This is a genomic window from Candidatus Manganitrophus noduliformans (assembly GCF_012184425.1).
Taxonomy (GTDB): Bacteria; Nitrospirota; Nitrospiria; order SBBL01; family Manganitrophaceae; genus Manganitrophus; species Manganitrophus noduliformans.
The window spans coordinates 1305529-1361357 of record NZ_VTOW01000001.1 but is presented as its reverse complement, the minus strand read 5'-3'; the positions used below and the strand labels follow the sequence as shown (position 1 = coordinate 1361357).

The following is a 55829-nucleotide window of genomic DNA, read 5'->3' as shown; positions in this document are numbered from 1 at the left end:
TCCGGTCAGTCATGAGGAGGACCTGCGCATGGCGCGGTCCGGTCTTGATCACCTTCCCGACGACCCCTTCCGGGGTGATGACCCCCATATCGACCTTGACTCCCTCCGCCTCCCCCTTGTTGACGATGACAGTCTGATACCAATGGCTCGGCTCACGACCGATGACAGAGGCTACGATCAGGTTGAAGGGAGCGCTTTGTTTGTAATCGAGGATTGCCTGAAGCCGCTCGGCGAGGGCTCCCTCCTCTTCTAATAGATTGTTCTCCCCCCGGAGCCGTCCGATCTCCTCGCGAAGCTGTTGGTTCTCCCGCTGGACGTGAATCAGGTTGATATAGCCGTACCAGACCCCGCTGATCCCCTCGAGCACGGCATGGGTTCCCTGCTGGACGTAGTAGACCGCCCCTCCGATCGGGACTTCCACCCATCGCAACGGCCTTTTTTGAAGCTCGGGGGAGATAAAGACGATCGTCAGACCGAGGATAAAAGAGAGAATGAGGAAACGTTTATAGATATTTCGGCGGCGAAGCATCCGCTGACCTAGCTGTGCGATTGAAAACCTCCTAAAAAACGCGCTTTTCTGGATAAAAACGCCCCGCTTCTAAATTATTGCGAGGCGATTGAAATCCGTCGGAGGAGACTCAGCTGATCGAGCGCCTTTCCCGTTCCGAGCGCCACGGTATTGAGCGGATTGTCGACGGTGATGATCGGGAGGTTTGTTTCTTCGCGAAGGCGGATATCCATCCCCCGCAAAAGCGATCCTCCCCCGGTCAAAACGATCCCGCGATCGATAATATCCCCCGCCAACTCCGGGGGGGTGTTCTCCAAGGCGACCTTGATCGCATTGACGATGGCGGAGATCGGCTCGGCAAGTGCCTCCCGGATCTCCCCGTCGTCGATCACCAGCGTCTTCGGAATTCCGGAGATCAAATCCCGCCCTTTGATCATATAGGTCTTCTTCTCTTCCAGCGGATAGGCGGAGCCGATCTCAAATTTGATCTGCTCGGCCATGTGATCTCCGATGAGAAGATTATACTTTCGCTTGATGTAGTTGACGATGGCGTCGTCCATCTTGTCCCCCGCCACCTTCACCGATTCCGAGTAAACGATGCCGGCCAAAGAGATGACGGCGATGTCGGTCGTCCCGCCGCCGATGTCAACGACCATATTTCCGGACGGCTCCGCGATCGGAAGCCCCGCGCCGATGGCGGCGGCGATCGGCTGCTCGATCAGATAAACCTCGCGCGCCCCCGCCAGCTCCGCGGAGTCCCGCACCGCCCGCTGCTCCACCTGCGTGACCCGCGAAGGAACCCCGATGATCACCCGGGGGCGGACGAAAGTGTTCCGATTGTGAGCCTTCTTGATGAAGTGATTCAGCATCTTCTCGGCGATTTCGAAATCGGCGATCACGCCGTCTTTCATCGGCCGGATGGCGACGATGTTTCCGGGGGTGCGCCCCAACATCTTTTTCGCCTCCGCCCCGATCGCGACGACCTTTCCCGATTTTCGCTCGATCGCCACCACCGACGGCTCGTTGATGACGATCCCCTTCCCCCTCACATAGACCAGCGTGTTGGCCGTCCCCAGATCGATGGCCAAGTCGTTTGAAAACCACCCCAAGATGCTGCTTGTCAGTCCCATCATCCCCTCATTATTTTTCTAAAGATTCGAATACAGCGTGATCGAGCACCTGCGTCTTCGCCAATTCGTCCCCAACCCGCAACCCTTTCGGATTGCCGATCATCAACAACGCTTCAAAACCGATGACCATCAATGAGAACAGCCAACCGATGTATGGAAGGTAAAAAAGTAAATAGGCAGTCGCCAGCGGGAAATTGCGGATAATCGATTCCTTGAAGGAAGCTTTTTTTCGCGTTGCAGGGGTAATGATCTGAAGACCGATCAGCTGTTTCCCGAGGCTTCTCCCTTCGCCAAAACCGTCTGCGATCAAAAGGTAGGAGAGGCCTGCCAGAAAGCTGATTCGAAACGGTATTTCATAAATCGCGGCGACAACCAGTAAATCGAGGAATTTAGCGATAAACCGATGGAGGACACTCGCTTTAGGATAGACCCAAGAACCTGCTACCTCCTCACCCAGCTCCGTCAACACAAGGACCTTTCGTCCGATCATAAAATAGATGCCATTATACATCAAAAAATAAAAAATGTTGAAGAAAAATGTCGCCGCCGCGCGGCCGGCGGGGTTGCTTTTTCCATCGACTGATGTTATCCTAACTTCCGCAAAAAGGAGGATCATTTGCTAAAGGTCATTCGTAAAGGGGCCATCGAAAATCCCTGGTTCTTCCGGCTCGTCATGATCGGACTCGCCGTCGTGTTCACCGCCACCATGGGATGGTGGGGCTTCGAGCAGACCGAAGACAACGCCATCGCCAAAGTCGACCGCGCTTCCGTTTCCATTGAAGAGTATCAGCGCGCCTACAAAAACGCGTCCGACTTCTACCGGGAGGTCTTTCAGGATAAATTCGACGATAAAGACCTCCGAAAACGGGTGATCGATGAGCTTGTCGACCGAAAACTTTGGCTGCAGGAGGCGCGTCGGATGAAGCTCGTGGTGAGCGATGAGGAACTCAAGCGATCGATCACCGAGCTTCCCGGCTTCCAGAAAGAGGGCAAATTCGATCCGGCGGTTTACCGTCTCGTTCTCGCCAGAGAACATTATACCCCCGAAGGCTTCGAACGGCAACATCGGGAGGAATTATTGATTGAAAAAGTGAAAACGATCGTGAAGGAATCGGTCGCGCTGACCCCTTCCGAGGAAGAAGACGCAAAAAAGAGCAACCCCGCCAACCCCGACCCGGACCGGGCCGCCTCCGACCTGCTCTTTCAGAAAAAGCAAAGAGCGTTGAGCGCCTATACCCTCGCCCTTCGCGAGAAGGCGGCGATCAATGTAAAGGAAGAACTCCTTTAAAATCCTTCGCATGACCCATCTCGTCCCTCCTTATCCCCAGAAAAGAACAGAATAGCCCGCTCTCTCCGAATAAGAAGGCTAGAGATGCAGACGCTCGATCAGCCTCTTGTATTCATCCGGAATGTCGAGAAGATGAATCCCCATTCCATGTTTTTGAATGACTCTGTTGAAGGCAGGGGGAATCCGCTTCGCCCACATGACGATGCCGCGCACATGGATCACCTTATCATCGGGCAGGGTCAACTCGATTTGAAGTCTTGTATTCGGCGAGAAAACGGTGGTCGTTTTGAGAAAAATACCGGTTGAGGAAAGATCATGGGTAAACGCAGTGTGGTCCGGCTTTTGAGTGCCAAATCGGACCGACAGCCGCTTCAGGACCCGTTTCTTCCCTCTTTTCTCCATGTCTCAGCTTAGGATTTGTTTTTTGGACTGCCATTCTCTGGAACGATCCAACTCCTCACGAATCAAACCTAATCCTGCGATACAGATCTCAAAGTGCTCGGCCAGTTTCCGGTAAAGGGGGGTCCATTCTTTAAATCGGCCATAGTTGAACTCGGCCGCCCGCCGGTACGACTTCTTCCCGACCCGCACATAATCGATCAGGAAGTCCGGATGTTCGATCTTCTTCCCGGACTTCAACCGCTTCAGATACTCCGGGAAGAGACCGCTCATGAAGAGGGTATAATCGCCGATATGTCGGTGAACCTCCCACTCCCGCTCAATGGTCCGGGCCCGGAGCAGGATATCCCCTTCCATCAACATCTCGGCGACGGTATCGATCCGATTTCCTCGGCTGTTTCGAATGGCATAAAGACAATCGGTCCGGGTGAAATAGAGAAGAAGATTCGAGATATAGTCGGTGACGAGCGGATCGGACCAATTCAATGTCTGTTGGAAGCTCTTTTCGGTGAGGATAAGGAAATGAAGACGTAAAGGATGGTTTTCAGGAATACCGTTTTCCAGCATCAAAACCCCGAAAATATCGTTATTCGTGAATCGCAAAATAAAAAAGAGAATGGTTCACATTCACGTTTAACGAATAACGATTCACGATCTTTTGAATCAGCCGAGTTTCTTCTCTATCAAAGAGAAAGGATTCACGCGCGCCCCGTTGAGCCGCACTCCCCAGTGAAGATGGGGACCGGTCGCCCGACCCGATTGCCCTACCGACCCGATCGCTTGTCCCTTTATCACGGTCTCCCCCTCTTTGACCGTTGTCTCCGAGAGGTGAAAATACATGCTAAAAAGACCGAGACCATGATCGATAATGACCGAATGCCCGTTAAAGTAAAAATCGCCGACGAGGATCACCTTCCCCCCGTTCGATGCCAAGACCGGCGCGCCGAGCGGAGCGCCGATATCTTCCCCGGTGTGAGGGTTTCTCGGCTGGCCGTTCATAATCCGGCGGAGGCCGAAGGTTCCCGCCACCTTTCCTTCGGTCGGAACAATAAAGGCCGCTTCCCACAACTTCTGATCGGCGCTCTTGTCGAAGATCTCCTTCATTCGCGCCTGCTCCTTTTGCACCCGTGCGAGGGTGGGGGGATCCAAATCGACCATCCCCTTCGGAAGCTTCAACGATTGGGTGGCGAATGCGGCGGAGACCACTTCGATTGCAATCTCCCGGCGGACGGTCGTTTCCCCCTTCTGCCACGTGACCGTCAGGGGCTGCAAGCCGACCGGCTGATCGAGATCGATCCCGATCATCGCGGCATATTCATCCGTATTTTTCCTGAAAAAAGGGATCGGTTGGTCCAAAAATTTTCCGACGACGGAGGGGATGTCCGACTCGAGTGTCAGCGTGATCAGGGCGATCTCGCCCTGCTTCACCTGAATCGGCGCGGCCGTTTCCTGCGCTTGGAGGGGCATCGAGAGAAATAAAAGGAAAAGGATTATAAAAGCAATCGTCCGGACCGGACTATTTAGGAGGCGCTGCGGCGGCAATGAGTTCCTTCACACGTTGGTTGGCGGAGCAAAAAGGATCCATGCAGAGGATGGTCTCTTCCCAGTATCCATTCAATTTGAGATACGTCCAATCGACGGTGTAAGAGCGGTTTTTTTCTTTGGCAAACCGGATGAAATCGCCACGGACCTTCGCCCGGGTCGTCTGCGGTGGGGTCTGAATCGCTCTTTGGATATCTTCCTCGGTTGCAATCCGCTCGACCATATCTTGCCGGCATAGAAGCGAGTAGAGGCCCCGGTTCTGATTGACGTCGTGATATTGCAGATCCATCATCGCCACACGGGCATCATCCCAGCCGCATCCCTTCCGCTCCATATAAGAGCCGATCAACTCCTTCTTGATCACCCAATCCAACTCACGGGAGAGACGGTTGGGATCTTCTTCAAGCTCATTGAGGACATATTCCCACCGCTCCAGGATATCGTAGCTGACCTCGTCTTCGTCTTCCGAGGCGACATACTCCTTGGCCTTCTCGAGATAAATCCGCTGAATCTCGATGGCGGTCATTTCTTTTCCCCCTTCCAGACGAACCCGTTTTTTCATCGTCAGATCGCGGGAGATCTCCCTCATCGCCTTAACCGGATCTTCCAGCTCCAACCCCACCACATTGAACCCTTCTTCAATCATAGAGAGGACCAGCGCCGTCGTTCCGACCTTCAAATAGGTGGCGTACTCCGACATGTTGGAGTCGCCGACGATGATATGAAGCCGCCGGTATTTTTCCGCGTCGGCATGCGGCTCATCGCGTGTATTGATGATGCTTCTGGAAGAGGTGGTGGAAGAAGAGGTCTTCTCATGGATATGTTGGGCGCGCTGCGAGATGAAGTAGTGGCTCTTCCCGGAGACCTTGAGGACCTTTCCCGAACCGCTGTAAATCTGCCGGGTGACGAAGAAGGGAATCAACTGTTCTGTCACCTTCCAGAAATCAAGATCGCGGCGCATGAGATAGTTTTCATGACAGCCGTAGGTGTTCCCCATCGAATCCGTATTGTTTTTGAAGATGTAGATTTCCCCGGAGAGGCCTTCTTCTTTCAACCGTTTTTCCGCGATGGGAAGACACGATTCCAGGAGGCGCTCCCCTGCCTTATCGTGAACAACCAGATCGAAAACATTATCGCATTCTGGGGTTGAATATTCCGGATGACAACCGGTGTCTTGATAGAAACGGGCGCCGTTCACCAAGAAGGCATTCGACGGCCAGCTGTTTGGAATGAGTCCCTCGAAGATATAACCCAAAATCTTCTCCATCGGAAGATACACTTTTCCGTTGGGAGAAAAGATCAATCCGTATTCGTTTTCAAGACCAAAGATTCTATTTTTCATTTTACCTAAAACTTTATTTGCGTAGATACTCCGTTAACTCTTTTGTGCCAAGCCGCTGGAATGTCCGGCCGGTGCGATCTCGATCTAAAACCGCCACCTCCAAGCCTTCCGGCGTCGTAGTCTGGTTATACCCCGCTTCGAGCGCATCGACAGAGAGCCGTAAGGCATCTTTTAAAGGAGAAAGATTGTACCGGCTTTTAAGATACGTAATGAGCGCTTCCGATTTTCCTCCGATGGCGGTAAACCCCGTCTCATCAAAAATACTGCCGTCGAACGAGATCCGATACATTTCATTTTCTTCCGTCGCGCTGCCGACCTCTACCACCAAGATCTCTACCTCCAGCGGTTTCAGCTCTTGGCTGAAAATCGTTCCGAGCGACTGTGAGTAGGAGTTGGCCAGCGACTTGCCGGTGACATCGTCCCGGCTGTAAAGATAACCCTTCATGTCGGCGTGCCGGATGCCGGCTTTTCTCAAATTCTCGAACTCGCTGTATTTCCCCGCTCCCGCAAAAGCGATTTTGTCGTAGATCTCCGAGATCTTGCTCAATGAGCTCGGATTATCCGCAACAAGAAGAATTCCCTTGTCATATTCCATCGCAATGATCGATCTGCCCCTGGAAATTCCCTTCTTGGCGTACTCCGCCTTGTCCTGCATCACCTGTTCAGGTGAAACATAATATGGCATTGCCACCGCTTATCCTCCCCCTTGTCGCTGCATCATCCGCTCTAGAAGCCCTTTTATCTTTTCATCCGGAATATCGGTAATGCCTTGTGCGTTGATCACTTTCATCGTGGGGAAAATTCCACGGATGAGATCGGGTCCTCCTGTGGCGACATCCGCCTCCGCCGCATCATACAACGCCTCCAGCGCGACTTGAATCGCTCTCTCCTGGTCGAGATCTTCCTTATAAATTTTTTTCAACGTTCCCCGAGCGTCTCTCCCGCCCGAGCCGATGGCGTAGTATTCTATCTCTTCGTACTGCCCTCCCGCGATATCATATTTAAAGATTCGGCCGACCCCGCGTCTGGCGTCATATCCTGCGTAGATCGGAATCACGACCAGCCCCTGTACGGCCATCGGGAGATTTCCCTTGATCATCTGCGCAAGTTTATTCGCCTTGCCGTCCATGGAGAGCTCGGCCCCTTCCAGCTTCTCATAGTGTTCCAATTCAATCCGGAAGAGACGGGTCATCTCCAGACAGGGACCGGCCGCGCCGGCAATCGCGATGGCCGAATATTTGTCCGCATTATGCACCTTCTCGATGCGGCGCTCCGAGACGGCATAACCTTCCGTCGCCATTCGGTCGCCGGCCATGACGATTCCGTCCGCATAACGCAAGGCCAGGACGGTCGTTCCATGGGGAACCATCTGAGAGAGATCTTTTTTTTCAGAAGGAAGAATTCCTGGAAGCGAGGGTAGAAGTTGAGGATGTTGCGAGGTGAGTAACTGATAGAAGCTGGAACCCGGGTCGTGGAATCGGAACTCGGTCACTATTCTCCTCCCTTTTGAACATAATTTTTAACAAACTCTTCTGCGTTTTCCTCCAAAACATCGTCGATTTCATCCATGAGCTTATCCAGGTCTTCCTTGATCTTTTTTCCCTTATCGACAACCTCCGGGTTGGCCGCAACCGCCTCCTCTTTCTTGTCCGACTCCTTCTTCTTCTCTCTTTTCTTGTCCTGCTTAGCCATTGAAACCCCCTTATGTTGCGATAATGGCGAGCAATTCCTCGATGGTTCTGGCCCCGTCCAACAAAGGCCCCACCAGGGCGCGACTCCCTTTGAGAGGGTCCATCAGTGGAACTCTTTTAATACTGTTGTTTCCGGTATCAAATAAGATGGAGCTCCAGCTCGCCGCGTAGACCTCTTTCGGAAACTTTTTGAGGCAGCTCCCGCGAAAGTAAGCGCGTGTATCCTCGGGCGGATTGTTCTGGGCATCGGAAATGGTGTTTTCCGAAACAATCCGCTCGACATAATTGCCCCGCTCGAGCGCGTAGTACAATCCTTTGCCCTGCGTCACATCGTGATATTGAAGATCCATCATCGACACGCGCGGATCTCTCCAATCACATCCTTTCCGCTGCATATAGGATTCAATGAGCTCTTTTTTAATCACCCAATCAATATGCCTTGAAAGCTGCATCGGATCTTCTTGCAGCTTATCGAGCACCATCCGCCATTTTTCAAGAAGATCGTGGGTCACCGGATCGTCGCTCTTGGCGAAGTGGACCTCCGCCTGCTCCAGGTAGGCCCTCTGAATTTCAATCGCGCTCCATTCCTCCCCCCGCAAGAGCTTCATTTTTTTCTTCAGGGTCAAATCGCGAGAGATCTCTTTAATCGATCGGACCGGGTTCTCAAGTTCGACCCCTTGCACTTCCCGCCCCTCTTCGATCATGGCGAGCACCAGCGCAGCGGTGCCGACCTTAAGATAGGTGGTAAACTCCGACATGTTGGCATCGCCGACGATGACATGCAGCCGCCGGAAACGAGCGGTATCGGCATGCGGCTCATCGCGCGTATTGATGATCGGCCGCTTGACCATGGTATTCAGGTCGACCCAGACCTCGAAGAAGTCCGCCCGTTGCGAAATCTGATAAGCGGCCGACTCGGTTTTGTTTTCGGAGCCGACCTTCCCCGCCCCCGCGAACACCTGTCGCGTCACAAAAAAGGGGGTCAACTGTGCCACGATCTTCTCGAAGGGGACTTCCCGCGACACCAGGTAGTTTTCATGGTAGCCGTAACTGTTCCCCTTGCTGTCCGTGTTATTTTTGTAAATCGAGAAACGACTCTCACCCGGTTTCAAGCGGCTTGCCATCTCGAGGCAGGTTTCCAAAATGCGCTCGCCCGCCTTTTCGAAAGCGACCAGATCTCTGGCATTGGTGCACTCGGGGGTTGAGTATTCCGGATGCGCCCCGTCGACATAGAGCCGCCCGCCATTCGGTAAAAGCTTGTTGAGGAGACGGTTATATTCCGGGCCGGGCCGCTCGCGTTCGCCGTCGGCTTCGAAACCGCGCGCGTCGAGCAGGGGATTCTCATTCTCGTAATCCCAAAACGCAGACGAGGAGGGGAGGTAAGGGTAGCTGTTGATTAAAAAAATGGAATTTGAAACAGGATCTATTGATTCAGAATTTTTGGAGGCGATTCCAAACTCCGTCTCTGTGCCCAATATTCTCTTCATCGATCAGAGGCCTCCGATAGCTAGCTGCTCTCAGCCGGTCATAGATAGTGTCCTGTCGTCACGGTTTCAATCTTTTTGGCGTCGGCGGTCGCTCTTCCAGCCATCGTGCGAACGTGGATGATCTTTTCACTCTTTCTTCCGGCGATTTTCGCCCAATCATCCGGGTTCGTCGTGTTTGGAAGATCCTCGTTCTCCTTAAATTCATCTTTGATCGCGCGGATCAGATCTTCCTGCTTCAACCCTTTCACGCCGGACTCAAGCATCCGCTTGATGGCATGTTTCTTCGCCCGGGAAACGACCCCTTCAATCATCGCGCCGCTCGAGAAATCTTTGAAGAAGAAGGTCTCTTTCTCGCCGTTCGCATAGGTGACCTCAAGGAATTTGTTCTCCTCGCGGACGCTGTACATCTCTTCAACGGACTCGTGGATAAGCCGCTCGGCGACCTTGACTGAATCGCCCTCGTTGCGTTCGAGCTCTTCCGGATGATAGGGAAGGTCCCGGGTCAAGTATTTATGGAAGATCTTGACGGCCGCCTTTTTATCGGGCCGCTCGATTTTAATTTTAATGTCAAGCCGCCCCGCCCGAAGGATCGCCGGGTCGAGTAGATCTTGCCGATTGCTTGCTCCGATGACGATCACATTGCGAAGGCGCTCGACCCCATCGATTTCCGACAAGAATTGCGGAACGATCGTCGCCTCCATATCCGAAGAGATGCCGCTTCCCCGGGTCCGGAAGAGCGCGTCCATTTCGTCGAAGAAGACAATCACCGGGTGCCCTGCCTCGGCGCGCTCTTTCGCTTTTTTGAAGACCTCCCGGATTTGGCGCTCGCTCTCCCCGACATATTTATTCAAAAGCTCAGGACCTTTGACGTGAAGGAAGAAGCTTCGCATCTCTCTTCCGGAACGATCTCCCAACTTCCGAGCGATAGAGGCGGCCACCGCTTTAGCGATCAGCGTTTTACCGCATCCGGGAGGGCCATAGAGCAAAATCCCCTTCGGAGGAAGCAGCTTATGCTCGGCAAAGACTTCCGGGTGGAGGAAAGGGAGCTCCACGGCGTCTCTCACCAATTCAATCTGTTCTTCGAGTCCGCCGATGTGATCATAGGTTACATCGGGAATCTCTTCCAAAACGACCTCTTCGATCTCCGATTTCGGAAGTTTCTCCAAAACATAGCCGGAGCGAACATCATAGAGGAGATGATCGCCGACCGACAACCGCTCCCGCATCAACGGATCGGCTAATTCGACCACGCGCTCCTCTTCGGCTCGGAGCGTGACGATCGCGCGATGGTTCTCGAGAAGGTCCTTGATCCGGACAACCTCTCCCTGAACGTCGAACTCGCACGCCTCGATGGCGTTGAGCGCTTCGTTCAGCAGAACCTGTTGTCCTTTCTTCAGATCCCGGATCGAAATGTTCGGATGGATATTCACCTTCATCTTCCGCCCGGCGACGAAGACGTTCACGGTGCCGTCCTCGTTCGCGCCGGAGAAAATGGCATAGCTGGAGGGAGGGGTCGTCAGCTTTTCGACTTCTTTCTTCAGCGCCTCGATCTGATTTTTTGCTTCGACGAGGGTCGCCGCAAGCTTTTCATTTTGCTTGAAGGCCTGCTCCAGCTGAGTGCGCGACTGGCGAAGCTCCTTCAACTCTTGCTCCATCGAGGCCACTTGAACGAGAAGTTTCTCTATTTCCCGCTCGTACTCGATGATCTTGGTTTCCGAGTCGCCGCCGCCGAATTGTTCAGAGAGTTTTTTCATCGTATTTTTGAATGGATTTGACTTCCCCTGGTTCTTTTTTGATTCACCCATCAATGCTCCTCTCACACTCCGAGATGATGAAGGTTAGATCCCTCTTCTCTCAGGAGCTAATTTTATCATCTCTTCCTGGGACGGTCAACTATACGAGGGAGATTCGGGGCAACAAGCACGCGACTGAGACACATTTGCGACATGAATTTGGCAGAGAACCGACCAACGAGCAAAGCTTCTCGCACAATGTGCATAAGCTTACACACCTTGCAGCCGCTTCATCTCGTCCATCAGCAGTCGACACTCTCGATATACGTCGGGCGAAGAGAGAATCGCCGAGATCACAGCGACTCCATCGGCCCCCGCATCGATCACCTCTTTTAGTTTTGAGCGATCCACGCCGCCGATCGCAAAAAGTGGAATCGCGGCGGACCGCCGCACCTTTTTAAAAACGTCGATTCCGAGAGGAAGACCGTAAGCACGTTTCGAAGGGGTGTCATACACCGGCCCCAGGAGGGCGAAATCAGCCCCTTCCCACTCCGCCCGCTGAACCTCCTCCATGGAGTGACAAGAGACGCCGATCAATTTGCTCCCTCCCAGAATCTCTCTCGCAACGGTCACCGGAAAGCCCGAGGAAGGAAGATGCACCCCTTCCGCATCGAGGGCCAGGCAGAGATCGACTCGATCATTCACAAAAAACTGCATCTTGTGCTGCTTGGCGGCAGAGCGAATCTCCGAGGCGAATTCGAACTGCTCCCGAAGCGTGAGATCTTTTTCTCGGAACTGAACCGCCGCGATGCCCGCGCGGCCCGCCTCTCCGATGACCTGGGACAAGGGACGGCCGAGCGTTTTTGTGCGATCACTGATCAGGTAGACTTTAAAGTCGATTGAAGGCATACCAATTTCAATGCTGGATCAAAACAGGGTACGCCGCAAGAGAGGAGAGAGCTTACTCGATCATCCCTTCAACAGGACTGCTCGCTTGAGCATAGAGTTTTTTCGGAATTCTCCCTGCCAGATAGGCGAGTCGTCCGGCACGAACAGCGTAATTCATCGCTTCAGCCATTTGGATCGGATTCTCCGCGCCGGCGATCGCCGTGTTCATCAAAACACCGTCGCAGCCCAATTCCATTGCGATCGCGGCGTCTGAAGCGGTTCCGACGCCTGCATCCACAATGATTGGGACGGAGATCGTTTCCAAGATGATTCTGATATTGTAAGGGTTCCGGACCCCCAGACCCGATCCGATGGGAGCCGCCAGCGGCATGACCACCGCCGCCCCCGCCTCTTGAAGTTTCTTCGCCATAATCGGATCGTCGTTGGTGTAAGGAAGGACGGTGAATCCTTCCTTCACGAGAATTCGGGTCGCTTCCAGGAGCGCCTCATTGTCGGGGAAAAGGGTCTTCGGGTCGCCGATCACTTCCAATTTGACCATGTCGGAGATACCGGCAGAACGCGCCAGCCGCGCTGTCCGAACCGCTTCCTCGGCTGTATAACAGCCCGCCGTATTGGGAAGGATTTTATAGACCTTCGGATCGATGTAATCGAGCAGATTTTCCTGGGAACGGTCGATGATATTGACACGCCGCACCGCGACGGTCACGCAATCGGCTCCCGAGGCCTCGATCGCCTTTTTGGTCTCTTCAAAAGAGGCATATTTCCCGGTCCCCACGATCAGACGGGATCGGAACTCGTGATTTCCTACGACCAAAGGTCGGTCTATCGGCATGAACTTCCCCCTCCCACAAAACCGATGATCTCAATCTGGTCTCCTTCATTTAATGGGACCTGATTGTACCGCTGACGATGAATGATCTTCAAATTTACTTCGACTGCAACACGCTCCGGCTGTACCTTGAGTCGATCAAGAAGCTGGGAAAGATTCATGCCCGGCGGGACGTCTTGCCGGGTTCCGTTGACAACAACCTGCATTCGACCTCGGAGATGACGGGATATCCTACGTCAAAAATCCGCACTACATGAGGAGAGCTGGGCATGATAACGAAGAAGGCGGCTCAGGGTTGCCGGCAGCCGCCAGAACCGCTGTAGGATTGGCTTTCAGTATAGTATAGATGCAAAAAAGTTGTCAACGATTTAAGTAGATTGAGGCAGCGGAGCAAGAGCGATCCGGTCGAAGATCTTATTCACCCTTTCGACAAGGTCGGCTGGATCAAACGGCTTCAGCACGTATGCATCCGCTCCCGCCGCCATCGCCCCGGCCCTCGCCTCGTGGTCCGATTTCGCCGTAATAATGACCACCGGGATATGCGCGGTGGAAAGATCGTGTTTCAGCCGACGACAAACCTCCACGCCGCCGATTTTAGGCAACATCATATCGAGCAGAATAAGCAGCGGCTTATTGCGGGTCGCTTTCGCCAAAACGGTTTCGCTGTCGGAAACGGTGTCGACCCGGTATCCCTCCGACTCAAGAACCACTTTTAAGATCTGGAGAGTATCAGGGTGATCCTCTCCGATGAGGATTGCTCCTTCCGGTTTCCTCTGTTTCATCGCGATCTCCTCATCGATCTCTCCTGAGTGAACTTCATCGCTTCTTAACTCACTGGAATAAAAGTGACGCGCAATCTTTCAAGATTATACGAAACTCTCCACCTCGTTTGCAAGCCGATCCCGGCAGCAATAACCGGTTGAATAAAACACCCAGAAAACCTCCACCGGTTCATTTGAGCCGTTGGAATCGAAAGACCCTTCACTCGCGAGGAGGACTCCTTTCCAAGGCCCCTCCCCTTTTCGAAGCGGATGGGCCCTTCCACTCGCCTTGACGGTATCCCTTTCTTTGCTATACTTGCTCGGAGCGAGTAAACCTTTTCGGTATCCACGTCCATTCATATCGGGAAAGAAAACACAACAACAACCGGAGGAAAAACCATGTTCCTTTCTAGAAAACATTTCGGCCTGACGCTTGGCCTGCTCTTTTCAACATCATTGTTCGTTTATGCCTGCGGCGGAGGCGGGGGATCAAGCAGCGGCGGCGGGGGGACGACGACCATCAGCAACGCATCCCAAGGATCTCAGGCGGCCAGTTCCGGAACCCAAGGGGCACAGGCGGGAACCGGTCTTTCGGACCTTGCCACTTCCCTCGGACAAGTCGCCTCCGGCGGACTCGCCAAACCGGTAAATCCATTGACCTTGCAGAATCCAACATACGCCAAAATTGTGTCGATGAACAACAAGGCCGCCCGAAGCAAAGCAATGCAGAAGGTGTCGGCCCGCATGAAAGCAAATTCATCAAAGACCTCTTTTGCCGCGTTTCCGGAAGACACGCAGCCGTGTACCGATGGGGGAAGCGTTACTTTCACCGGGACAATCAACGATACGACCGGCGCATTTGATCTGGATGTCGCCTTCACTAACTGCCGCGAAGATGGATCGGAAACCGACGGGACGATCAGCCTCTCGGCGACAGCCCCGGACGAAACCACCTTAGACATGGACATGGTCCTTGACGGATTCACGATCACCGACTTTGATCCGGCCGATCAGATTCCCTACAACACGGTCCTCGCAGTGATTTCAGCCACCGCAACCATTACTCAGGGACTGACAATGACTTCCGACAGCGCGATGAATTTCGATCTCGAAATTGATGGGACGCTTACGTTTACGGATGACAGCGGAGATACCACTGAAACAACGGCGATCGAGTTCAATAATTTCGCCAACGCCGGAAGCGTCACCGGCATCGACACGAGCACCACGACATTCACGAATGAATTGGACGGTGGGATTACCCAATCGACAACAGAACAAGATGGAACCCACAGTGTCGCAATCACCTTCACCAACTTCGACTCGACGGTCGTCGCAATCGACGATCAGAACAGCAGCACCACCGATCTGACCTTTTCCGGCACGGTGGCAACCGACTTCACACCCGACGAAGACTGTGACATCGAAGGGACCTTCTCCTTCGTCACCGAGACCGCCATCCGCTACACCGAAGGGGAGAGCTGCCCGGTGCAAGGACGCATCGTGATCAACGGCAACACCGGAGTAGACTTTAACAATGATGGCAGCGTTGATATCACCGTCGGCAGCGAGACCCAGAGTTTCGCCAGTTGCGATGAACTCTTCAGCGACTGCGAGGTCGAGGACGATTTTGTAGACCTATAAAATATTCGCTGTTTCAAATCCTCAGGGCGCCCCGGTGGAAAACCGGGGCGCCTTTTTTATTCTCTGTCATACCTCACACTCAGCCGGTACAACTCTTGCTCTTTTCATCCGTCCAGATGAAGTTTCGTTCAGAAAGACTCTTTCTTTTTCCTAAAGACGGCATCTCGCCGCAGGGTTGCTTCCTCGTTTTGCAGAAGAGTTGCAATCCCCTGCAGGATCGATTGGAGAAATTGCAATGAACAGACAAACCCTTCTCCTTGGCTCAACCCTTTGCGTCGGACTTTTCCTCTCCGGTTGCGGCGGATCACCATCCCCTCCCACTCCTCCCGGTCATCCCCCGCCCGAACGGCCCCCCGCAAGCGATACCGAGCCCCCTCGGCTTCTCTCCCACTCTCCGGAGCCCGACCAAAAAGAGATCTCCCCCGATTCCTCGGTCCAAATTGCTTTTAATGAGCCGATCGATGCAAGCCGGCTGGCCGATCACATCCGGATCACCGCTTCCTCCGGAGAGACCGCCGTCATCGAAGTGGCATGCGAAAGTCCCTGCACCCAAATCCTCATCACCCCACAAACACCGCTCCGGTTCAATATGAGCTATATGGTGGTCGTCGATCAGGTCGGCGATCTTCATGGAAATACCCTCGCCTCACCGATCAGTTGGTCCTTCACCACACAACCGACTCCGCCAACATCGGATGCCACCCCGCCCCGCCTTTTGTCGATCTCCCCTCACAACGGGGCGACCGGGGTAGATGAGGGAACCTTCATCACACTGACCTTTGACGAAGGAATCGACCCCAACCGGATGAACAACACCACTTTCAGAGTCACTTTACAGGGAGAGACCACCCCGGTTCTGGGCACTTACGGCTGTGATCCCGCCTGCACCGTCGTCACCTTCTCCCCGGCCGTTCGACTCCTTCTCAATGGGATTTATCGGATAGAGGTCACTACCGAGATCACCGATCTCGCTGGCAATCGCCTGGCCGCCCCCTATCTGGGCCAATTCGTCACCCGACCCCGGCCGCTCCCGCCCCCCTCCCCGTGGAGGAAAGAGATGGGGAATCGATTCAACCAGCATCTCTACCGGACCGATGCCATTTCTTCCGACCGCGCCTGGGCCGTCGGAGAACGTGGTCTGATCGTCGCCACCTCCGATGCCGGAGCGAGCTGGCGCCTTCAGGAGAGCGGAACATCCTTGCCGCTGTATGGAATCGACTTCATCGATGCTCAAATCGGCTTCGCCGTCGGAGGTGATCCGGCGGGATCGAATTCGTTTGCCAATGCCATTTTAAAAACCGCCGACGGCGGGCAGACATGGGAAGGGAAAACGCTCCCGCCGCTCCCGGGGATATTGAAGGCGGTCCACTTCATCGAGGGGAAAAACGGTTGGGCCGTGGGAGGAGGCGGGACGATCATCGCCACGCAAAACGGCGGGGAAAGCTGGTCCCTTCAGCAGAGCGGCGTCACCTCGGAGTTGACCGCGGTCGATTTTGTCGATGCCGATTACGGCTGGGCAACAGGACCGGGAAGGGTCCTCCTGAAGACCGACGACGGCGGGACCCGATGGACCCCCCAATTTACCTTTTCCTCTCCGATCCGGCAGATCGACTTCATCGATCGGAACCGGGGATGGGCCGTCGGCGACGCGGGCGCGCTGTTCGAAACCGTCGACGGGGGAACACGTTGGACACCGATCTCCGCCACGACGGCGAACCTGACCGGCATTCGGATGGCGACCGCCACACAGGGTTGGGCCGTCGGCGACCGAGGAACGCTTCTTCGCTTCGACGGGACCGGTTGGACGACTGTCCCTTCCGGAACAACGATCTCACTCAAGGGGGTCGCCCCCTCCGGCGAAAATGCCGCCTGGGGGGTCGGTGATTACGGGATGGTGACCTTCGCCTCATCCCAAGAAACGCCGCGCGTTCAAAACCCGACCAATACCTCCGAGGTTTATGGACCTTTCTTCATCGATTCGAGAACCGGATGGACGGTCGGGAGCAACGCCCGGATCTTCCGCACGCAAGATGGGGGGGCGACTTGGTCGCAACAGGTACGAGATTGGAGGCGCGACATCCGCTGGACCCACATTTCCAATCCGGCCCGCCTCTGCAATAAAAATCCCGACGGCAGCTGGGCGGAAGATCCGGCGACCGCCCTCTGCATCCGAACAAGCAGCATCCATCTTTATCACGTCTTTTTTCTGACGCCGCTCAAAGGATGGGCGGTCGGTCAGCCGAGCCTGATTCTCTCCACCGAGGATGGCGGCCTCACCTGGACCGAGCAGAACGTCGATCCCTATGCGGAGGATTGCTACCAGTGCGCCAAGGCGGGGGTCTACCTCCGGCAGGTCCAATTCGCCGACGAGAACAACGGCTGGGCCGTCGGACGCTACCGGACGATTTACAAAACCACCGACGGCGGCAGGACTTGGCGGCTCCTCTCGAACAACTGGCGGTATACGACGGTCGACGGCACCTGCACCACCCCCGGCGGCGCCACCCTGCCGAGGATGGGAGGGCATCTCTTCGGTCTCTCGGTGAACCCCGCCGATCCCAACGACCTCTTCGTCGCCGGCGGCTGCTGCGCCCCGTGCAACCCCGAAGCGATCATCGCCCACACAACCGACGGAGGACTCACCTGGGATCTCCGAACCTCGGTGGTGTGGGACGCAAGGGTGGAAAACAGGATCACCGCCTCGGACCGGCTTCTCCCCGAAGTGGGCCGATTTCATGCTTTTCAGATGATCGGAAATGTCGGCTGGGCCGCCGGGCGGGGCGGCGTGTTGATGCGGACGGAGGACCGGGGAGCGACCTGGACCCGGGTCCCGACCGGCACGTCACTGACGATCAACAATCTCTTTTTCATCAATCAAGAAAAAGGATGGCTGGCCGGATGGATGGGGACTCTTCTCGAGACCGGCGACGGGGGAAAAAGCTGGCGGCGGGTTTCGGCCGGAACGCGGAACGATCTCTTCGGGATTCACTTCGTGAACGATCGGCAGGGGTGGATCTCCGGATCGGGAGACTTGATCTTAGCGACCGGGAACTGAGGACTATTCTCCGACCCGCAATTGGTTCGACAGCTCGTCGGTATCGTCCGGTCTTCTCGGGAAATGCTCCGCCAGCAATTGGCCGCACGCCTCGATCGCGCCGCGCAGCGCCTCGAAAGGATGTCCTTCTTTTACGCCGGACGCGATCTGCTGCACCAGCGTCTCCCAGGTCTCCGGCGGAACCCGCTGGTGGATGCCAGCATCGGCCAGGATCTGAACCCGGTGCTCCATCAAGGAGAGAAGGATCAACACGCCGCTCTTCTCCCGCGTCTCATGAAGCCGATTTGAATAAAAAGCCTCCTCCGCCCGCCGCCGGACAACCCGGTCTTTCAAGGCCTCCGGAACCAGCCACGACCAGATCAGGTTTACCCGTTGGATCAAAAAGAAAGCGACCCAAAAGGTAAAAAACTCGATGAGCAGAATCTGCGGCGCCGTCACCCGCGGCTGAACCGTCATCCAAATCACCGCCACAAAAAAAGTAAAAAAGATCGCGCCGGTCAATGCAAACTGGATGTAATGCCCGCTCTGGTCGACCACCATCGGAACGATCTCACCCGCAGAGCGGCTCTCTGCCCGAGCCACCGCCTGCCGAATCTGCTCCTTCTCATCCGCTGAAAAAAAATCTTCCGCTTTTTTCATCGCTCTTGTACTCTCACCATCGTCCCGACGCGCCTCCCCCCCCGAAACTCCCCCCGCCGCCGGAGAAACCTCCCCCTCCGAAACCGCCCCTGCCGCCGCCCCACCCTCTTCCGGTCCCCCATCCGGTTCCCCGATAGGCTCTCCCGCCGATCCCTCTTCCCGGCCCGCCCCCCGTCCCCCGAAAAAGGAGCGGGAGCAGAATGCCGAGAAAAACACCGGCCAGCGCCGGCAGGAAGATCGACCCGACTAGAAATGACCCCACCACCCCTCCGATGATCCCGCCGGCCAATCCGGTAACCGGCAAAGGGAGGTAAGAGAGAAACGAGGAAAAAAGAATCAGGAGAATCAGGCCGAGCGAGAAGACCTCATTGGAGTCGTCTCGGGAACGGCGCGGGGAAGAGGTCTCCGGCGCCGTGAACTCGCCGGCGATCGCGGCCTGAATCGCATCGACCCCCGCATCGATTCCCCGATTGAAATCTCCCTCACGAAAGGCGGGGATCATGATGTTGCGGATAATGATGCTGCTCTGCGCGTCGGTCAACGCCCCCTCCAGGCCGTAGCCGACCTCGATCCGGATCCCCCGCTCCTCGGCTGCAATAAAGATCAAGACCCCGTTGTTTCGCTTCTCCTGGCCGAGCTCCCACTCGCGGGCCGCCCGGACCGAAAAATCCTCCGATGCCTCCCCCTCCAAGCTCGGCACTGTCAGAAGCGCGATCTGATTGGTCGTCTTCGCTTCGTAAGCACGGAGTTTTTCCTCCAAGGCGGCGGCTTGTTCCGGACTTAAAAGGCGGGCGTGATCATTGACGCGGCCCTGCAGGGCGGGAACGTTCAGGGCCGAGGCGGAGGAAGCGGCAACCACGAAGATCAGGAGGATTGCCGTCAAACACAATCTGAGCATTTTAATCCGGCTCAAAACTGGACCTTCGGCGCTTCCTGCGCCCCTTGCTGCGCGCTGAAGTTTTCCCGGACTTTCAAGTCGAGAAGGTACTTGGCGGTGAGATTGGTGGGAAAGGAGCGGACCGACGTATTGTAGTCGCGGACCGCTTGGATGTAATCGCGCCGCGCCACGGTGATCCGGTTTTCGGTCCCCTCCAGCTGAGCCTGTAACGTGAGGAAATTTTCGCTCGATTTCAGATCCGGGTAGCGCTCCACCACCACCATCAGGCGGGAGAGCGCCCCGGAGAGCTGCCCCTGCGCCTCCTCAAATTTTCGGAACGCCTCCGGATCTTGGGTGATCTCCGGTGAGATCTTCATCTGACCCACCTTCGACCGGGCTTCCACCACCTGGGTGAGGACCTCCCGCTCCTGCGTCGCGAAACCCTTGACCGTTTCGACCAGGTTCGGAATCAGGTCAAACCGGCGCTGATACTGATTCTGAACCTCCGACCAGGCGGCGTTCACCTGCTCGTCCATCGCCTGCAGCGAGTTGTAGCCGCAGCCGGTCAGCATGAGAAATAAAATAAAAAAAGCCCACGTGAAATTTAATTTTTTCAAGCGTCCTTATCCCCTCCGTGAATATTCGATTTGCACACACCCGGTTATTATAACCGAAGCGGAGGGGAAGAACAACAAAGACAATAAGGATCGGGAAGCGGAAGGGGAGATGCCTCCCCTCTGACGCCTCCCCTGTTTTTTATTTCAGCACCGAAGCCAGTTTCTCACGCGCCTCCAAAAGCCGCTCCGGCCGGCGGGTCCAGCGATAAATATTCAGCGGGGTTTGGTCATCCTGCTTCAAAAGGGTGAGGACGCTCGATTCGATCCACCCCCGCCCCTTCTTCCCCTCGGCCAGCTTGAGATATTCATAATCTTCCATCCCTTCCCGGACCAGCTTCAGGCGGATCGATTCGATCGGGATATGATTCTTACCGCCGACGTAGATCGGCTTCCCCGGATAAAAGAGGACCCCGTCGCCGTGTCCGCCGAAGTAGTGGACGTGCTCGAACGGATTACGGTCGGCGACCTTCGACTCCTTCCCGTCGGAGCCCTTTTTCACTTTATAAGAGTAGGGGTACTGGAAGATCGTTTCGTAGTAGAGTTCCCCGGAAGTATTGTAGAGGTAGGTCAACCATTCGAAGATCCGCGTCGAGACGGCGGGAAGGTCGACCATGACGGTCGGCCATCCTTTCTCCGATCCGTCGCCGCAGCCGTGCGAGCCGCAGGCGTGATACCACCAGAGTTCCTGCCCCGGCCCGATGAACGATCCGTCGTACACCGACCGAAAGTTGCGATTGTAGAGGTCGCTGCCGGGCTTCCCGTCCATCCGCTTGATGCTGACGACCCAGATATCGATGAACTTTTGCACCTCCTTGACCTCGAAGAGGCGTTTGAAGCAAGACTCGGCCGCATGGCGGTCGGTCGTCACCAGCAGCCTCAGACCGGGGGCGTGCTTGTGGAGGAACTCCGAGCGGCGCTTGATTTTGTCCCAGTCGGTATCGGGGCGCTCTGCGATCTCCTCGACGTTCCAGCACTCCCGCTGCTTCGTGAGCCGCTGGTAGAGAAATTTCGGCTCGTCCCGGGTGTAATCAAAGAGCCGGTCGAGCCAGCCGTGCTCCTTAAAGTAGCGGACATATTCCTGATAATAATCGGGGTTGAGCTTCTCCGGATCGTATCGCTCGGGGTCGTTGAAGCCGTAGCCGTCGCGCAGGCGAAGCGAGGTCAGCCGCGCCCCCTTCAGCTTCCCTCCCGGGAGGGAGTTGATGCCGTTCATAAACTCGGGGTACTTCTCCCGGCAACCTGTTTTCCCCTCCGGGAAATTCCATTTGATCCTTCCCCCCTGTTTGTCCCACCGCGGAGGGGGCCAGATCGCGTTCTCGTTGGAGAGCCGATGAAGCAGCAGCGCCTTGGTATAAAGACAGATCAGCTCGCTCGTCCGGTCATCGTTGATGAAGCCTCGAACGTTCGAGCGTGGATCGTCCCAGTCGTGCCCCCTCCCCAGCTCGGTGATCCCGACGGCAAACGCGTTTCTCAGCGAGGCGGTTGAAGGGAGACGGAACGGTCGAACGGTGAGGCGAATCGGGATCACCGCCGCCTTCTTCTCGCCGACCGTCACCGTCGCCGCGCCGGCGTAGAGGCCGGGCTGCGCATCGGGGGGAACATACACATCGACCCAGATCCCTTGCTTCATTCCGCGACGGACATCGAAGGGGAAGGCGGGCCGCCCCTCGCCGGGAATCGACCGCCGCTCGCCGAAATATTCGTCGACCTTCGGAATCAGCGCATCGGGCCAGGCGCCCGGCTGCGCCTCGGCGGTGGTCGGCTTCTCGATCAAAATATAATGCTGCCGGTAAATCATGATCGGCCCCGGCAGGCGCGACGAAATTCGATAGCCCTCTTTTTCCGTCTCTTGCACAAGATCGCTCACCGCCACATCGACCCCTCGAAGTTCGTCTTTCTCCGCGGCGATGAAAATCTGGAACGGCTCGAACTCATTCTGCGCCGCGGCAATCCGGACCCCCCCCTTTGTGCACTTCTCCTCCCGACAAAGGTCGGCATTCTTCGGGACCGGATCCCCCTCCGGACCTCCATTTTCCATTCGGAGTTTCACCATGCCGGTTTCCCACCAAATCGTCTGCCCCATGGCGGCGGAAGCAAAAGCCAAAACAACCGAAACACTCCAGAACAGCCTCTTCCACATAACAATCCCCTCCCATCCATCAATGATGAAGCGATGAAATGTTCTCCTTCTATGATAGAGAGGCTGAGTCAGAGGAGTCAAATCGAAAGGGGTATAAGACACGGTTGAAACGTAATGAGGATTTCAAATAAAATGGAAAAAGCAACCATGGAGGCACATATTATGGATACGAAACAGGTTCTTCAGATTCTGAATCAAGCGCTCCAGATCGAATATGCCGCGGGGATCCAATATCTGCAGCACAGTTTTCTCGTGCAGGGAATCGACCGGCGCGTCTTCGCCGACTATTTCCGCAGCCAAAGCGAGAGCTCGTTCAACCAGGCCAAACAGATCGGCGATCACATCGTCAATTTGGGAGGGCTCCCGACCGTGGAGCCGTACGCGATCAAACAGAGCACCGATCTGAAAGAAATGCTTCAGCTCAATCTTGAACTCGAACGGACCGGTTTAAAAGTTTATCAAGAGGGGATCAAGGCCGCGGCAGAAGATACGCCCTTGAAGTTTTTCTTCGAAGACCAAGCCTATCATGAATACCAAGACGTCAATGAACTGGAAAAACTGCTGGATCAGAAGAAGGTCAGCGTCACTGAAAAAGAGGTTCAGCTCAAAAAAGTGAAAAGCGCGTAGCGGTTCGTCTGGAGAGAGGACCGGCGTATCGCCGATCCTCTCCGCTGGATATCGATATCACTCGGTCGAGAGCGCGGGGATTCGACCTTGAACGCGATCCGGATTCCCATCGTGTAGTCTCCCTCTTTTTGTCCATCTTAAAAAGATGATTGCGCCATTCTTTCATGGGGATGGGATCTTCAGCTCCCTTCGAAACGCGTCGAAGGAGCCCCATCTTTTCCGGATCTGCCACTGGAGGGAGCGGCCCTCTTTCAGCCGTTGCAGTTCTGTGGTCGTCGGGTGATGGCCGATCCCTTCGGCCAGAACAAGATAACGATCGATGCATTCTCTCCGCCGCCGGTCGTTCCGGACCGCCGCCAATTCCTCCGGCGTGATCCGGTAGAGACGCTGCAACCGGCGGAGCGCGGTCATCGAGAGCCGGTTCGCTTCGGCGACGGCATCAAGCTTGAGCCATGTTCTGTAATCATCCAAAATCTTCTCTTTGGAGGGGAGGGAAGGAAAGAGGGGGGCGTATTCGAAGAGTCCGATCTTCGCCCCCCGGACCAACAGCTGCCGGACCCGCTCCCGGCTCAATCCGGTCTCCCGGCCGACCGCCGCCAGCGTTCCCTTCTCCCGATAAAGCCGATGGAGTTCACGCAACCGCGTCACCGTCGAGGGTCGATTGGAGACCCCCTCCCCCGGGGAAGGGGCGAACCCCAATCCGGCGCGGATCTTTTTCTCGGCATAATGCGAGATGGGGCGCGCCTCCAAGATCTTTCGCAGCGTCGTCGGGTTCACCCTGCATCGCGAGGAGACCTCCAGAAGATCGATCTCGTCCCGGACGATTTTCGCGACTTCGGAAAAGAGCGACGGGACGCTTTCGTCAAGAACGATCCCCCCTGAGCTTGTTTGCATCATCTTCTCCCTCCTGCCCTTCTTACGAGAAACAAGGAATCTCACTCTTCCCATTTGGAGAAGAGAAACGCCTCTTCCTCCCGCTCCTGCGCCCGCTTGAAGAGATCGGCGAGGGCGGCGAACTCCTCCCGGTTGAAATGGAGCATGATGTTCCGAAGGCTGACGTGATAGCCGTCGCACCGGCATCGATCGATCGAGCCGAATTCGGACTTCGCAAGTGGAACGGAATGATGCCCCGATTCCCTGTTCATGAAAAACCTCCTTTGTATGTGATTGCCGGCATTCCCCTTTGGAATGCTCCTATCGACGACGGGAAGCGGCCGCTTCGACCGGTCGTTTTCCATCCATCGCCGCGATCTCCCGCTCGATTCCCGCCTCCAGCCATCGGGTGAGGACCGGGTGGGGGGTGAATCCCTTTCCGTTGATCTCATAGTCCTCCCCCTCCTTGAGGCCGACCTCCGCCAGAAGGCTTTTGTACGGCCCCGCGCCCCGGAGCCGGTGCGAAATCAGGACAACCCGCCCGTTTCGCTTCCCCGCTTCGATCATCTCCTTGAGCTTCGCCACCGCCTCCTTCCGCTTCTCCGGCCAATCCTCGCGGATCGTGGCGGGAAGGATCGCCTTGAGCTCGGCGCAATGGGGATCTTTCCGGAGCCGCTCGATCTGGCGGCCCATGGCCGAAAGCCACCGGGCATCGACCGCATCGTCCCCCGCGCCGTGGGCCACCAGGATGACCGTCTCCTCCGAGGACTTCCGGCTGATTTCGGTGATCCGATCGTGTAGAATCTCGGCCAGCGCCGGATCTTCTTCATAACCGCCGAAGGTGGAGAAGACCGCGCCGCTTCGAATCTGAGGAGGGGGAGGCCCCTCATGGTCATGCTCCGGCGGAGCGGCGGAGAGCCCCAGAAGGTAGTCGGTCGCCCCCTTCATCTGGTCGGAGAGGGAATACATCCGGACGAAGACGATCCGGCGGACCCCTTTTTCCTCCAGGCGGGAGACCGCCCGCTGAAGGGTGACCGGATCGGCCATGCCGTAGGCCATCTCGATTCGGTAGCGGGACTTCAGCGGCGCGATCACCGCTTCGACGGCGTCGTTCCAGGGGAGGGTCGCGCCGTGCGGCATGATCACCACTCCCGTTTCTTCCGGCGAAGCGGGAAGATGAGCGTTCGCCGTTTGCTTCAACCAGAGGAGAAGGTTGGGGTGGGGAAGAATCTCCTGGCCGTCATAGACGACGTCAAGCTCCTTGAGCTTGTCGGCCAGCCATCGGGTGAGCGACATGTGGCTGTCGAACTTCGGGCCGATGAAGAAGGGGACGACGAGGGTCCTCCCCTTCTTCGCCGCCGTCTTGACGATCATCTCATCGACTTCGCGGCTCTTCTTCTCCCGCAGCTCCGCTTCGGCCTCCCGGTCGTAGTAGATCCCGATTTGGGTCTCCTTGAAGGGGCGATAGCGGGAGACATATTCCGTCAAAGATTGCAGGTCGGCGCGAAGGGCCGCTTCGCCGGCTTCATCGACCGCGCCGATCCCCAGCACCACCAGCCGTTCTTGGTCCGGCTCCCGGCTCAACGCTTCCACCCGATCGAGAAGAATCTGCGCGGTGAGATGGCTCTCCCCCATCGAGGGGGCCCACCGGATCGTTCCCCCCGCGGCGTAGGCCGGAAGGTGCGGCGCCACTTTTTTCAAAATCGGATCGTCCGACGAGAGAAAAAGGGGAACAGCGACGATCTCGGTCGCCCCGGCCCGTTTCAGATCAGCGACGGCTCGGGTGAGATAGTCCGAGTAATCCCCCCCGACGCGGTTGTATCCTCGGCCGACCCAAGCGAGCGCGGCGGTGTAGTCCCTCTGAAATGCCTCATAGAACGCTTCGATTTCCTGATTCCCGAGAAAGCCCCGGTCCGGCGCGACCAGAAGAAAGCCGGTCTTCGACGCCACGCTTCCTTCGGCAATGGCGCGCGGCGCCGCGAACGAAAAAGAGATGAAACAAACGATGATTCCCAAAATGGCCTGCATTTTACTCCTCCTTACTTTCAGATCCTCGAAGGACGCGAGCGCCGCGCTGGACCGATCCTGTCTCGACCTCTCCGCTTTATTTTCTCTCCAACCCTGCCTGCGGCATCGGAGAAAGCGTTCCGGCTCCCGCCGCGCTCCCCATCATCAGTTTAAAAACCCGAGCGACCCTATCAAATTGAGCCGCCGTCAGATGCAGCGTGGCCGCATGAATTTGAACATGATAGATCCCGCATCGACACTGCCAGACGGTGCAATCTCGGTTAGAGAACAGGGCCTCTTCTCGACAGGACAGCGGTTCCATCCCCATCTTCATCTCCTCATGCGCGGTTGCGGACGATCGATCGACGGTCTCCCGCTTCAGGGTCCTCATTTCTTCTCCCTTCACGGCGGCCGGAGAGAATCAACCGGCGCGCTCCCCCCAAAAACAAAAACGCCCGGAATGATTTTTCCATTCCGGGCGTGGGGTATAATGACCTCGAGCCGCTGCATATTCTTACATAAATAGACGCCTGCGGAGGCCGGCGCTCTGATCAGGTTGATTGGACCGGCGGGACGAGCCGCAGCACGCGACCGCCGACCGCGCGCGTGATTTTTCTTCGGGATCGAGAGAGATGTTCCGCCTGCTGAAGCAGATGTTGAACCGTTCCAATCTGGCCGGTCGGGATAAAAAAACGCTTTTGAGGATACCATCCGATTCCGTTTCCCCATATCATCCGGCGTATCTCCACCCCGCTCCGATCAGCCTCGTCGATCAGGACGATTTCGATTTTTTCATCGGAATGATTTCCATCTAAAACTCCCAACGGAGATTCATCACGCTGCATCTTCCTCCCTTTCCGTAAAAAACGTTCGAGCCGGTCGGAACCGTCTCAAAAGGCATCCCCTTTATTCGTTTCTTTTCCCGACGCCGGAGAAGACTTCCGGAGCGGCAAAAGGTGAATCCGCTTGCATCGTTTGCATTTCAATTCCAAATTCCCATCCACGATCCGGGCGACCAGGCTTCCACAGAGACATCGGAGATGATTCGGGTCCGCTTTCTTATTTGAAGTCTTCTTCATCGACCCAATAAACCCAAAGAGAATCTAAACCAATCTTCGGGCTTGGGCCTGAACATCGCGATGGCGCGAGCCGCACGGAATGCGATTGAGAATCATTCTCAACACTAGAAGAAGAGTACACCCTTCGCCATTTTTCTGTCAAGCACTTTTTATGAAATGAAAAGGGGAACGGCCGATCAAGGAGAAGAACGGCGAATTGGGGCCGACGCAGAGCCAATCGGCCGATGAAGAGGGCGTTTACGGATTGTCGATCTTACGAAGGTTTTCGGACCGGAAGTAGGCGGTGAGCCCCGCGTTGGCGGCCTGGGAGGCCTTGATGTGCCATTTGGGCTGATTGATGATCATGGCGGCCACGGCGATTTCGGGATCTTCAATGGGAGCCATCCCGATGAACCAACTGTATTTTCCGGGAGGATCATCCCCGGTGAGGGAGCCGGTCTTTCCGCCGATCGTGATCCCTCGAAGGCTGACCTCCCGCCGCTTCATTCGAAACGCCTTCCGGGAAGTTCCTTTGATGACGGCCATCGCCATCATTTCCCGGAGCGACGCCGCCGTCTCAGGGGCGATCACCGTGGCGAAGACCGACGGCTTGCACTCGTAGAGCGTTTTTCCATCGACGTCAAGAACATGATCGATCATGCAGGGGGACATCATCACGCCGCCGTTCGCGATGGCCGCGCCGATCAGCGCCCCATGAAGCGGAGAAAGCCCCACGTCGCCGAACCCGGCGGCCGACATCGCCAATCCCCGCTCGCTGTCGTCGATCTCCATCCGGCTCACCTGGACAGGAAGCTCGAATGGAATCGGGCGATTAAATTGAAACCGTTCTCCATAGTTGAGAAGGGTCGGCACATCGAGCCAGCGAAGGGCGGTCTTCGCAAAGACCACGTTGCTCGATTTGGCCATCGCTTCGGCCAGCGACATCTTCTGTTTGTCCCGTTTCGGATTGTCGACCCAGTTCTTCGGCCCCAGCCGGTAGAGCCCGCCGTGAAAGGCGATCTCGGTTTCGGGCCGCGCTTTCCCTTCCTCCAGGGCGGCCGCGCCGGTCACCAATTTAAAAATCGACGCGGCGGGATAGGTCGCACGAAGGGCAAGGCGGTCGGCGTCGGGATCGATGGAAGAATATTCCACGGAGGCGAGGACCTTCCCGCTCTTCGGATCCATCGCGACAAAAACACCATAGGGAACCCGGTATCGCTTGAAGTAGCGTTCCATCGCCGTTTGAAGGTCGGGATCAAGGGTGTAGACGGCGGTCACCCCATTCTCGAAGCGCGAGACATACTTTTCCTCCTCGGTATGGTCAAACGGAGGAAGCTCGCCCCGGATTCGGATTCCGTCTTCCACCAGCGCGAGGGGGGTCTCCCGTAGCGGATCTTCCGTCAGATCTCCCAACACCCCGCTTTCCACGGAAAAGATAAAGACGAGGCCGAACACAATCAAGCCTGTCACCCAACCCCACCGACGCCCTTCAACCCCCACGTTTACTCCGCCGCTTGCAAGATTTTATCGAGCTGTTGATTCAGAACCGACTGATCGACCTCTTTAAACCATATCCATTTTTCTCGGAATTTCTCCCCACGGACGATTTCAAGCCGGGATTTCGGAAGAGAAAACAACTTAGATAAATATCGGATGCAGGCCGCATTCGCGGTCCCCTCGGCCGGGATCGCCCTTAATTTTAGCCGAAGCATTCCCATGACGCAACCTTCGATGCTGTCCCGGGATGCATTCGGCGTCACGCGCAGATGGAGGAGCGCGCCCGATTTATAGGGGCGGAACGGCGATTCCATTTTTGGAAGAGACGTTCACCATCGAACGGCCCGATGCGCCGCGAGGGAAAGAAGGCACCTGCTCGGAAAGCTTGACGACCTTTACCTTCGGCGCCGCGCGGTTTTTCTTCCGCAGGCTTTGAAGGTACCCTCGAACCACATCCCGGATATTTTCCAGAACCTCGGCCTCGCTCCGTCCGAAAGTGCGGCACCCCGGTAGGGCGGGAACGTCGGCGATAAAACAGTGATCGACTTGCGTGATATAGACGTAGTAACTCATCTCTCCTCCTGTGCAAAGGTGAAGGTGGATGAAATTCCATCCGTCCGAACCGAAACTCTCTTTTCAACTTAACCGATTAAAACAGCGCTTATGGCGGTCCTCCCGATTAAGAGATACTCGGGCGGCACGACCGAACCGTCGGCTGCTCGCTTGTTAAAGGGAGGCCTCTTCTTCCCTCTGATTCGCTTTTTCATCTTCCCATTGAATTGTCTTTTCGAGATTCTGCATCAAAGATCGAATCTTCTCAACAAAAAAATCGCGCTGCCGTTTCAGGTTCAGGATCTCTCCCTGGACCTGGCTCACCTCTTTCATGGCCGACCGGGTAATCTCCTCCGCCCGCAGCTCGGCCTGGCGGATAATGAGATCCCCTTCCTTCTGCGCGCTCCGCTTCATCTCCTCGATCGCCTTCTGGGCCATTAGCAAGGTGTTCGTCAGCGCCCCCTCGGTCTTCTTCAACTCGGCGATCGTTTGTCCCTGATCTTCGATCCGTTCCCGGAGGTCGGCATTCTCTTTCAGGATCTCTTCGATTTCACTCGCCAGATTTTCCAGAAAAGCGTCGATCTCGTTCTGAGCATACCCCCGGAAACCGGTGGAAAAGGTCATTTGGCGGATATCGATCGGCGTCCATCTCATATTCACCTCACTATCTCAATTGTCTGGCCAATTCAAACAGGGAGCTGACCAGGAATTGCCTTAAAAACATGATTATCAAGATCGCCACCAGCGGGGAGAGGTCGATTCCGGTGCTGTAGGTCCGCATCAGTTTTCGAAGCGGATAGAGGACCGGCTCCGTAATTTTATAAAGAAACTGGACGATCGGGTTATAAGGGTCCGGGTTCACCCAGGAAATCAACGCCCGAATGATGATGACCCAGGTATAGATTTCCAGGACATAATTGAGAATCGTCGCAAGCGCCGAGACGAAGTTTGCCGCAATGAACATGATCTCTCCTCATCGATTCCGATTGGAGCAACCTTTTTTTCGATGGCCTGCGATAAAAAATACTATACCACTTTCAATGCGGGATTGAGGCCATCTTTTTTTGTCGCTCTTACCAACGGACGCGAATTCTTTATTTTGTCTTTCCCAACTCTTCGGACCGCCGCGTCGCCGCCTCCACGGCAGAAATAAACGCCGACCGGACCTTTCCTTCTTCAAGTTTATGAAGTCCGGCGATCGTCGTTCCTCCGGGAGAGGCGACAAAGTCTTTCAACCGGGCGGGATGATCCCCCGTCTGGAGCGCCATCTGCGCGGCTCCGAGAACCGTCTGCACCGCCAGGGCAAGGGCCACTTCGCGGCTCAGCCCGCTCTTTACCCCGCCGTCGGCCATCGCCTCGATCATCACAAAAACAAAGGCCGGCCCGCTTCCGGAAAGGCCGGTCACCGCATCGAGGTAGCGCTCTTCGAGAATCCAGCTTTTTCCGATCGAATCAAAAATCTGAAGGACCAGATCGAGGGTTTCTTGCTCCACTCCTTTTCCCGGCGCCAGCACCGTCGCCCCCGCCTGGACCAGCGCCGGCGCATTCGGCATGGCGCGGATGATCTTCGCCTCCCGCTCCAGGCCGGCGGCCAATCGGGCGAGGGGAACGCCGGCGGCGACCGAGACGAGGACCTTCTCTTTCAGCTCCGATTTGACTTCGGCCAAGACCCCGTCGACCCCGAGCGGTTTCACCCCGAGGATCACCAGATCCCCTTCGCGCACCGCTTCCCGATTATTCCGAGTGGTGCGAATGCCGTATTTTTGATGAATGGACTTCAGCCTCGCCTCGGAGGTATCCGAAGCGAGGAGGTCGCCCGCCTTAAACAACCCGGCGGCGAGCACCCCCTTCATGATCGCCTCCGCCATGTTCCCCGATCCGAGAAAGGAGAGGCGGGTCGGCAGTTTCGCAGTCTGTTTTTTCACAGATTATACGTCCTATCCGTCCTAATAGGTCTTATTATTTTTGTTCTTTTTTTCTTTCCCCAAAAATCGCCGTTCCGATGCGGACCCAGGTCGCTCCTTCTTCAACGGCCACCTCGAAATCGGCCGACATCCCCATCGAGAAGCGGTTCAACCCGAGATCTTCTCCCAACCGACGCAGCATCGAAAAATAGGGACGCGCCCCCTCCGGCTCGGGGGTCGGGGGGGGGAGGGTCATCAATCCTTTCAATGAAAGCGGGGCGAGCTTTCGAACCTGCGCGATCAGTGCCGGCGCTTCTTTGATCGAAATCCCCCGTTTGGTCGTCTCTTCCCCGACGTTCACCTCGATCAATACCGGCTGGGTGATCCGCCGCTTCTCCGCCTCCTGCGCCACCTTTTCGGCCAGACGAACCGAATCGATAGAGTGGATCAGAGAGAAAAACCCGACCGCCTGCTTGACTTTATTCGTCTGAAGCGGACCGATCAGATGGACCGCGGCCGATTTGTTCTCTTCAAGAAATCGACTCTCCAGAAACTTGGCGCGGGCCTCCTGAACCCGGTTCTCGCCGAAGATTTGAATTCCCGCTTCCGCCGCCTCCCGGACCCGATCGAGGCCAACCCCCTTCGACGCCGCAACCAGCGTAATTTCCTCCGGATTTCGGCCGCATCGGCGCGCCGCCTCCCGGATCCTCGCCGAGATCCGTTCAACGGCCCGGGCAATCTCTCCCATGAGACCGTTTTCCTCCGCGATTAAGCGCCATCAATCAGCATAATCCCGCTGGTCATGTTCCCCACTCTCTTTTTATCCCGACGAAAAGAATAGAACAGACCGGGAAGACAAGAGGTACAGAGGCCGGAAAAGGCGATCTTGTCCGGATTGAGACCCGCCTCGGCGAGTTGCAGCGCATTTAATCGGGCCAGATCCAGCTTCGCCTTTCCCTCTCTTTCATGGATCACCACTTCCGGGCCGGGAGAATATTTTCTCTCGAGTTCCCCCCAAACATCTTCCCCCACCTCATAGCAGCAGGGGCCGATGCAGGGACCGATGCCGGCGAGAAGCGCGCTCGGTTCCGAACCGTACCGTGAGGCCATCTCACGAACTGCTTTCCCCGAAATGTTCAAGGAGGTCCCCCGCCACCCGGCATGAATCGCGGAGACCGCCCTCTGGACCGGATCGAAGAGGAGGACCGGCACGCAATCGGCCGTCGACACGGTGATCAGCAAATGCGAACGATCGGTTGCCAATGCATCGCCGATCAACCGCGTTTCCGGGCCCTCCCCCCTTCCCGCGTCCGCTTCGGTGACCGGCCAGATCCGATCCCCATGAACCTGACGGACGCGGATTGCCTTTGCCGGCTTGCCCGGTCCGGTCTCATAAAGCGCGCTCTCGGAGAGAAGACGGGTCCCGAAGAAATGGAAAACCCCCGGCGCGCTGAGCCGGGGAAGGACGATATACCCTTGTCCGCTGTTCTGAACCCACTGATACGGCTGCATCTGTGTCAGGATCTCCATGGCGTCCGTGCCTCCTGTTGGTAGAAGGGTTCTAATCCGCCTGCTTTCTTAAGAATGTCGGCACATCCCATTCGTCATCCCCTTCCATGCGGATGACCTCTTTGCCCCCTTCACGAACCACCTTTCTCAGGTAACCGGTCCGATCGAGGCTCTTCTGGGGCGACCGTTTGGCCGGCCGGCTCTCTCCATCGACCGGCTCTTCGTGACGTTCATTCTCTTCAAACCCTGTCGCGATGACGGTCACCTTAATCTCGTCGGTCAACGACTCGGAGATCACCGATCCGAAGATGATGTTCGCATCGGGATCGACCGTCTTTTGAATAATGGACGAGGCTTCATCGACCTCGCCGAGCGAGAGGTCGAGTCCGCCGGTGATGTTGATCAACACCCCCCGCGCCCCCTCGATGGAGCTGTCCTCCAGCAAGGGGCTGGAGATCGCTTTTTGCGCCGCTTCGATCGCCCGGTTCTCCCCTTTGGAAACCCCCATCCCCATGACGGCCCGGCCGGTGTGGGACATGATCGTCCGAACATCGGCAAAGTCGACATTGACCAATCCGGGGGTGGTGATCAGATCGGAGATCCCCTGAACCGCCTGGCGGAGGATATCATCGACGACGAGGAACGACGCCCGGAGCGGGGTCCCCTTTTCCACGACATTCAGGAGCCGCTGGTTCGGGATGATAATGACCGTATGGCAGGCCCGCTTCATTTCATGGACCCCCTCTTCGGCCTGATGGGAGCGCTTGGCCCCCTCGAATTGAAACGGCTTGGTCACCACCCCGACCGTCAGGGCCCCCATCTCTTTCGCGATGCCGGCGATGATCGGCGCGGCGCCGGTTCCGGTCCCGCCCCCCATGCCGGCGGTGACAAAGACCATATCGGCCCCGGCGAGCACCTCCCGGATCTGATCGACCGCTTCCAAGGCCGACTCCCGGCCGATCTGCGGCTTCGCCCCCGCCCCCAGCCCCCGCGTCAGCTTGGTGCCGAGCTGGATCTTGTTCGGCGCCGGATTCATGTACAGCGCTTGGATATCGGTGTTCGCCGCCACGAAATCGACCCCCTGGAGACCGCATTGGATCATGCTGTTGATCGCATTACAACCGCCTCCTCCGACACCGACGACCTTAATTTTCGCCGACGTTGACTCTTGTTCCTCCTCATCAAAGAGAAACATTCAGACCTCCCTCTTTTTAGGCGCCTCATGCGGCGCCGATCCTGGTTTAAAAAAATTCCTTCACCCAGCTCTTCATTTGGCCCTTGATCCGCTGGAACAGCTGCCCTTTTCCGTTTCTTCGATGATCTTCCTTTTCTTGGTTCCGAAACGCATAGAGGATGAGCCCCGCGCCGGTGGCATACATCGGGCTTCCGACGACGTCGATCAGCCCCCCCATGCCGGCAGGCACCCCCCGCCGGACCGGAAGACCGAGCACCCGCTCGGCCACTTCGACCATCCCGTTTAAACAAGAGGTCCCCCCGGTAATCACCACCCCGGAGGCGACCCGCTCTTCAAAACCCATTCGTTCGATTTCGCGCGCGACCAGCATGAAAATCTCCTCGGCCCGCGGCTCGATAATCTCGGAGAGCAGCTGGCGCGAGAGAACCCGCGGCGGACGCCCGCCGACGCTCGGAACCTCGATCGTTTCGTTGTCCTTCACCATCTCCGTGGAGGCGCAGCCGTATTTGACCTTGATCTTCTCGGCATCGGCGGGAGGGGTCCGAAGCCCGATGGCGATGTCGTTGGTAAAATGGGTCCCCCCGACCGCCAGGACCGCGGTGTGGCGGACACTCCCTTCGATGTAGGTCGCAATATCGGTCGTCCCGCCGCCGATATCGACCATCACCACCCCCAGCTCCCGCTCTTCCGGGGTGAGCACCGCCTCGCTCGACGCGAGCGGCTGAAGGATCATCTCCGCCATCTGCAGCCCCGCCCGGTTGATGCTCTTGACGATGTTCTGCGCCGACGTCACCAAGCCGGTGATGATGTGAACCTCCGCCTCCAGCCGCACCCCCGACATCCCAAGCGGATCTTTAATCCCATCTTGGCTGTCGACGATAAACTCCTGCGGAAGGACATGGAGAATCTCCCGGTCCATCGGGATGGCGACCGCCTTTGCGGCATCGACCACCCGCGCGATATCGGCCCGGGTCACCTCGTGATCTTTGACGGCGATCACCCCCCGGCTGTTGAGCCCTTTGATATGCCCCCCGGCGATGCCGGTATAGACCGAATTGACCTCCACCCCCGCCATCAGCTCGGCCTCTTCGACCGCCCGCTTGATCGAATCAACGGTGCTTTCGATATTCACCACCATCCCCTTCTTGAGCCCCTTCGAGGGGTGGGTCCCGATGCCGATGATATCGATCCGCTTCTCGTCGACGACCTCGCCGACGATGGCGCAGATCTTCGTCGTTCCGACATCGAGGCCGACCAAAATATTTTCACGCTTCGCCAAGAGATCCTCCTTGAGAAGGTCGTCCGACCCTCTCGTTCAGCCCCGCCCGAAGAAGCGGCGCTGTATTGCCGATTTAGAACTGAGACTCTCGCCCGGCCTCTTTCTCGCCGGGCCACAATCCGCGCTCCCCCTCATCGGGGGTGAAACCATCCTTCACAATCACCTTTCGCCGGTATCGGAGATCAATCTCCCGATCGGAAATTCCCCGCCGTTCGAGATCTTCTCTAATTTCAAGAAACCGCCGCCACCGCTCGGAATACTCTTCCTTGCCGAAATGGAGAACCCCTTCCGGGAAATGAACCACCAGGTCCTCCGGATCGGCCAAATCGATTACGAAAAGAGAGGGCCCGGCCCCCTCCTTCTCCAGCGTGTCCGATATGAGCGAGGCCAATTGGAGCCCTTGCGGATAAGCAGCCGGATTGTAATGAATGATCCGGGGCAACTCTTCGGGGGGGTCTCCGTTCTGCTGTAAGATCTTCCCCTCCTCATCCCGGAGGCGCGGCCGGCGGGCCGAGTCGATCTCGACCGCCGCCGGAACCCGTTCGATCACCTGAATGTGCAGCCGATCGGGAAATTCCTTCCGGACGACCGCCTTCTTGACCCATGGATTCGCCTGGACCTCCCGTTGTATCTGGGCGATGTCGACGCGAAAGAGACTCCGTCCCACGATCGACCGAAAACGTGCCGTCATCTCGGGCTCTTTTAGATGATGAAGGCCGGTCCACCGGATCTCCCGAACTTGGAATGCAGGGGAGGCCGTCAATCGCTGCCCGCCGAGATAAAGCGCGAAGAGACTTCCACCGAGGAGAACGGCCCAGAGCGTCGGCCGAAGCCAGGTGATCAGCCGCGCCCAAGAGAGCCGACCTCTTCTTCTTTTATTCCTCTGGATCGCAAGTGCCTTCATTCAAACAATATCCATATTGGTTGTACGGGCGACGCACGCGTCGCCCCTACTTGTCTAATCCTGCCGTCTCTAAAATGCGTTCGACCAGCGCGTCGAAATCGATCCCGACCCCCCGGGCAATCTCCGGGAGGAGGCTTGTTTCGGTCATTCCCGGGAGGGTGTTGACCTCCAGAACATAAGGGCGCTTCCGCTCATCGACCAGCAGATCGACCCGGCTGTAGCCGGTGCACCCTAATACGTGGTGCGCTTTCAGCCCCCAGTCGAGGACTTTCTGATAAACATCGGGCGGAAGCGGCGCCGGGAAGAGATGCTCCGACATGCCGGGAACGTACTTGGCGGTATAGTCATAGAATTTTGTCTTCGGCCGGATCTCAATCGCCCCGAGCGCCTCGCTTCCCAAAATCCCGACCTGGACCTCCATCCCCGAGATATACTTCTCGATCAAAATCCGGGGACCATATTGAAAAGCCTCTTTCAGCGCGGAATCGATCTCCCCCGGCCCCGAGACAATCGTGACCCCGACGCTGGAGCCTTCCATCGCCGGCTTGACAACAACGGGAAACCCGAACGAGAGGCCGTCTGCGCGGAACCCGGAGAGCGCTTCCTCCGTCAAAACCTGAAACGGCGGAACCGGAATCCCGTGCGATTGGAAGAGATCGTGCGAGGCGATCTTATCCATTCCGAGCGCGCTCGCCAGGATGCCGGAGCCGGTGTAAGGAACCCGCATCACCTCTAATACCCCCTGAATCGCGCCGTCTTCTCCGTACCGGCCATGCAGCGCGTTGAAGGCAATCTCGATTCGCTTCGCCCGAAGGGTCTGGGCCACCTCGGAATCGACATCGATCGGGACGGCGGTGTAGCCAAGCCGATCGAGCGAAGCGGCGATCGCCCGCCCGCTCTTCAGCGACACCTCCCGCTCCGCCGACATGCCGCCCATAAGGACCCCGATCCGCTTTCCGAGAAACGGCCCCAACGCCACCGCTACTCCCTTCCTACCACTTTCGCTTCCAGTTCAAGATCGATACCCTGCTCCGCTTTGACTCGTATCTGCATCTCGCCGATGAGCGCCAGAACGTCGCCCGCCTTGGCCTGGCCGAGGTTGACAATGAAGTTGCCGTGCCGCTCGGAGATCTGCGCATCGCCGATTCGGCGCCCCTTCAGCCCCACCGATTCAACCAGCCTCCCGGCGTAATCCCCCGGCGGGTTCGTGAAGACCGAGCCGACGTTCGGGAAGGAGAGGGGTTGGGTCTCCCGCCGCCGCTTCAATAGCCGCTTCAATTTTTCCTCGACCTCCTCGGGGGAGGCCGGCGTCAACCGGAAAGAGGCGGAGGTCACCATCCCCTTGGGAAGCGCCGCGGTCCGATAACCGAATTGAATCGCTTCTTTCGGAAGGGTTTTCACTCTTGCCTCTTCATCGACAAGGGTGACGGAGCTCAAGACCGATGCCGTCTCTTCGCCCGGAATGCCGGCGTTCATCGCGATCGCCCCGCCGACGGTCCCCGGAATCCCGGCGGCGAACTCCAATCCGGAAAGACCCTTCGCCATCGCCTCGGTGGAGAGCTTCGGATAAGAGACCCCCGCATCGGCAAGAAGGGTATCGGGCTCCTGGAAGGTGATCCGGCTTAAATGTTTCAGGTGAACGACCACCCCCGGAATTCCGCCGTCGCGCACAATCAGGTTGCTCCCCCCTCCTAGGACAAAATAGGGGAGCCGATACCGGCCGATCCGCTCCATCAGGAGAACCACCTCCGCCGAAGATCTCGGGAAAACCATCGCCTCGGCCGGCCCGCCGACCTTGAGCGAGGTGTACGGCGCGACCGGCTCGTCGAAGCGGACCTCCCCCGGGTAATCTTTCAAGGCCTCTTTCAGCGGTAGGCCCTCCTTTTTCTCCGGCTCCATTTGCATCAATCTCATCCTACTTCACTCCCTCCGACCCGGAGAGAAACGCTTTCCCCAGCTTCCAAATATCGCCGGCGCCGAGGGTGATCACCATCATCCCCGGCTTGGCCTTCTTTTCGACCGCGGCGAGCATCTCGGCGCGGTCGCGGAGAAACATCACATCGGGATGACCGCTCGCTACGACCGCCTGGCAGAGCCGCTCCCCGTCGATCCCCGGAATCGGCGGCTCGCCGGCGGCATAGATGTCGGTCAGGATCAGGTGATCGGCGTCGGCGAACGAACCCGCCAGGTCATCCAACAGATCTCGCGTACGGGTGTACCGATGCGGCTGAAAGAGGACGACCAGCTCGCATCCCCATCCCCGCTTCGCCGCCGCCAGGGTCGCCCGGATCTCGGTCGGGTGGTGCCCGTAATCGTCGATGACCCAGACGCCGTTTTTCTCCCCTTGCAGTTGAAAGCGCCGTTCGACCCCCCGGTATCCTTCCAATCCTTTTCGGATCGACTCGACCGGAATCTCCAGCTCCAATCCGACCGCGATCGCGGCCAGGGCGTTCAGCACGTTGTGTCGGCCCGGCACCGGGAGGGTGAAACGGCCGAGCGACTCCCCATGAAATCGCGCATGGAAGGTCGTCTTCCAGGGCCGGAAGGCCATCTCTTCCGCGACCAGATCAAGATGGGACGCGGTGCCATAAGTGAGATAGCGCTTCTCCACCCGCGGGATCAGTTCAGCGATCGCCCGATCGTCGCCGCAAAGGATCGCCAGTCCATAAAACGGAATCTTGTTGATGAAGCTGAGGAACGTCGCCTGGATCGCCTCGAACGTCCGGTAGTAATCAAGATGCTCCCGGTCGATCGTTGTCACCACCGCCACCGTCGGCGAAAGCTTCAAAAACGAGCCGTCGCTCTCATCGGCCTCGGCCACCAGAAAATCTCCCTCCCCCTTCTTCGCGTGGCCGCCGAAGCTGTTCACCTTTCCCCCGATCACCGCCGTCGGATCGAGCCCCCCTTCGGCCAGAACGGTCGCGACCATCGTCGTCGTGGTCGTCTTTCCATGCGCGCCGGCCACGGCGATTCCGTATCGAAGCCGCATCAACTCAGCCAGCATCTCGGCCCGGGGGATCACAGGGACCTTCTGCTGCTTCGCCGCGACGATTTCGACATTGTCGGGTCGGACCGCCGAAGAGTAGACGAGGACCTCCGCCCCGACGATGTTGCCGGGATCATGGCCCACATGAATGGTCCCCCCCATCGACGCCAGCCGGCGGGTCTGCTCCGACGCCGCCCTGTCCGATCCGCTGACCCGAAAACCCATGTTGAGGAGAATCTCCGCGATCCCGCTCATCCCGACCCCGCCGATCCCAACGAAATGAATGTGTTGAACTTTACGAAACATGGCGCGATCCCGAGCCCTCGGCCCCCACCAGTTGATAACAGGCTTCCACAATTTCTTCCGCCGAATGCGGATGTCCTTGACGCCGGGCCGCCCCGGCCATCTCGGAAAGCCGCTTGGGATCGGAGAGAAGAAAGACAATCCGCTCGGCCAGCCTTCGCCCGTCGAGATCCCGATCCAATATCATCTCAGCCGCCCCCGCCGACACAAAGGCCGCCGCATTCTTCTCCTGGTGGCCGGTGGCGAGCGGATAAGGGACCAAAAGCGACGGCTTCCCGACCGCTCCCAACTCCGAGAGGGTTCCCGCCCCCGCGCGGCTGACGACAAGATCGGCCGCAGCATAGACCGCCGCCATGTCGTGAATAAACGGCTCGACGCGGGCCGAGCGTCCGGAGCGCTCGTAAGCTTCCTTCACCTCTTCCCAATCACGTTTGCCGGTCTGATGGATGATCTGAAACGATCCTTTTTCTTGCCCCAAATGAGGAAGGGCCGCGACCATCGCCCGGTTGATCGATTGCGCCCCCTGGCTCCCCCCCAGAATCAGGAGGGTCTTTGTATCTGTAGGGGCGTATTGCGATACGCCCTTACCGACCCCCGCCTCGACGATCTCCGGCCGGACCGGAACGCCGGCGCGCAGAAAGCGGTTTGTCCGAAGATAGGCGCGCGTCTCCTCAAAGGCGATCACCGCCAGATCGACCCAGGGGGCAATCAATTTGTTGGCGAGTCCCGGCACCAAGTTCGGCTCCAAAATCACCCGCTTGATCTTCAGCAAGACCGCGGCCAACAAGACCGGCCCCGCGGCATACCCGCCGATCCCGATGACCAGCTGCGGAGAGAAATTCCTCAGGATCGAAATCGACTGGAACAAGCCCACCGGCACCAGGAGAAGGGATTTGAGCCGGCCCATGATCCCTTTTCCGACGAACCCCTTCGCCGAAATCGCGGCAAATGAGAATCCCTTTTCGGGAAGGAGCTTCGCCTCCATCCCCTGCGCGGTTCCGACAAAGAGAACCTTGGCGTTCGACTCCGCCTTCTGAAAAGTCTGCGCCAGGGCGATCCCCGGGTAGAGATGGCCGCCGGTTCCTCCCCCTGCGATCACGACCCTCATGCCCGTCCCCCTTCCGCTGCAAGTCCCCTCGCGCCGGCCCTCGCCCGATAAGGGGCGGTGCTCCGGGAGACATTGTAGAGAAGCCCCATCGCCAGCCAGTTCATCAGAAGAGAAGAGCCCCCATAGCTCACGAAGGGGAGGGCCAATCCCTTGGTCGGGAGCAGCCCGGTCACCACCCCCATGTTCATCAGCGCCGGCAGGGTCATCATCAGGGTTGTTCCCATCGCCAGCATCCGGTGGAAGGGATCTTCGACCGACCAGGCGATCCGGGTTCCTTTCCACAAAAGAAAGACATAGAGAAGGAGGAGCGAGAGGGTCCCGATCAACCCCAGTTCCTCCCCGATCAGGGCGAAGATAAAATCGGTGTGCGGCTCGGGAAGAAAGAAGAGCTTCTGCCGCCCCTCCCCCAATCCGTTCCCGAAGATCCCGCCGCTTCCCAACGCGAGGTACGATTGGATCATCTGAAAGCCGCTCGCCGACGGATCACTCCAGGGATTCAGATACGACATCACCCGCTGGAGTCGGTAGGGGGTCTTCAAGATCCAGTAGAGAACCAATGGGATCATCAGCAGCCCCAGCGAAGCCAAATGCGTAAACGAGACCCCTCCTAAAAAGAGAAGGAGCGCAGCCAAAATGAGGATGATCACGCTCATTCCGAGATCGGGCTCCACCAAAATCAGGGCGATCTGCAGACCGATGACGACCAATGCCGGCGCCAACCCCTCGAAGAAATCCCGGATCTTTTCCCCCTTCTTCACCACATAGTGGCTCAGATAGATCACGGTGAAGAGCTTGGCCGCCTCCGAAGGCTGAAAAGCGGCCGGCCCCAGGCGAATCCATCGGCGGGAGCCGTTCACTTCAGACCCGATCCCCGGGAGGAGCACCGCGATCAGCAGGGCAAAAATAAGAATCATCATCGGAGCGACCCATTCCCGCAGGCGATCGAGCGGGATGCGTGAAACGATCAGAAACGAGAAAAGGGCGATCCCCATCCAGAGGAACTGTCTCTTCAGGAAGAAGGCCGAATCTTGATAGTTCTTTCCCGCCAAAATGCCGCTGGCGCTGTAGATCATGACCAGCCCGACAATGCCCAAAAAGAGGGCGATCATCAGCAGAAGGCGGTCGCCCGCGGCGCGGGGCCTCCGCGCCGCTTTCAGATTCCTTTCCGATTGCGGAATGGAGGCAAACAGAGAATGATTTTCTACGCCCGTTCTCTTCTTTGCACTCACGACGGCAGTCCCTCCACCGCTTGCCTGAAGACCTCGCCCCGGTGCCGGTAGTCCCGGAACATGTCAAAGCTCGCGCAGCCGGGGGAGAGAAGGACGATTTCCCCCGCCGCCGCGGAGGCGGCGGCCCGCTCGACCGCCTGCTCCATCGACCCGACCCGTTCCACGGCGGGATGATCCGAAAAACAGCGGGCGATTTTTTCCTGCGCCTCTCCCAGCAAGATCAGCCGCTTCACCTTCTTTAGAATCAACTCCCTCATCGGGGTGAAGTCGCTCTCCTTGTCCTTCCCTCCGGCGATCAGGATCACCGGAACGGCCAACCCCTCGATCGACTTGATCACCGCCCCGACGTTCGTCCCCTTCGAATCGTTGATGTATTTGACCCCGCGCACCTCCCGCACCAGCTCCATCCGATGCGGAAGCCCCTTGAAGTTCATCAGCGCCTGTCGAATCCCCTCGGCCGAGCAGCCGCAGAGGAGGGTGACCGCGATCGCCGCCATCGCGTTCTCGATATTGTGAGATCCTTTGATCTTCAAGAACTCCACCCGAACGATCGGCTCCGCCTCCCCCCAGAGGTTGGAAACGATCTCCCCCTCCCGCCAATGAAGATAGACCCCCCGCTTCGGGATCGCGAGACGGCTGAAAGAGACGGCCGAGCCTTTCAGCGCCGGCGGCATCGTGGCCGGATCATCTTGGTTGAGGACCGCATAATCCCCCTCCGATTGGTTCTCGAAGAGCCGCCACTTCGCCGCCTGGTACGACTGAAAATCGGGATACCGGTCGAGGTGATCGGGGGTGACGTTCAACAGGGCGGCGATCCGGGGCCGGAAGGTTTGGATCGTCTCCAATTGAAAAGAGCTCAGCTCCGCCACGATGAAATCCCACGTTCCGGTGACCGCCTCCGACAGCGGCGTCCCCAAATTTCCCCCGACGAAGACCTTCCACCCCCATCCCTTGAGGATCTCTCCGACCAGGGTGGTGGTGGTGCTCTTTCCGTTGGTCCCGGTGATTGCAATGATCGGCGCCGAGAGGGCCGAAAGGAAGGCCGAAGCCAGCTCGATCTCGCCGATGATCGGGATGCGGCGCGCCTGGAGTTCCTTCAGCGGAAGGGTTTTTAAAGGAACCCCGGGGCTCAGAACCACGCATTCGGAGGAGAGAAGATCTTCCTCGCGTCGGCCGCCGAGGCGGAAGTGGACGGTGCCGAGCCCCTCCCCTCCTTGGGAAAGGTGCGAGAGAGAAGAAGGGACCGTTTTTTGACGGTCGTCGACGACGAGCACGTCGGCCCCTTCCCGGACCAAAAGTGAGGCGGCGGCCATGCCGCTGGCCCCCATCCCGACCACCGTGACCCGCTTTCCTTTGAATGACTCCTTCAATGCAACCCCGTTACGCGTCATCACCCGTTTCGTTCTCCGAAGAGCAAAGAGGACATACTACCTCAGCTTGAGGGTGCTCAAACTCAACAAAGCCAAAATGATCGAGAGAATCCAAAAACGGACGACGATCTTCGGCTCCTTCCACCCCTTCAGTTCGAAGTGGTGGTGGATCGGCGCCATCAGAAAGACCCGCCTCCCGCTCGATTTGAACGAGGCGACCTGAAAGATCACCGAGAGCGCCTCCATCACAAAGATGCCGCCGACCAAAGCGAGCAGCAATTCGTGCTTCGAGATCACCGCCACCGTTCCCAGCGCGCCGCCGAGGGGGAGCGAGCCGACGTCTCCCATGAAGATCGACGCCGGATAGGCGTTGTACCAGAGAAAGCCGAGGCTCGCCCCGATCATCGCGCCGCAGAAGACCGACAGCTCCCCCGCCCCCTCGATATAGGGAATCAGAAGATACTCCGAAAAGGTTCTGTGGCCGGTCACATAGGCGACGATCGTATACGCCACCGCCGTCACGGTGATCGGGCCGATGACCAAGCCATCCAATCCGTCGGTCAGGTTCACCGCGTTCGAGGCCCCGACGATCACCAGGATCGCGAAGGGAATGTAGAGCGCCCCCAAATCGGGGATGATATTCTTGAAGAAAGGGACCGAGAGAATCGGAGAGTAGGCGGCAGAACGATAGACTCCCAGGGCGATGATCAAAGCCACCAGGATCTGCAGGCTGAATTTGTATCGGGGAAGGAGCCCTTTGGTGTTTTTTCGAATACATTTCAGATAATCATCCATAAACCCGATGGCACCGAATCCCACCGTGGCAGTCAGAACCAGCCAAACATATCTGTTTGTCAGGTCGGCCCAGAGGAGCGTCGAACCGACCATCGCGATGAGGATCAGGATCCCTCCCATCGTGGGAGTGCCCGATTTGCTCATGTGCGATTTTGGTCCGTCGCTCCGGATCTGCTGGCCGATTTGATAGCGGCGGAGCATTTCGGTAACCACCTCCCCGATCAGAAACGAGATCACCAAGGCGGTCACGATGGCATAAATCGTCCGGAAAGTGATGTATCGAAAAACGTTAAAAAACGAATAGGTCGTATGGAGCGGATAGAGGAGATGATAGAGCATTAATCTTTTCCCCTCTCCAGAGGGAGGGTCTCCGCCCGCTTTCCCCGATCCGATCGCTCGACCCCGAGCCACGCCAGGACCGTTTCCATCCGCATTCCGCGCGATCCTTTAATCAACAACACGTCTCCTTTCCGAAGATAAGACAAAAACTCTTTTTGAAGCGACGGAAGATCGGCATACGCCGAAATCTTCTCGCCGGCCATTCCCGCCTGACGCGCCCCCTCGGCCACCGCGCCGGCCCACCGACCGACGGCGATCAGCAGATCGATCCCGTTTTGTGCCGCCGCCTCTCCAACCCCTCGGTGGGCCGACTCTGAAAAGGTCCCCAACTCGAGCATGTCGCCGAGCAGCGCAATTTTCCGGGAGGAACCCCCCTCGCGCCGCGGGAAAGCGGCGAGCATCTCGATGGCCGCCTTGATCGAGGCCGGATTGGCATTATAAGCATCGAGGAGGAGCGTTTTTCCCTCCGCCTCCAGCACCTCCGCCCGGAGCGCCACCGGCCGGAAATCGGCGAGCCCATCGCGAATCTCCTCCAGCCGGTACCCCAACGCGCAGGCGACCGCGGCCGCGCCGAGCGCGTTCGCCACCTGATGCCGCCCCGACGTCGCCAGATGAACCCGCCCCGCCTCCCCGGTCCGGCGAAGGGTCAGGAGAAAACCGATCCCCGCCCCCTCGGGCCGGATCTCGGTCGCCGTCACATCGGCCGGGGCGTCGAGCGCAAAAGTCCACTTCACAGAGAGCCGCTTCTCCCAGGGGGCCAGATGCGGATCGTCGAGGTTGATGATCGCCGTGCCGTCGGGACGAACCGCTTCGAACAACGACCCCTTCTCCTCGGCTACCCCTTCGATGCTTCCCAAGAACTCCAGATGGGCCGGGCCGATGTTGGTGATCAAACCGACGGTCGGCCGAGCGATCTCGCAGAGGCACCGCATCTCCCCCTTGAGGCTGATTCCGATCTCCAGGACCGCCGCCCGATGGCTTGCGTCGAGACGAAGAAGGGAAAGGGGAAGACCGAGGTGATTGTTGAGATTCCCTTCCGTCTTCAAGACCGGCCCTCTCCGGGAGAGGATGGCGGCAATCATCTCTTTCGTCGTCGTCTTCCCGTTGCTCCCGGTCACCCCGATCAACGGAAGGTCGAATCGCGTCCGGTGCCAGGCCGCCAAAGATTGGAGCGCCGTAAGGGGATCCTCCACCAGGATCAAAAAATGGCGATCGAGAAGCGGCCGCCAAGCCCCTTCCCGAGCCTGAAATCCGTGACGGGAAACAACGGCGCCCGAGGCCCCCTGCTCCAACGCCTGCGCCACAAAGTCATGGCCGTCGAACCGCGGCCCTTTGACGGCAACAAAAAGGTCGCCCGGACGGAGCGTGCGGGTATCGATCGAAACGCCGGTCACCTCCGCCGAGGCGTTCCCCCGCCGCTCGCCGCCGCTTCCAATCGTAATTTCCTCAACGCTCCACACCACCTGCTCCTGAACCTTCATTTTCGTCCCACACGGGCGGTCAGCGCGGTCCGGGCGACTTCCCGATCGTCAAAGGGAAGGCGCTCATTCCCGATGATCTGATAGTCTTCGTGGCCCTTGCCGGCGATCACGACCGCGTCCCCCTCCGCGGCGAGACGGACGGCCCGCTCGATCGCCTCGCGACGATCGGGAATAACCTGATACTCCGCCGAGGAGTCGGCCGATCGAAGCCCGGCCTCGATTTCTTGAATGATCGCCATCGGCGGCTCGCCCCTCGGATTGTCGGAGGTCAGCACCGTCACATCGCTGTGGCGGGCCGAAACCGCCCCCATCTTCGGCCGCTTTCCCCGATCGCGGTCGCCGCCGCAGCCGAAGACGGTGATGATCCGGCGGGGGTGAATATCCGACACCGCTTGAAGCAGTCGATCGAGCGCATCTTCGGTGTGCGCATAATCGACGATGACCAGAAACGGCTGGCCGGCGTCGATTTTCTCGAACCGCCCCGGCACCCCGGCCATCGCCGCCACGCCGGCGATGATCGACTCTTTTGACAATTCCAACGCCGCCCCCGCCCCGATCGCCGCCAACAGGTTGTAGACGTTATAGCGCCCGACGAGAGGAGATCGGATTTCCATTTCTCCCATCGGGCTTGCCACCGTCATTCTGATTCCCCCCGGACCGATCTCCATCGACTTCGGATAGAATTGGCCTCGCTCGGAGATCCCGTAGCCCCAACACCGGCCCGGGATCTCTTCCCGGATTCGCCTTCCCCAAGGATCATCGAGGTTCACCAGCGTCATCCCGGTTTGATCGAAGAGCTTTCGCTTCGCGGCGAAGTAGGCCTCGATCGTTCCGTGGTAATCGAGGTGGTCCCGGGTCAGGTTCGTAAAGATCGCCGTGTCGAACCAACATCCCTCCACCCGTCTCTGGTCGAGCGCGTGAGAGGAAACTTCCATGACCGCATGGGTCGCGCCGGCCCCTCTCATCTCCGCAAAAAGCGCCTGCAGCTCCATCGCCCCGGGGGTGGTATGCGTTGCCGGACGGACGGCATTCCCCAAGTCGAATCGGATCGTTCCGATCAGTCCTGTTTTGAAACCGGCCGTTCTCAAAAGCGCCTGGATCAGGAAGGTCGTCGTCGTCTTTCCATTGGTGCCGGTCACCCCGATAAGATGAAGACCATCGGTCGGATTCCCGTAAAAATAAGAGGAAAGATGAGCGAGCGCTTGCCGGGCATCGGACACCTGAATATACGTGATCGGACGATCTTCCTTCCGAGAGGTCGCGTCGAGCGCATTCGCCGGCCCTTCGGCGACAACGACGGTCGCGCCGCGCTCGATCGCCTCCGAAATAAACCGGCGGCCGTCCTGCTTTGACCCGGCCACGGCGACGAAAAGTCCTCCCGGCCGGACTTTCCTTGAATCGGATGCGATCGATTCGATCTCCAGATCGGCCTTCCCGGAGACCGCCACGGTCGAAAAAAGGGTCAACCAGTCATTCAGCTTCAAACACGCTCCTCGGCGTGCGACGCGTTCCCAGACCGCTCGATGCGACCGCATCGGATACCTTCACGGCCGAGGCGGTTCCCCGCACCTTCGGAGCGCTTCGACCTTTCATTGAAGCGGTCAGGACCTGCTCGTTCAGCGACGGATGCGGCGGCACCTTCAAATAGTGGAGAACCTCCCGCCCGATCGTGGAAAAGACCGGCGCGGCGACCGTCCCCCCCCATCCGTCCCCTTCCGGCTCATCGATCATCACGAGAATCGCCACGGCCGGATCTTCCGCCGGCGCAAACCCGACGAAGGAGCTGACGAAAGCATGCCTGGAGTAGCGGCCCGTCGCGGGATCGATCTTCTGCGCCGTGCCTGTTTTTCCCGCAACCGAATATCCCGGAATCGCCGCCAGCAGCCCTGTCCCTGATTTCGAAACGACCCCTTCGAGAATCCGAACCATCTCCCGGGCCGTCTCCTCCGAAACCGCCCGCCGGCGGACCTGAGGCGACGACTCCTTGACCACTCTTCCTTCGCCGCCGACCCGCTGAAGATCGATCTCCTTGACCTGCCGGACCAGATGCGGCGTCATCAACCACCCTCCGTTCGCGATGGCGGAGACCGCGGTGATCACCTGCAGCGGGGTGACGCCGATCTCCTGACCGATCGAGATCGAAGCGAGAGAGCGCTTCGACCACTGCTTCGGATCCCGGACCAGTCCGGGCATCTCCCCGAGCAGATCGATTCCGAGACGCTCTCCGAATCCGAAGGCGCGGATGTAGCTCGACATCCGCTTCTCTCCGAGACGTTCCGCCACCTTCGCCGTTCCGATGTTGCTCGACTTCGCGATGACCTGGCGAAAGGGGACGACGCCGACCGGGTCGTGATCGTTCAATACCGTCCCGAAGATCCGATAGCTCCCCTCCTCGCAGTCGATCATCTCGTTCGGATCGACCACCTTCTCTTCCAGCGCCGCCGCGGCGGTCACAATCTTAAAGGTGGAGCCCGGCTCATAGGCGTCGGTGATCGCCCGGTTGCGCCACTCGGAGGGTCGATGCGTTCGGACCGTATTGGGATTGAAGCGCGGCCGGACCGCCATTGCCAGGATCTCCCCGCTCCAGGGGTTCATCACGATGATCGTTCCCCCCTTGGCGCGCGTCTGATCGACCACCCGGTCGAGCTCCCGCTCGCTGATATGCTGAATCACTTCATCCACTGTGAGGTGGAGATCTTTGCCGCGAGAGGGGGCGATATAATTCAGATCTTTCGGGAAGATCGATTTGCCGTGGGCGTCTCTCTCCAGGACCAGCCATCCCTTCTCTCCCCGAAGGGTGGTGTCATATTTCAGCTCGATCCCCTCCAGACCGCGGTTGTCGAGACCGGCGAATCCCAAGAGATGGCCGAAGAGGGCCCGCTTCGGATAAAAGCGCTGGCTCTCCATGACGAACCCGATCCCGTCCAATTGAAGAAGCCGGATCTCCTCCGCCTTCGCCGGATCGATTTTCCGGGCGAGCCAAACGAAGCTCTTTCCGTCATCCAGCTTTTTCGCCAGGCTTTTCGGGTCGATCTTTAAAATCGGCCCCAGCTTTCGGGAAACCGCCGCGGAATTGCGGATCTCGCCCGGAACGGCATACACCGACGGGACCTCGACATTCATGGCAAGGACGGTCCCGTTTCGATCGTAAATGGCCCCCCGCTCCGCCTCGATCGAAACATTCTTCTCGTGCTCGCGTTCGGCTCTCTTCGACCATTCGTCGTGCTGGAACACCTGCAACACGACGAGGCGGACCGAAACGAGAAGGAATCCGACCGTCAAAAGAGAAGAGACGAGAAACAATGCAGCCGTTCCCCCACGTTTATTTCTGGAGGAACCGGGCACAAACCTCTCCCCGGGGGCGGAGCGTTTGAAAATCATTGCGCTCTTCCTCCCGTCCCCTCCGGGGTTCCCCTTTCGTCTCTTGCTTGCCGGATATAGACGCGCTGTTCAGGAAGGACGGGGGACATCTTCAACTGACGCGCGGCAATCTGCTCAACCCGTTCGATCGCGCTTAAGCTCTCCGCCTCGACCAGGAGGGTTTGATGGATGCGGCGCAACTCCGCCTTTTGCTGGTGGAGCTGCTCGATCTCATAGCCGAGATGAATCATCTGGTTGCGCTGCCAGAGGGAGAGAAAAGCAAAAAAGAGAATCGCCCCTCCAAGAAATAAAAATGCAATCCGCGATTCCAACTGACGAAACCATTCGTTCATGCGGCCCTCTCAAGACCGCGGAGTTTGGCGCTTCGCGCCCTCGGATTCCGCGCAATCTCCTCCGGTCCGGCCTGGATCGGCTTCTTGTAAAGATTCACGAATCGGCGCGGCTCCTGCATCGCCCATTTCTTGAAGGTCTGCTTGACGAGCCGATCCTCGAGGGAATGGAATGAAATGACGACCAGCCGCCCTCCCACCGCCAGCAGGGAGAGGGCCGCTTCAAGGCCGGCTTCCAGTTGCGCCATCTCTTGATTGACGACCATCCGGAACGCCTGAAAGGTCCTCGTCGCCGGGTGGATTCGGCCGTGGCGCGCTTTGGCAGGGTACGCCCGCCAGATTACCCCCTCCAGCTCTTCCGTTCGGGTGATCGGTCCGCTCTCCGATCGAAAACGGATGATCGAGGAGGCGATCCGCTTGGCCCATCGCTCCTCTCCATACGTCCGGATGATTTCGGCCAGTTCGCGTTCGGTGGCGCGATTGATCCAATCGGCCGCCGTTTCTTTTTCCATTTGATTCATCCGCATATCGAGGGGACCCGGCCTTTGAAATGAGAATCCACGTTCCGGTCGATCCAATTGAAGAGAGGAGATCCCGAGGTCGAAAAGAAGACCATCGACCTCCTTCAGATTGAGTTCCGCCGCAATTCTCGAGAGTTCATTGAAAGAACCTTTACGAAGAATGATCCGATCGCGGTAAGGATGAAGCCGTTTTTCCGCCAAGGCAAGCGCCTCCTCATCCCGATCGAGTCCGACAACCCGTCCTTCGGGATTTGTCGCGGCAAGGATCGCCTCCGTATGGCCTCCCAATCCGACGGTGCAATCGAGATAGAGTTTTCTTCCGTTTGGTTTGCAGTCCAAGGCGATGAGAACCTCTTCGACGAGGACAGGCTCGTGGACCCGCCCCCCTTCATCTTCTCTTTCCGATTCTCTTTCCGAGAAATTCGGTTCCACCATTGCTGCGAGCACTTGTTGAATCGCCTTGAAGGGTTTCTACTTCTCGATGGCGCTCGGATCACAACTCTTATCGAAATCTTTACACGGAGAGAAAAACGCTTAACTTCAAAACTGACTTCAGGAGAGTGGTGGACGTCGGCCTCGCCCGCTCACATCCCCAAGCTGGCCAACGCCTCCTGAATTCGCTCGCTATTTTCGGTCACGAGCGCCTCATTCTCCTGCCATTTTTGCGGATTCCAAATCTCGAATCGATTTTCAATTCCGACGACGAGGACGTCGCCGTTGACCTGCGCATACTCCCGGAGCGGCGGAGGAAGAAGGATCCGCCCTTGTTTATCGAGCGGACATTCGGTCGCGCGGGAATAAAAAAATCTTAAAAAATTCTTGACCCCCTTGTCCATGGTCGGCAGCTTTTTCGCCTTCTCGGTCATTACGTTCCACTCTTGAAGCGGATACGCCGCCAGGCATCGATCGAGATCGGTGGTGATGATGACGGTTGCGTTGGAGTAGGCGTTCAAAAACTCTCTAAACTTTACCGGGATACTCAACCGCCCTTTCGCGTCGATCGTATGCTGGTATTTCCCCAGGAACACGCTACCCCCTCAGCTATATCCCACTTCATCCCACATTGGGGGGAATTATACCCCAGCTTTCCACTTTGTCAAGGGAAAAAGGGCCGATGTCCCAAAAGGTTATACCGGGTAGACATGAGGAGGAACCCGCCGACGGGAAGGGATCCGGATATTCTCGAAATATTTGATTCGGAAGTGTTTTTCTGAGCGTGATGAGATGAGCAGGCGTTTTTCAGGCGGTGGATGAGGGACCAGCTGTTGGGCGTTGACCGATCAGCCCCCCCTATAGGTAGAACCACAAATTGAACTATGCGTTAGAACCGTCCTCCAAAAATATTCTCAACATTTCTCGCATCGATCTTTACCCTTCGAGATATTCTTAGTCGTTTCCTCTAATCGTCAAAAATTTTTCTTCTCGCGGCACGATTTAAAATAAAACGAAGCCCGCTCCATGCAGCTTCATCGTTATCGGAAGCGGCTAAAATGCCTTGACATTCGAGATGCTTATTTGATAAGTTTCCATATTCCTCAATAAGTTGGCTACTATATAGCACTGATTGAAAATGGCTGTCAAGGAACCGGCATGATGCGAGTCAAAATCAACGGAAAACAAGAAGAAGTTCAGGAAACAACGCTTTTGGACCTCCTGAAAGCAAAGAAGATCGAGCCCCGAATGGTCACCGTTGAATTGAACGCCAAGATGGTCGATCGATCCAGCCTGGATCAAACCCGCATCCAGGAGGGAGACGAAATCGAATTTCTCTTCTTCATGGGGGGCGGCTCCGGGACGGAATTGTTTTGAATCCATTCCAGCAAGGAATCTCATGAAATCACATCCGAACATCACCGAATTAATCGGGCGAACCCCGATGGTTCAATTGAACCGGTTCGCCGACGATGAAAGCGCCCGCCTCTTTGCAAAAGTCGAATTCTTCAATCCCGGCGGGAGCGTGAAGGATCGAATCTGCCTCAGCATGATCGAGGCGGCCGAGCAGGCCGGGAAGCTTCGGCCGGGGGGAACGATGGTGGAGCCGACCAGCGGCAACACCGGAATCGGTCTCGCCCTGGTCGCCGCGGTCCGCGGATACAAGTTGATTCTCGTCATGCCCGAATCGATGAGCATGGAGCGGGCCAGCCTGCTCTCTTCCTACGGCGCCCAGCTCGTCCTGACCCCCGCCTGGGAGGGGATGCGCGGCGCCATCAAAGAGGCGGAAAGCATCATCGAGCAGAATCCAAATTACTTCATGCCGAATCAGTTCTCGAACCCTGCGAATCCTGAGGTCCATCGGAAGACGACCGGGCCGGAGATCCTGGAAGCGCTGGACGGAAAGGTCGATGCCTTTGTCGTCGGGGTCGGGACGGGAGGGACGATTACCGGGGTCGGCGAAGTGCTCAAGGCGAAGAATCCGAAGACGATGATCGTGGCGGTCGAGCCGTCCGCCTCGCCGGTCCTCTCCGGCGGGGAGCCCGGTCCGCATAAAATCCAAGGGATCGGCGCCGGTTTCGTTCCGAATGTTCTTAATCGGAAAATCATCGACCGGGTCATCACCGTCAGCGATGACGACGCCTACAAAACCGCCAAGCTGCTCGCGCGCCAAGAGGGACTTCTCGTCGGGATCTCCTCCGGCGCCAACGCGCTGGCCGCACAGCAGATTGCACGGGAACTTGGCCGAGGCAAGACGGTCGTGACGATCCTTCCCGACACCGGGGAGCGATACATCAGCATCGAGAAATATTTTAATATTTAGGCGGTAAGAAAATGGCCTTTACGGAAGAACAACTCGTCCGGTACAGCCGGCATATTATTCTCACTGAAGTCGGCGGCAAGGGACAAAAGAAAATCGGGCAGGCGAAGGTTCTGATCGTCGGCGCCGGAGGTTTGGGCTCTCCGATCGCCCTCTACCTCGCCGCGGCGGGGGTCGGCACCCTCGGTCTGATCGATGCCGATGTCGTCGATCTCTCCAACCTGCAGCGCCAGATCATCCACCATACTTCCGATATCGGCCGGCCCAAAGTCCTTTCGGCTCAGGAAAAGATGGTTGCGATCAACTCCGATGTGAAGGTCGTTCCGTACCAGGAGAACCTCGATGCCGACAATGCGCTGAAAATCTTCAACGACTTCGACTATGTGATCGACGGAACCGATAACTTTCCGGCCAAATTTTTAATCAACGACGCCGCCCACTTCGCGAAGAAACCGCTCATCCACGGGGGGATTCTCCGATTCGAGGGACAGCTCTTCACGATCCTTCCCGGTACCAGCGCTTGTTATCGCTGCATCTTCCCGGAGCCTCCCCCGGCGGGTCTGATTCCAACCTGCCAAGAGGCCGGGGTGCTCGGGGCGCTCGCCGGATTGATTGGAACCCTTCAAGGGACCGAAGTTTTGAAACTGATTCTAGGGATTGGAAAACCGTTGACCGACCGAATCCTGAAATATGATGCCCTCCGGACACAGTTCCGAGAGATCCCGATCCGAAGGAATCCAAACTGTCCTCTCTGCGGCGGCAATCCGACAATCAGAACACTGGAGGTCCAGGAACCGCCGGTCTGTGATACAGATCCGGCCCCCCTCCGATCACAGGGAATGAATCACCAGCCATAAAATCCAAAGAAAAAAATCGGCGCGCCAGCGTGGGAGCGTGACGATGAGAAGCATTTCTTAGTGATGAACGATCCACGATCAGCCTCAATTTAGGATAGAACACGATGAGCAAGATGAAAGGGTTGAAATGTAAAGAGTGCGGCAAAACCTATCCCGCCGCGGCCCTTCACGTCTGCGAATTCTGCTTCGGCCCGTTGGAGGTCTCCTACAATTACGACTACATCAAAACAAAAATTACGAAAGAAAAAATTCTTCAGGGGCCGAAGAGCCTCTGGCGATATCAGGACCTCCTCCCGATCGAGGGGGAGCCGACGGTCGGCCTGAACGCCGGCTTTACGCCGATGATCCACGCCAAGAATCTCGGCGCGGAGTTGGGGCTCGATTATCTCTATTTGAAAAATGACACGGTGAATTGCCTCACCCTCTCTTTCAAAGATCGGGTCGTCGCCGTCGCCCTCACGCGGGCGAAGGAGCTTGGCTTCGACACGGTCGCCTGCGCTTCCACCGGGAACCTGGCCAATTCGGTCTCCGCACATGCCGCCGAGGCGCGGCTTCGCTGTTTCGTCTTCATCCCGGCCGATCTGGAAGCGGGAAAAGTCCTGGGGAATTTGATTTACCGGCCGAACGTTGTGGCCGTTAATGGGAACTATGACGACGTCAACCGCCTCTGCAGCGAGATCGCCGGAGAGTATTCGTGGGCGTTCGTCAATATCAATATCCGCCCCTACTACTCCGAGGGATCGAAAACCCTCGCTTACGAGGCGATGGAGCAGCTCGGATGGCGAACGCCGGATCACGTGGTCGTGCCGATCGCATCGGGATCGCTTCTCACGAAGATCTCAAAAGGCTTCAACGAGTTCGCCGATCTTGGTTTCGTCTCCCCGGTGAAGACACAGATTCATGGGGCCCAGGCAGAAGGGTGCTCCCCCGTCGCCGCCGCCTTTAAAGAAAAGCGAGATTTCATTAAACCGGTCAAACCGAAGACGATCGCAAAATCGCTCGCCATCGGAAACCCGGCGGACGGTTTCTACGCAGTCAAGGTTGTCCTCGCAAGCGGCGGGGTGATCGAGCATGTGACCGATGAGGAGGTCGTCGAGGGAATGACCCTGCTCGCTCGGACCGAAGGGGTCTTCGCGGAGACCGCAGGAGGGGTCACGATCGGCGTTCTGAAAAAGCTGGCCAAGAAGGGTCTTTTCAGAAAGGGGGAATCGGTGGTGGCCTATATCACCGGAAACGGCCTCAAGACCCAGGAGGCGGTCGCACCGGCCCTGGGTGTTCCCTGGAATATCCAACCGAGCCTGGCGAATTTCCAGGAAGCGCTGAAAGCCGCCTCGGCCGATACTTCGAATAAAGAAAGAGGAGTCCAATGATCAAGGTTCGCATTCCGACCCCTTTGCGTAAACTGACCGGCGGTCAGGGAGAGGTCGCCGCCGAAGGGGAAACCATCGCCGCATTGATTAACCTTCTGGATAAGGAATATCCCGGCCTCAAAGAACGGCTCTGCGATGAGCAGGGGGAACTCCGCCGGTTCGTCAATATCTATGTCAATGAAGAAGACATCCGTTTTCATCAGGGGATCCTGACTCCCGTGAAAAAGGGGGATGAAGTTTCGATCGTCCCGGCCATCGCAGGAGGATCGTTTGTAATCACGTTTAACGAATAACGAGGATACCAAGGGAGGGATAATTGGCCAGTCTAAAGGTTCATATTACATTTCCGGAAGAGAAAATTCGAGAGCCGATTATTTACCAGATTGGGAAGGATTATAAACTCATCACCAACATCCGGCGGGCCGACGTGACCGAGAAGACCGGATGGGTCGATTTGGAATTGACGGGAGAGCCCGCGGAGATCGAGCGCGCCGTGGAAGACCTCAAGAAAAAAGGGGTGAAGGTCGATCCGATCGAAAGAAATATTATCGAGTAATACGGGAGCATCCATAAGAATGGCATTTACAGAAGAGCAACTTCAGCGATACAGCCGCCACATTCTCCTTCCCGAAGTGGGAGGAAAAGGACAGAAAAAAATCGCCGCGGCGCGGGTTTTCTTGATCGGGGCCGGCGGGCTCGGCTCCCCCGCGGCTCTCTATCTGGCGGCGGCCGGCGTGGGAACCCTCGGCATCATCGACAGCGACGTGGTCGATCTCTCCAACCTTCAGCGCCAGGTCCTGCACAGCACGAAAACACTCCATCGCCCGAAGGTCGAATCGGCCCAAGAGACCCTTTCAAGTATGAACCCGGACGTCAAGATCGTCCCTCATCTCGGAAAAATTTCATCCGAAAACATCCTTGATCTCATCAAGGATTACGACATCGTCCTCGACGGATCGGATAATTTCGCGACCCGATTCCTCGTGAACGACGCCTGCTTTTTTCTCAAGAA

General features: G+C 57.5%; 60 protein-coding genes (2 of these 60 only partly in view). 11 read left to right on the top strand and 49 right to left on the bottom strand.

Features of this window, described 5'->3' with window-relative positions:
* The 3 genes from mreC to MNODULE_RS06805 all read right to left on the bottom strand — a co-directional run.
* Positions 1-529, bottom strand: the 5' portion of a protein-coding gene (gene mreC / locus MNODULE_RS06815) for a rod shape-determining protein MreC (RefSeq protein WP_168058688.1). It extends 299 nt beyond the left edge of the window; the window shows 529 of its 828 coding nt (coding positions 1-529); it begins with the start codon at positions 527-529; its stop codon lies beyond the left edge, outside the window.
* 74 nt (positions 530-603) lie between these two features.
* Positions 604-1641 (bottom strand): rod shape-determining protein, encoded by a 1038-nt coding sequence (locus MNODULE_RS06810; RefSeq protein ID WP_168058687.1) that lies wholly within the window; start codon positions 1639-1641, stop codon positions 604-606.
* 7 nt (positions 1642-1648) lie between these two features.
* Positions 1649-2128: an RDD family protein gene (locus tag MNODULE_RS06805; protein ID WP_168058686.1), complete on the bottom strand. Its 480-nt coding sequence runs from the start codon at positions 2126-2128 to the stop codon at positions 1649-1651.
* Positions 2129-2254: 126 nt separating this feature from the next.
* Between MNODULE_RS06805 and MNODULE_RS06800 the strand changes: the two genes are divergently transcribed.
* Positions 2255-2926, top strand: a complete 672-nt coding sequence (locus tag MNODULE_RS06800) for a SurA N-terminal domain-containing protein (RefSeq protein WP_168058685.1) — start codon at positions 2255-2257, stop codon at positions 2924-2926.
* Between the two features lie 78 nt (positions 2927-3004).
* Here MNODULE_RS06800 and MNODULE_RS06795 read toward each other — a convergent pair whose 3' ends face one another.
* From MNODULE_RS06795 to MNODULE_RS06735, 13 genes are all read right to left on the bottom strand, one after another.
* Positions 3005-3328, bottom strand: coding sequence for a PilZ domain-containing protein (locus MNODULE_RS06795; RefSeq protein WP_168058684.1), 324 nt, complete (start codon positions 3326-3328; stop codon positions 3005-3007).
* A gap of 3 nt (positions 3329-3331) precedes the next feature.
* Entirely contained in the window at positions 3332-3892 is a 561-nt protein-coding gene (locus tag MNODULE_RS06790; protein WP_168058683.1) for a hypothetical protein, read from the bottom strand.
* Between the two features lie 96 nt (positions 3893-3988).
* On the bottom strand, positions 3989-4867 hold the full coding sequence (locus tag MNODULE_RS25030) for a M23 family metallopeptidase (RefSeq protein ID WP_168058682.1): 879 nt from the start codon (positions 4865-4867) through the stop codon (positions 3989-3991).
* Positions 4842-6209: a Pup--protein ligase gene (gene pafA, locus MNODULE_RS06780; protein ID WP_168058681.1), complete on the bottom strand. Its 1368-nt coding sequence runs from the start codon at positions 6207-6209 to the stop codon at positions 4842-4844. Before pafA ends, MNODULE_RS25030 begins: the two co-directional genes overlap by 26 nt.
* Positions 6210-6222: 13 nt before the next feature.
* Complete coding sequence (prcA, locus tag MNODULE_RS06775) at positions 6223-6894, bottom strand: proteasome subunit alpha (RefSeq protein WP_181070995.1); 672 nt, start codon at positions 6892-6894, stop codon at positions 6223-6225.
* A 9-nt stretch (positions 6895-6903) separates the two neighbouring features.
* A complete protein-coding gene (gene prcB, locus MNODULE_RS06770) occupies positions 6904-7701 on the bottom strand; it encodes a proteasome subunit beta (RefSeq protein WP_168058679.1) in 798 nt (265 codons plus the stop codon).
* On the bottom strand, positions 7701-7901 hold the full coding sequence (locus tag MNODULE_RS06765; protein ID WP_168058678.1) for a ubiquitin-like protein Pup: 201 nt from the start codon (positions 7899-7901) through the stop codon (positions 7701-7703). Before MNODULE_RS06765 ends, prcB begins: the two co-directional genes overlap by 1 nt.
* A gap of 10 nt (positions 7902-7911) precedes the next feature.
* A complete protein-coding gene (gene dop / locus MNODULE_RS06760) occupies positions 7912-9387 on the bottom strand; it encodes a depupylase/deamidase Dop (protein ID WP_181070940.1) in 1476 nt (491 codons plus the stop codon).
* Between the two features lie 38 nt (positions 9388-9425).
* A complete protein-coding gene (gene arc / locus MNODULE_RS06755) occupies positions 9426-11141 on the bottom strand; it encodes a proteasome ATPase (RefSeq protein ID WP_168059236.1) in 1716 nt (571 codons plus the stop codon).
* 249 nt (positions 11142-11390) lie between these two features.
* Positions 11391-12029: a thiamine phosphate synthase gene (gene thiE / locus MNODULE_RS06750; RefSeq protein WP_168058677.1), complete on the bottom strand. Its 639-nt coding sequence runs from the start codon at positions 12027-12029 to the stop codon at positions 11391-11393.
* Between the two features lie 52 nt (positions 12030-12081).
* A complete protein-coding gene (locus MNODULE_RS06745) occupies positions 12082-12861 on the bottom strand; it encodes a thiazole synthase (RefSeq protein ID WP_168058676.1) in 780 nt (259 codons plus the stop codon).
* Complete coding sequence (thiS, locus tag MNODULE_RS06740) at positions 12852-13064, bottom strand: sulfur carrier protein ThiS (RefSeq protein ID WP_168058675.1); 213 nt, start codon at positions 13062-13064, stop codon at positions 12852-12854. Before thiS (MNODULE_RS06740) ends, MNODULE_RS06745 begins: the two co-directional genes overlap by 10 nt.
* Before the next feature lie 162 nt (positions 13065-13226).
* Complete coding sequence (locus MNODULE_RS06735) at positions 13227-13640, bottom strand: response regulator (protein ID WP_168058674.1); 414 nt, start codon at positions 13638-13640, stop codon at positions 13227-13229.
* 378 nt (positions 13641-14018) lie between these two features.
* On the opposite strand from MNODULE_RS06735, the gene MNODULE_RS06730 reads away from it, so the two are divergent.
* Both MNODULE_RS06730 and MNODULE_RS06725 read left to right on the top strand, forming a co-directional pair.
* Entirely contained in the window at positions 14019-15263 is a 1245-nt protein-coding gene (locus MNODULE_RS06730; protein ID WP_168058673.1) for a hypothetical protein, read from the top strand.
* Positions 15264-15498: 235 nt separating this feature from the next.
* Positions 15499-18318 (top strand): YCF48-related protein, encoded by a 2820-nt coding sequence (locus MNODULE_RS06725; protein ID WP_168058672.1) that lies wholly within the window; start codon positions 15499-15501, stop codon positions 18316-18318.
* 3 nt (positions 18319-18321) lie between these two features.
* On the opposite strand, the gene MNODULE_RS06720 is transcribed toward MNODULE_RS06725, so the two are convergent.
* From MNODULE_RS06720 to MNODULE_RS06705, 4 genes are all read right to left on the bottom strand, one after another.
* Complete coding sequence (locus MNODULE_RS06720; protein ID WP_168058671.1) at positions 18322-18957, bottom strand: TPM domain-containing protein; 636 nt, start codon at positions 18955-18957, stop codon at positions 18322-18324.
* A 13-nt stretch (positions 18958-18970) separates the two neighbouring features.
* Positions 18971-19855 (bottom strand): TPM domain-containing protein, encoded by an 885-nt coding sequence (locus MNODULE_RS06715; protein WP_168058670.1) that lies wholly within the window; start codon positions 19853-19855, stop codon positions 18971-18973.
* Positions 19856-19866: 11 nt separating this feature from the next.
* Positions 19867-20406, bottom strand: a complete 540-nt coding sequence (locus tag MNODULE_RS06710) for a LemA family protein (protein WP_168059235.1) — start codon at positions 20404-20406, stop codon at positions 19867-19869.
* 184 nt (positions 20407-20590) lie between these two features.
* The gene (locus tag MNODULE_RS06705; RefSeq protein ID WP_168058669.1) at positions 20591-22591 is read right to left on the bottom strand and encodes a DUF4091 domain-containing protein; all 2001 of its coding nucleotides are present in this window, start codon (positions 22589-22591) and stop codon (positions 20591-20593) included.
* 162 nt (positions 22592-22753) lie between these two features.
* Between MNODULE_RS06705 and MNODULE_RS06700 the strand changes: the two genes are divergently transcribed.
* Positions 22754-23218 carry a ferritin-like domain-containing protein gene (locus tag MNODULE_RS06700; RefSeq protein WP_168058668.1) on the top strand — a complete coding sequence of 155 codons (465 nt, stop codon included), beginning with the start codon at positions 22754-22756 and terminating at the stop codon, positions 23216-23218.
* Positions 23219-23380: 162 nt separating this feature from the next.
* Here the strand turns inward: MNODULE_RS06700 and MNODULE_RS06695 are convergent, their stop codons facing one another.
* The 29 genes from MNODULE_RS06695 to mraZ all read right to left on the bottom strand — a co-directional run bounded on the left by MNODULE_RS06695 (position 23381) and on the right by mraZ (position 50866).
* Positions 23381-24115, bottom strand: coding sequence for a hypothetical protein (locus tag MNODULE_RS06695; protein ID WP_168058667.1), 735 nt, complete (start codon positions 24113-24115; stop codon positions 23381-23383).
* A 38-nt stretch (positions 24116-24153) separates the two neighbouring features.
* Complete coding sequence (locus MNODULE_RS06690) at positions 24154-24363, bottom strand: hypothetical protein (RefSeq protein ID WP_168058666.1); 210 nt, start codon at positions 24361-24363, stop codon at positions 24154-24156.
* A 49-nt stretch (positions 24364-24412) separates the two neighbouring features.
* On the bottom strand, positions 24413-26119 hold the full coding sequence (locus MNODULE_RS06685; protein WP_168058665.1) for a sirohydrochlorin chelatase family protein: 1707 nt from the start codon (positions 26117-26119) through the stop codon (positions 24413-24415).
* A 76-nt stretch (positions 26120-26195) separates the two neighbouring features.
* Positions 26196-26489, bottom strand: a complete 294-nt coding sequence (locus MNODULE_RS06680) for a hypothetical protein (RefSeq protein ID WP_168058664.1) — start codon at positions 26487-26489, stop codon at positions 26196-26198.
* Between the two features lie 160 nt (positions 26490-26649).
* Positions 26650-26943, bottom strand: a complete 294-nt coding sequence (locus MNODULE_RS06675; RefSeq protein ID WP_168058663.1) for a hypothetical protein — start codon at positions 26941-26943, stop codon at positions 26650-26652.
* A gap of 471 nt (positions 26944-27414) precedes the next feature.
* On the bottom strand, positions 27415-28626 hold the full coding sequence (locus MNODULE_RS06670) for a penicillin-binding transpeptidase domain-containing protein (protein WP_168058662.1): 1212 nt from the start codon (positions 28624-28626) through the stop codon (positions 27415-27417).
* A gap of 32 nt (positions 28627-28658) precedes the next feature.
* Positions 28659-28967, bottom strand: a complete 309-nt coding sequence (locus tag MNODULE_RS06665; protein WP_168058661.1) for a DUF167 domain-containing protein — start codon at positions 28965-28967, stop codon at positions 28659-28661.
* Entirely contained in the window at positions 28942-29226 is a 285-nt protein-coding gene (locus tag MNODULE_RS24375) for a type II toxin-antitoxin system HicB family antitoxin (protein ID WP_181070938.1), read from the bottom strand. Before MNODULE_RS24375 ends, MNODULE_RS06665 begins: the two co-directional genes overlap by 26 nt.
* Before the next feature lie 153 nt (positions 29227-29379).
* Complete coding sequence (locus MNODULE_RS06655; protein ID WP_238339374.1) at positions 29380-29859, bottom strand: DivIVA domain-containing protein; 480 nt, start codon at positions 29857-29859, stop codon at positions 29380-29382.
* 10 nt (positions 29860-29869) lie between these two features.
* Positions 29870-30169, bottom strand: a complete 300-nt coding sequence (locus MNODULE_RS06650; protein WP_168058659.1) for a YggT family protein — start codon at positions 30167-30169, stop codon at positions 29870-29872.
* 130 nt (positions 30170-30299) lie between these two features.
* Entirely contained in the window at positions 30300-31130 is an 831-nt protein-coding gene (proC, locus tag MNODULE_RS06645) for a pyrroline-5-carboxylate reductase (RefSeq protein ID WP_320412358.1), read from the bottom strand.
* Positions 31131-31164: 34 nt separating this feature from the next.
* Complete coding sequence (locus MNODULE_RS06640; protein ID WP_168058658.1) at positions 31165-31857, bottom strand: YggS family pyridoxal phosphate-dependent enzyme; 693 nt, start codon at positions 31855-31857, stop codon at positions 31165-31167.
* 20 nt (positions 31858-31877) lie between these two features.
* Positions 31878-32639, bottom strand: coding sequence for a peptidoglycan editing factor PgeF (gene pgeF, locus MNODULE_RS06635; RefSeq protein WP_168058657.1), 762 nt, complete (start codon positions 32637-32639; stop codon positions 31878-31880).
* 31 nt (positions 32640-32670) lie between these two features.
* On the bottom strand, positions 32671-33813 hold the full coding sequence (gene ftsZ / locus MNODULE_RS06630) for a cell division protein FtsZ (RefSeq protein ID WP_168058656.1): 1143 nt from the start codon (positions 33811-33813) through the stop codon (positions 32671-32673).
* Between the two features lie 46 nt (positions 33814-33859).
* Positions 33860-35092 (bottom strand): cell division protein FtsA, encoded by a 1233-nt coding sequence (gene ftsA, locus MNODULE_RS06625; RefSeq protein ID WP_168058655.1) that lies wholly within the window; start codon positions 35090-35092, stop codon positions 33860-33862.
* Positions 35093-35165: 73 nt separating this feature from the next.
* A complete protein-coding gene (locus MNODULE_RS06620; protein ID WP_168058654.1) occupies positions 35166-35996 on the bottom strand; it encodes a cell division protein FtsQ/DivIB in 831 nt (276 codons plus the stop codon).
* Between the two features lie 46 nt (positions 35997-36042).
* Entirely contained in the window at positions 36043-36975 is a 933-nt protein-coding gene (locus MNODULE_RS06615; protein WP_320412357.1) for a D-alanine--D-alanine ligase, read from the bottom strand.
* A 2-nt stretch (positions 36976-36977) separates the two neighbouring features.
* Complete coding sequence (gene murB, locus MNODULE_RS06610; RefSeq protein ID WP_168058653.1) at positions 36978-37910, bottom strand: UDP-N-acetylmuramate dehydrogenase; 933 nt, start codon at positions 37908-37910, stop codon at positions 36978-36980.
* A 1-nt stretch (position 37911) separates the two neighbouring features.
* On the bottom strand, positions 37912-39288 hold the full coding sequence (gene murC / locus MNODULE_RS06605) for a UDP-N-acetylmuramate--L-alanine ligase (protein ID WP_168058652.1): 1377 nt from the start codon (positions 39286-39288) through the stop codon (positions 37912-37914).
* Complete coding sequence (gene murG, locus MNODULE_RS06600) at positions 39278-40393, bottom strand: undecaprenyldiphospho-muramoylpentapeptide beta-N-acetylglucosaminyltransferase (protein WP_168058651.1); 1116 nt, start codon at positions 40391-40393, stop codon at positions 39278-39280. The genes murC and murG overlap by 11 nt, the downstream gene beginning before the upstream one ends.
* A complete protein-coding gene (ftsW, locus tag MNODULE_RS06595; RefSeq protein WP_168058650.1) occupies positions 40390-41622 on the bottom strand; it encodes a putative lipid II flippase FtsW in 1233 nt (410 codons plus the stop codon). Before ftsW ends, murG begins: the two co-directional genes overlap by 4 nt.
* A complete protein-coding gene (gene murD / locus MNODULE_RS06590) occupies positions 41619-43013 on the bottom strand; it encodes a UDP-N-acetylmuramoyl-L-alanine--D-glutamate ligase (RefSeq protein ID WP_238339367.1) in 1395 nt (464 codons plus the stop codon). The genes ftsW and murD overlap by 4 nt, the downstream gene beginning before the upstream one ends.
* 36 nt (positions 43014-43049) lie before the next feature.
* Positions 43050-44126 carry a phospho-N-acetylmuramoyl-pentapeptide-transferase gene (gene mraY / locus MNODULE_RS06585; RefSeq protein WP_168058648.1) on the bottom strand — a complete coding sequence of 359 codons (1077 nt, stop codon included), beginning with the start codon at positions 44124-44126 and terminating at the stop codon, positions 43050-43052.
* A complete protein-coding gene (locus tag MNODULE_RS06580) occupies positions 44126-45607 on the bottom strand; it encodes a UDP-N-acetylmuramoyl-tripeptide--D-alanyl-D-alanine ligase (protein ID WP_168058647.1) in 1482 nt (493 codons plus the stop codon). The genes mraY and MNODULE_RS06580 overlap by 1 nt, the downstream gene beginning before the upstream one ends.
* Positions 45604-47091 carry a UDP-N-acetylmuramoyl-L-alanyl-D-glutamate--2,6-diaminopimelate ligase gene (locus tag MNODULE_RS06575; protein WP_202882129.1) on the bottom strand — a complete coding sequence of 496 codons (1488 nt, stop codon included), beginning with the start codon at positions 47089-47091 and terminating at the stop codon, positions 45604-45606. The genes MNODULE_RS06580 and MNODULE_RS06575 overlap by 4 nt, the downstream gene beginning before the upstream one ends.
* A complete protein-coding gene (locus MNODULE_RS06570; RefSeq protein ID WP_168058645.1) occupies positions 47078-48988 on the bottom strand; it encodes a peptidoglycan D,D-transpeptidase FtsI family protein in 1911 nt (636 codons plus the stop codon). Before MNODULE_RS06570 ends, MNODULE_RS06575 begins: the two co-directional genes overlap by 14 nt.
* A complete protein-coding gene (gene ftsL / locus MNODULE_RS06565; protein WP_168058644.1) occupies positions 48985-49320 on the bottom strand; it encodes a cell division protein FtsL in 336 nt (111 codons plus the stop codon). Before ftsL ends, MNODULE_RS06570 begins: the two co-directional genes overlap by 4 nt.
* Positions 49317-50273 (bottom strand): 16S rRNA (cytosine(1402)-N(4))-methyltransferase RsmH, encoded by a 957-nt coding sequence (gene rsmH / locus MNODULE_RS06560; protein WP_168059232.1) that lies wholly within the window; start codon positions 50271-50273, stop codon positions 49317-49319. The genes ftsL and rsmH overlap by 4 nt, the downstream gene beginning before the upstream one ends.
* 149 nt (positions 50274-50422) lie before the next feature.
* Positions 50423-50866, bottom strand: a complete 444-nt coding sequence (gene mraZ / locus MNODULE_RS06555; RefSeq protein ID WP_168058643.1) for a division/cell wall cluster transcriptional repressor MraZ — start codon at positions 50864-50866, stop codon at positions 50423-50425.
* A 562-nt stretch (positions 50867-51428) separates the two neighbouring features.
* Between mraZ and thiS (MNODULE_RS06550) the strand changes: the two genes are divergently transcribed.
* From thiS (MNODULE_RS06550) to moeB, 7 genes are all read left to right on the top strand, one after another.
* On the top strand, positions 51429-51647 hold the full coding sequence (gene thiS, locus MNODULE_RS06550; protein WP_238339227.1) for a sulfur carrier protein ThiS: 219 nt from the start codon (positions 51429-51431) through the stop codon (positions 51645-51647).
* 22 nt (positions 51648-51669) lie between these two features.
* Positions 51670-52593 (top strand): cysteine synthase A, encoded by a 924-nt coding sequence (cysK, locus tag MNODULE_RS06545; RefSeq protein WP_168058642.1) that lies wholly within the window; start codon positions 51670-51672, stop codon positions 52591-52593.
* A gap of 11 nt (positions 52594-52604) precedes the next feature.
* Positions 52605-53447 (top strand): HesA/MoeB/ThiF family protein, encoded by an 843-nt coding sequence (locus MNODULE_RS06540; protein WP_168058641.1) that lies wholly within the window; start codon positions 52605-52607, stop codon positions 53445-53447.
* Positions 53448-53551: 104 nt separating this feature from the next.
* A complete protein-coding gene (gene thrC, locus MNODULE_RS06535) occupies positions 53552-54817 on the top strand; it encodes a threonine synthase (RefSeq protein ID WP_168058640.1) in 1266 nt (421 codons plus the stop codon).
* The gene (locus MNODULE_RS06530; RefSeq protein ID WP_168058639.1) at positions 54814-55110 is read left to right on the top strand and encodes a ubiquitin-like small modifier protein 1; all 297 of its coding nucleotides are present in this window, start codon (positions 54814-54816) and stop codon (positions 55108-55110) included. The genes thrC and MNODULE_RS06530 overlap by 4 nt, the downstream gene beginning before the upstream one ends.
* 23 nt (positions 55111-55133) lie before the next feature.
* Entirely contained in the window at positions 55134-55373 is a 240-nt protein-coding gene (locus MNODULE_RS06525; RefSeq protein ID WP_168058638.1) for an NIL domain-containing protein, read from the top strand.
* A 19-nt stretch (positions 55374-55392) separates the two neighbouring features.
* A protein-coding gene (moeB, locus tag MNODULE_RS06520) for a molybdopterin-synthase adenylyltransferase MoeB (RefSeq protein WP_168058637.1) crosses the window boundary here: on the top strand, positions 55393-55829 show its 5' portion. Its footprint extends 388 nt past the window's final position; 437 of the gene's 825 nt are visible here — the first part of the coding sequence; it begins with the start codon at positions 55393-55395; the stop codon falls past the right edge of the window.

What these genes read in the sequence shown, in the direction of transcription:
- MNODULE_RS06810 (WP_168058687.1), bottom strand. Translation starts at nt 1,641, where the DNA reads ATGATGGGACTGACAAGCAGCATCTTGGGGTGGTTTTCAAACGACTTG.
- MNODULE_RS06805 (WP_168058686.1), bottom strand. Translation starts at nt 2,128, where the DNA reads ATGATCGGACGAAAGGTCCTTGTGTTGACGGAGCTGGGTGAGGAGGTA.
- MNODULE_RS06795 (WP_168058684.1), bottom strand. Translation starts at nt 3,328, where the DNA reads ATGGAGAAAAGAGGGAAGAAACGGGTCCTGAAGCGGCTGTCGGTCCGA.
- MNODULE_RS06790 (WP_168058683.1), bottom strand. Translation starts at nt 3,892, where the DNA reads ATGCTGGAAAACGGTATTCCTGAAAACCATCCTTTACGTCTTCATTTC.
- pafA (WP_168058681.1), bottom strand. Translation starts at nt 6,209, where the DNA reads ATGAAAAATAGAATCTTTGGTCTTGAAAACGAATACGGATTGATCTTT.
- prcA (WP_181070995.1), bottom strand. Translation starts at nt 6,894, where the DNA reads ATGCCATATTATGTTTCACCTGAACAGGTGATGCAGGACAAGGCGGAG.
- MNODULE_RS06765 (WP_168058678.1), bottom strand. Translation starts at nt 7,901, where the DNA reads ATGGCTAAGCAGGACAAGAAAAGAGAGAAGAAGAAGGAGTCGGACAAG.
- dop (WP_181070940.1), bottom strand. Translation starts at nt 9,387, where the DNA reads ATGAAGAGAATATTGGGCACAGAGACGGAGTTTGGAATCGCCTCCAAA.
- arc (WP_168059236.1), bottom strand. Translation starts at nt 11,141, where the DNA reads ATGAAAAAACTCTCTGAACAATTCGGCGGCGGCGACTCGGAAACCAAG.
- thiE (WP_168058677.1), bottom strand. Translation starts at nt 12,029, where the DNA reads ATGCCTTCAATCGACTTTAAAGTCTACCTGATCAGTGATCGCACAAAA.
- MNODULE_RS06745 (WP_168058676.1), bottom strand. Translation starts at nt 12,861, where the DNA reads ATGCCGATAGACCGACCTTTGGTCGTAGGAAATCACGAGTTCCGATCC.
- thiS (WP_168058675.1), bottom strand. Translation starts at nt 13,064, where the DNA reads ATGCAGGTTGTTGTCAACGGAACCCGGCAAGACGTCCCGCCGGGCATG.
- MNODULE_RS06735 (WP_168058674.1), bottom strand. Translation starts at nt 13,640, where the DNA reads ATGAAACAGAGGAAACCGGAAGGAGCAATCCTCATCGGAGAGGATCAC.
- MNODULE_RS06730 (WP_168058673.1), top strand. Translation starts at nt 14,019, where the DNA reads ATGTTCCTTTCTAGAAAACATTTCGGCCTGACGCTTGGCCTGCTCTTT.
- MNODULE_RS06725 (WP_168058672.1), top strand. Translation starts at nt 15,499, where the DNA reads ATGAACAGACAAACCCTTCTCCTTGGCTCAACCCTTTGCGTCGGACTT.
- MNODULE_RS06720 (WP_168058671.1), bottom strand. Translation starts at nt 18,957, where the DNA reads ATGAAAAAAGCGGAAGATTTTTTTTCAGCGGATGAGAAGGAGCAGATT.
- MNODULE_RS06715 (WP_168058670.1), bottom strand. Translation starts at nt 19,855, where the DNA reads ATGCTCAGATTGTGTTTGACGGCAATCCTCCTGATCTTCGTGGTTGCC.
- MNODULE_RS06710 (WP_168059235.1), bottom strand. Translation starts at nt 20,406, where the DNA reads ATGCTGACCGGCTGCGGCTACAACTCGCTGCAGGCGATGGACGAGCAG.
- MNODULE_RS06705 (WP_168058669.1), bottom strand. Translation starts at nt 22,591, where the DNA reads ATGTGGAAGAGGCTGTTCTGGAGTGTTTCGGTTGTTTTGGCTTTTGCT.
- MNODULE_RS06700 (WP_168058668.1), top strand. Translation starts at nt 22,754, where the DNA reads ATGGATACGAAACAGGTTCTTCAGATTCTGAATCAAGCGCTCCAGATC.
- MNODULE_RS06695 (WP_168058667.1), bottom strand. Translation starts at nt 24,115, where the DNA reads ATGATGCAAACAAGCTCAGGGGGGATCGTTCTTGACGAAAGCGTCCCG.
- MNODULE_RS06690 (WP_168058666.1), bottom strand. Translation starts at nt 24,363, where the DNA reads ATGAACAGGGAATCGGGGCATCATTCCGTTCCACTTGCGAAGTCCGAA.
- MNODULE_RS06685 (WP_168058665.1), bottom strand. Translation starts at nt 26,119, where the DNA reads ATGCAGGCCATTTTGGGAATCATCGTTTGTTTCATCTCTTTTTCGTTC.
- MNODULE_RS06680 (WP_168058664.1), bottom strand. Translation starts at nt 26,489, where the DNA reads ATGAGGACCCTGAAGCGGGAGACCGTCGATCGATCGTCCGCAACCGCG.
- MNODULE_RS06675 (WP_168058663.1), bottom strand. Translation starts at nt 26,943, where the DNA reads ATGCAGCGTGATGAATCTCCGTTGGGAGTTTTAGATGGAAATCATTCC.
- MNODULE_RS06665 (WP_168058661.1), bottom strand. Translation starts at nt 28,967, where the DNA reads ATGGAATCGCCGTTCCGCCCCTATAAATCGGGCGCGCTCCTCCATCTG.
- MNODULE_RS24375 (WP_181070938.1), bottom strand. Translation starts at nt 29,226, where the DNA reads ATGAGTTACTACGTCTATATCACGCAAGTCGATCACTGTTTTATCGCC.
- MNODULE_RS06655 (WP_238339374.1), bottom strand. Translation starts at nt 29,859, where the DNA reads ATGAGATGGACGCCGATCGATATCCGCCAAATGACCTTTTCCACCGGT.
- MNODULE_RS06650 (WP_168058659.1), bottom strand. Translation starts at nt 30,169, where the DNA reads ATGTTCATTGCGGCAAACTTCGTCTCGGCGCTTGCGACGATTCTCAAT.
- MNODULE_RS06640 (WP_168058658.1), bottom strand. Translation starts at nt 31,857, where the DNA reads ATGGGAGAGATTGCCCGGGCCGTTGAACGGATCTCGGCGAGGATCCGG.
- pgeF (WP_168058657.1), bottom strand. Translation starts at nt 32,639, where the DNA reads ATGGAGATCCTGACACAGATGCAGCCGTATCAGTGGGTTCAGAACAGC.
- ftsZ (WP_168058656.1), bottom strand. Translation starts at nt 33,813, where the DNA reads ATGTTTCTCTTTGATGAGGAGGAACAAGAGTCAACGTCGGCGAAAATT.
- MNODULE_RS06620 (WP_168058654.1), bottom strand. Translation starts at nt 35,996, where the DNA reads ATGAAGGCACTTGCGATCCAGAGGAATAAAAGAAGAAGAGGTCGGCTC.
- murB (WP_168058653.1), bottom strand. Translation starts at nt 37,910, where the DNA reads ATGAGATTGATGCAAATGGAGCCGGAGAAAAAGGAGGGCCTACCGCTG.
- murC (WP_168058652.1), bottom strand. Translation starts at nt 39,288, where the DNA reads ATGTTTCGTAAAGTTCAACACATTCATTTCGTTGGGATCGGCGGGGTC.
- murG (WP_168058651.1), bottom strand. Translation starts at nt 40,393, where the DNA reads ATGAGGGTCGTGATCGCAGGGGGAGGAACCGGCGGCCATCTCTACCCG.
- murD (WP_238339367.1), bottom strand. Translation starts at nt 43,013, where the DNA reads ATGACGCGTAACGGGGTTGCATTGAAGGAGTCATTCAAAGGAAAGCGG.
- mraY (WP_168058648.1), bottom strand. Translation starts at nt 44,126, where the DNA reads ATGCTCTATCATCTCCTCTATCCGCTCCATACGACCTATTCGTTTTTT.
- MNODULE_RS06580 (WP_168058647.1), bottom strand. Translation starts at nt 45,607, where the DNA reads ATGAAGGTTCAGGAGCAGGTGGTGTGGAGCGTTGAGGAAATTACGATT.
- MNODULE_RS06570 (WP_168058645.1), bottom strand. Translation starts at nt 48,988, where the DNA reads ATGATTTTCAAACGCTCCGCCCCCGGGGAGAGGTTTGTGCCCGGTTCC.
- ftsL (WP_168058644.1), bottom strand. Translation starts at nt 49,320, where the DNA reads ATGAACGAATGGTTTCGTCAGTTGGAATCGCGGATTGCATTTTTATTT.
- rsmH (WP_168059232.1), bottom strand. Translation starts at nt 50,273, where the DNA reads ATGGTGGAACCGAATTTCTCGGAAAGAGAATCGGAAAGAGAAGATGAA.
- thiS (WP_238339227.1), top strand. Translation starts at nt 51,429, where the DNA reads ATGATGCGAGTCAAAATCAACGGAAAACAAGAAGAAGTTCAGGAAACA.
- cysK (WP_168058642.1), top strand. Translation starts at nt 51,670, where the DNA reads ATGAAATCACATCCGAACATCACCGAATTAATCGGGCGAACCCCGATG.
- MNODULE_RS06540 (WP_168058641.1), top strand. Translation starts at nt 52,605, where the DNA reads ATGGCCTTTACGGAAGAACAACTCGTCCGGTACAGCCGGCATATTATT.
- thrC (WP_168058640.1), top strand. Translation starts at nt 53,552, where the DNA reads ATGAGCAAGATGAAAGGGTTGAAATGTAAAGAGTGCGGCAAAACCTAT.
- MNODULE_RS06530 (WP_168058639.1), top strand. Translation starts at nt 54,814, where the DNA reads ATGATCAAGGTTCGCATTCCGACCCCTTTGCGTAAACTGACCGGCGGT.